Origin of the sequence: Arthrobacter sunyaminii (assembly GCF_018866305.1) — a bacterium.
Lineage (GTDB): Bacteria > Actinomycetota > Actinomycetes > Actinomycetales > Micrococcaceae > Arthrobacter_B > Arthrobacter_B sunyaminii.
On the sequence record NZ_CP076456.1, the window covers coordinates 2,170,762 to 2,228,432 of the forward strand.

At 64.6% G+C, this 57,671-nt stretch carries 48 protein-coding genes (2 of these 48 only partly in view); 23 read left to right on the top strand and 25 right to left on the bottom strand.

The features are described 5' to 3' along the window. The 5 genes from KG104_RS09715 to KG104_RS09735 form a co-directional block, all read right to left on the bottom strand. Positions 1–76: the start of a metal-sulfur cluster assembly factor gene (locus tag KG104_RS09715; protein ID WP_104054819.1), read on the bottom strand. 254 nt of this gene lie to the left of the window's left edge; 76 of the gene's 330 nt are visible here — the first part of the coding sequence; its start codon is at positions 74–76; its stop codon lies beyond the left edge, outside the window. Between the two features lie 38 nt (positions 77–114). Further along, positions 115–912 (bottom strand): Fe-S cluster assembly ATPase SufC, encoded by a 798-nt coding sequence (gene sufC / locus KG104_RS09720; protein WP_104054206.1) that lies wholly within the window; start codon positions 910–912, stop codon positions 115–117. Between the two features lie 108 nt (positions 913–1,020). Further along, positions 1,021–2,352: a Fe-S cluster assembly protein SufD gene (sufD, locus tag KG104_RS09725; protein ID WP_104054205.1), complete on the bottom strand. Its 1,332-nt coding sequence runs from the start codon at positions 2,350–2,352 to the stop codon at positions 1,021–1,023. After that, on the bottom strand, positions 2,352–3,827 hold the full coding sequence (gene sufB, locus KG104_RS09730; RefSeq protein ID WP_104054204.1) for a Fe-S cluster assembly protein SufB: 1,476 nt from the start codon (positions 3,825–3,827) through the stop codon (positions 2,352–2,354). Before sufB ends, sufD begins: the two co-directional genes overlap by 1 nt. Continuing rightward, the gene (locus KG104_RS09735; protein ID WP_181032285.1) at positions 3,827–4,618 is read right to left on the bottom strand and encodes a helix-turn-helix transcriptional regulator; all 792 of its coding nucleotides are present in this window, start codon (positions 4,616–4,618) and stop codon (positions 3,827–3,829) included. Before KG104_RS09735 ends, sufB begins: the two co-directional genes overlap by 1 nt. A gap of 117 nt (positions 4,619–4,735) precedes the next feature. Here KG104_RS09735 and KG104_RS09740 point away from each other — a divergent pair, with 117 nt between their 5' ends. The 3 genes from KG104_RS09740 (at position 4,736) to KG104_RS09750 (ending at position 7,445) form a co-directional block, all read left to right on the top strand. Continuing rightward, positions 4,736–5,695 (top strand): ABC transporter ATP-binding protein, encoded by a 960-nt coding sequence (locus tag KG104_RS09740; protein ID WP_207346899.1) that lies wholly within the window; start codon positions 4,736–4,738, stop codon positions 5,693–5,695. Further along, entirely contained in the window at positions 5,692–6,435 is a 744-nt protein-coding gene (locus tag KG104_RS09745) for an ABC transporter permease (RefSeq protein ID WP_104161118.1), read from the top strand. The genes KG104_RS09740 and KG104_RS09745 overlap by 4 nt, the downstream gene beginning before the upstream one ends. Before the next feature lie 68 nt (positions 6,436–6,503). After that, positions 6,504–7,445, top strand: coding sequence for a COX15/CtaA family protein (locus tag KG104_RS09750; protein WP_237686878.1), 942 nt, complete (start codon positions 6,504–6,506; stop codon positions 7,443–7,445). Between the two features lie 364 nt (positions 7,446–7,809). On the opposite strand, the gene KG104_RS09755 is transcribed toward KG104_RS09750, so the two are convergent. Next, positions 7,810–8,706 carry a heme o synthase gene (locus KG104_RS09755; RefSeq protein ID WP_104104088.1) on the bottom strand — a complete coding sequence of 299 codons (897 nt, stop codon included), beginning with the start codon at positions 8,704–8,706 and terminating at the stop codon, positions 7,810–7,812. A 440-nt stretch (positions 8,707–9,146) separates the two neighbouring features. Here KG104_RS09755 and tkt point away from each other — a divergent pair, with 440 nt between their 5' ends. Genes tkt through pgl form a run of 6 tightly spaced genes read left to right on the top strand, consistent with a single transcriptional unit; the run spans position 9,147 to position 17,404 of the window. Then, positions 9,147–11,336, top strand: a complete 2,190-nt coding sequence (gene tkt / locus KG104_RS09760; RefSeq protein WP_207346901.1) for a transketolase — start codon at positions 9,147–9,149, stop codon at positions 11,334–11,336. Between the two features lie 23 nt (positions 11,337–11,359). Continuing rightward, positions 11,360–12,475 carry a transaldolase gene (gene tal, locus KG104_RS09765; RefSeq protein ID WP_207346902.1) on the top strand — a complete coding sequence of 372 codons (1,116 nt, stop codon included), beginning with the start codon at positions 11,360–11,362 and terminating at the stop codon, positions 12,473–12,475. 5 nt (positions 12,476–12,480) lie between these two features. Further along, the gene (locus tag KG104_RS09770) at positions 12,481–14,106 is read left to right on the top strand and encodes a glucose-6-phosphate isomerase (protein ID WP_207346903.1); all 1,626 of its coding nucleotides are present in this window, start codon (positions 12,481–12,483) and stop codon (positions 14,104–14,106) included. Continuing rightward, complete coding sequence (gene zwf / locus KG104_RS09775) at positions 14,107–15,651, top strand: glucose-6-phosphate dehydrogenase (protein WP_104054197.1); 1,545 nt, start codon at positions 14,107–14,109, stop codon at positions 15,649–15,651. Further along, positions 15,648–16,583 carry a glucose-6-phosphate dehydrogenase assembly protein OpcA gene (locus KG104_RS09780; RefSeq protein WP_104054196.1) on the top strand — a complete coding sequence of 312 codons (936 nt, stop codon included), beginning with the start codon at positions 15,648–15,650 and terminating at the stop codon, positions 16,581–16,583. Before zwf ends, KG104_RS09780 begins: the two co-directional genes overlap by 4 nt. After that, positions 16,583–17,404: a 6-phosphogluconolactonase gene (pgl, locus tag KG104_RS09785; protein ID WP_104054816.1), complete on the top strand. Its 822-nt coding sequence runs from the start codon at positions 16,583–16,585 to the stop codon at positions 17,402–17,404. The genes KG104_RS09780 and pgl overlap by 1 nt, the downstream gene beginning before the upstream one ends. A 93-nt stretch (positions 17,405–17,497) precedes the next feature. Here pgl and secG read toward each other — a convergent pair whose 3' ends face one another. The 15 genes from secG to KG104_RS09860 all read right to left on the bottom strand — a co-directional run bounded on the left by secG (position 17,498) and on the right by KG104_RS09860 (position 35,675). After that, positions 17,498–17,749 carry a preprotein translocase subunit SecG gene (gene secG, locus KG104_RS09790; protein ID WP_104054195.1) on the bottom strand — a complete coding sequence of 84 codons (252 nt, stop codon included), beginning with the start codon at positions 17,747–17,749 and terminating at the stop codon, positions 17,498–17,500. 64 nt (positions 17,750–17,813) lie between these two features. Next, positions 17,814–18,629 carry a triose-phosphate isomerase gene (gene tpiA / locus KG104_RS09795; RefSeq protein WP_104054815.1) on the bottom strand — a complete coding sequence of 272 codons (816 nt, stop codon included), beginning with the start codon at positions 18,627–18,629 and terminating at the stop codon, positions 17,814–17,816. A gap of 121 nt (positions 18,630–18,750) precedes the next feature. Continuing rightward, a complete protein-coding gene (locus KG104_RS09800) occupies positions 18,751–19,977 on the bottom strand; it encodes a phosphoglycerate kinase (protein ID WP_207346904.1) in 1,227 nt (408 codons plus the stop codon). 77 nt (positions 19,978–20,054) lie between these two features. Continuing rightward, entirely contained in the window at positions 20,055–21,059 is a 1,005-nt protein-coding gene (gene gap / locus KG104_RS09805; RefSeq protein WP_104161125.1) for a type I glyceraldehyde-3-phosphate dehydrogenase, read from the bottom strand. Between the two features lie 238 nt (positions 21,060–21,297). Continuing rightward, positions 21,298–21,924 carry a superoxide dismutase gene (locus tag KG104_RS09810; protein ID WP_104054192.1) on the bottom strand — a complete coding sequence of 209 codons (627 nt, stop codon included), beginning with the start codon at positions 21,922–21,924 and terminating at the stop codon, positions 21,298–21,300. A 108-nt stretch (positions 21,925–22,032) separates the two neighbouring features. Next, entirely contained in the window at positions 22,033–23,013 is a 981-nt protein-coding gene (gene whiA, locus KG104_RS09815; RefSeq protein ID WP_104054191.1) for a DNA-binding protein WhiA, read from the bottom strand. A gap of 10 nt (positions 23,014–23,023) precedes the next feature. Beyond that, positions 23,024–24,049, bottom strand: a complete 1,026-nt coding sequence (locus KG104_RS09820; protein ID WP_207346905.1) for a gluconeogenesis factor YvcK family protein — start codon at positions 24,047–24,049, stop codon at positions 23,024–23,026. Beyond that, complete coding sequence (gene rapZ / locus KG104_RS09825; RefSeq protein WP_104054189.1) at positions 24,050–24,949, bottom strand: RNase adapter RapZ; 900 nt, start codon at positions 24,947–24,949, stop codon at positions 24,050–24,052. It abuts the gene before it with no gap. 67 nt (positions 24,950–25,016) lie between these two features. Beyond that, on the bottom strand, positions 25,017–27,035 hold the full coding sequence (gene uvrC / locus KG104_RS09830; RefSeq protein ID WP_104054188.1) for an excinuclease ABC subunit UvrC: 2,019 nt from the start codon (positions 27,033–27,035) through the stop codon (positions 25,017–25,019). Positions 27,036–27,112: 77 nt separating this feature from the next. Further along, positions 27,113–27,781, bottom strand: coding sequence for a lysophospholipid acyltransferase family protein (locus tag KG104_RS09835; protein WP_104054187.1), 669 nt, complete (start codon positions 27,779–27,781; stop codon positions 27,113–27,115). Continuing rightward, a complete protein-coding gene (locus KG104_RS09840) occupies positions 27,768–28,451 on the bottom strand; it encodes an HAD hydrolase-like protein (protein WP_207346906.1) in 684 nt (227 codons plus the stop codon). Before KG104_RS09840 ends, KG104_RS09835 begins: the two co-directional genes overlap by 14 nt. Positions 28,452–28,573: 122 nt before the next feature. Further along, a complete protein-coding gene (uvrA, locus tag KG104_RS09845) occupies positions 28,574–31,462 on the bottom strand; it encodes an excinuclease ABC subunit UvrA (protein WP_207347177.1) in 2,889 nt (962 codons plus the stop codon). Positions 31,463–31,536: 74 nt separating this feature from the next. Then, a complete protein-coding gene (locus KG104_RS09850) occupies positions 31,537–31,914 on the bottom strand; it encodes a GntR family transcriptional regulator (RefSeq protein ID WP_237688574.1) in 378 nt (125 codons plus the stop codon). A 75-nt stretch (positions 31,915–31,989) separates the two neighbouring features. Further along, positions 31,990–33,936: an ABC transporter ATP-binding protein gene (locus KG104_RS09855; protein ID WP_207347178.1), complete on the bottom strand. Its 1,947-nt coding sequence runs from the start codon at positions 33,934–33,936 to the stop codon at positions 31,990–31,992. 5 nt (positions 33,937–33,941) lie between these two features. Continuing rightward, the gene (locus tag KG104_RS09860) at positions 33,942–35,675 is read right to left on the bottom strand and encodes an ABC transporter ATP-binding protein (RefSeq protein WP_207346907.1); all 1,734 of its coding nucleotides are present in this window, start codon (positions 35,673–35,675) and stop codon (positions 33,942–33,944) included. A 130-nt stretch (positions 35,676–35,805) separates the two neighbouring features. Here KG104_RS09860 and KG104_RS09865 point away from each other — a divergent pair, with 130 nt between their 5' ends. Both KG104_RS09865 and KG104_RS09870 read left to right on the top strand, forming a co-directional pair. Beyond that, positions 35,806–36,453, top strand: a complete 648-nt coding sequence (locus KG104_RS09865) for an MBL fold metallo-hydrolase (protein WP_207346908.1) — start codon at positions 35,806–35,808, stop codon at positions 36,451–36,453. 93 nt (positions 36,454–36,546) lie between these two features. Next, the gene (locus KG104_RS09870) at positions 36,547–37,932 is read left to right on the top strand and encodes an APC family permease (protein ID WP_207346909.1); all 1,386 of its coding nucleotides are present in this window, start codon (positions 36,547–36,549) and stop codon (positions 37,930–37,932) included. On the opposite strand, the gene KG104_RS09875 is transcribed toward KG104_RS09870, so the two are convergent. Next, on the bottom strand, positions 37,929–38,708 hold the full coding sequence (locus KG104_RS09875; protein ID WP_207346910.1) for a trans-aconitate 2-methyltransferase: 780 nt from the start codon (positions 38,706–38,708) through the stop codon (positions 37,929–37,931). The two genes, KG104_RS09870 and KG104_RS09875, sit on opposite strands and share 4 nt — an antisense overlap. A gap of 108 nt (positions 38,709–38,816) precedes the next feature. Here KG104_RS09875 and KG104_RS09880 point away from each other — a divergent pair, with 108 nt between their 5' ends. The 3 genes from KG104_RS09880 to KG104_RS09890 are packed head-to-tail and all read left to right on the top strand — an operon-like array spanning position 38,817 to position 43,163. Further along, positions 38,817–41,357 carry a DEAD/DEAH box helicase gene (locus tag KG104_RS09880; RefSeq protein ID WP_207346911.1) on the top strand — a complete coding sequence of 847 codons (2,541 nt, stop codon included), beginning with the start codon at positions 38,817–38,819 and terminating at the stop codon, positions 41,355–41,357. A gap of 10 nt (positions 41,358–41,367) precedes the next feature. Continuing rightward, positions 41,368–41,847 carry a GNAT family N-acetyltransferase gene (locus KG104_RS09885; protein WP_104054178.1) on the top strand — a complete coding sequence of 160 codons (480 nt, stop codon included), beginning with the start codon at positions 41,368–41,370 and terminating at the stop codon, positions 41,845–41,847. Next, positions 41,844–43,163: an alpha/beta fold hydrolase gene (locus KG104_RS09890; protein WP_207346912.1), complete on the top strand. Its 1,320-nt coding sequence runs from the start codon at positions 41,844–41,846 to the stop codon at positions 43,161–43,163. The genes KG104_RS09885 and KG104_RS09890 overlap by 4 nt, the downstream gene beginning before the upstream one ends. Positions 43,164–43,240: 77 nt before the next feature. Here the strand turns inward: KG104_RS09890 and KG104_RS09895 are convergent, their stop codons facing one another. Further along, on the bottom strand, positions 43,241–44,476 hold the full coding sequence (locus KG104_RS09895) for a TerC family protein (RefSeq protein WP_237685163.1): 1,236 nt from the start codon (positions 44,474–44,476) through the stop codon (positions 43,241–43,243). A 250-nt stretch (positions 44,477–44,726) separates the two neighbouring features. Here KG104_RS09895 and KG104_RS09900 point away from each other — a divergent pair, with 250 nt between their 5' ends. Beyond that, entirely contained in the window at positions 44,727–45,842 is a 1,116-nt protein-coding gene (locus tag KG104_RS09900) for a polysaccharide pyruvyl transferase family protein (protein WP_207346913.1), read from the top strand. Here KG104_RS09900 and uvrB read toward each other — a convergent pair. Both uvrB and coaE read right to left on the bottom strand, forming a co-directional pair. Continuing rightward, positions 45,839–47,929 (bottom strand): excinuclease ABC subunit UvrB, encoded by a 2,091-nt coding sequence (gene uvrB / locus KG104_RS09905; RefSeq protein ID WP_207346914.1) that lies wholly within the window; start codon positions 47,927–47,929, stop codon positions 45,839–45,841. The two genes, KG104_RS09900 and uvrB, sit on opposite strands and share 4 nt — an antisense overlap. A gap of 90 nt (positions 47,930–48,019) precedes the next feature. Continuing rightward, positions 48,020–48,640 (bottom strand): dephospho-CoA kinase, encoded by a 621-nt coding sequence (gene coaE, locus KG104_RS09910; RefSeq protein WP_207346915.1) that lies wholly within the window; start codon positions 48,638–48,640, stop codon positions 48,020–48,022. 93 nt (positions 48,641–48,733) lie between these two features. On the opposite strand from coaE, the gene KG104_RS09915 reads away from it, so the two are divergent. The 8 genes from KG104_RS09915 to KG104_RS09950 form a co-directional block, all read left to right on the top strand. Then, entirely contained in the window at positions 48,734–49,408 is a 675-nt protein-coding gene (locus KG104_RS09915; RefSeq protein WP_104054173.1) for an IMPACT family protein, read from the top strand. Next, the gene (locus tag KG104_RS09920) at positions 49,405–50,574 is read left to right on the top strand and encodes a class I SAM-dependent methyltransferase (RefSeq protein ID WP_372434110.1); all 1,170 of its coding nucleotides are present in this window, start codon (positions 49,405–49,407) and stop codon (positions 50,572–50,574) included. Before KG104_RS09915 ends, KG104_RS09920 begins: the two co-directional genes overlap by 4 nt. A 267-nt stretch (positions 50,575–50,841) precedes the next feature. Next, positions 50,842–52,158: an ABC transporter substrate-binding protein gene (locus KG104_RS09925; protein ID WP_237688575.1), complete on the top strand. Its 1,317-nt coding sequence runs from the start codon at positions 50,842–50,844 to the stop codon at positions 52,156–52,158. Between the two features lie 63 nt (positions 52,159–52,221). After that, positions 52,222–53,229, top strand: a complete 1,008-nt coding sequence (locus tag KG104_RS09930) for a carbohydrate ABC transporter permease (RefSeq protein WP_207346917.1) — start codon at positions 52,222–52,224, stop codon at positions 53,227–53,229. Next, positions 53,226–54,134, top strand: coding sequence for a carbohydrate ABC transporter permease (locus KG104_RS09935; protein ID WP_104054167.1), 909 nt, complete (start codon positions 53,226–53,228; stop codon positions 54,132–54,134). Before KG104_RS09930 ends, KG104_RS09935 begins: the two co-directional genes overlap by 4 nt. After that, the gene (locus KG104_RS09940) at positions 54,134–55,582 is read left to right on the top strand and encodes a GH1 family beta-glucosidase (protein ID WP_207346918.1); all 1,449 of its coding nucleotides are present in this window, start codon (positions 54,134–54,136) and stop codon (positions 55,580–55,582) included. The genes KG104_RS09935 and KG104_RS09940 overlap by 1 nt, the downstream gene beginning before the upstream one ends. Positions 55,583–55,696: 114 nt before the next feature. Further along, entirely contained in the window at positions 55,697–56,671 is a 975-nt protein-coding gene (locus tag KG104_RS09945; RefSeq protein ID WP_104054813.1) for a LacI family DNA-binding transcriptional regulator, read from the top strand. Positions 56,672–56,682: 11 nt separating this feature from the next. After that, on the top strand, positions 56,683–57,671 hold the 5' portion of the coding sequence (locus KG104_RS09950) for a Gfo/Idh/MocA family protein (RefSeq protein ID WP_372434112.1). 118 nt of this gene lie beyond the right edge of the window; only the first 989 of its 1,107 coding nucleotides appear in the window; the start codon lies at positions 56,683–56,685; its stop codon lies beyond the right edge, outside the window.

Below are 57,671 nucleotides of genomic sequence, written 5' to 3' on the forward strand. Positions count from 1 at the left end.
GCTCGGGGTCGATGACGTCCTTCAGGGCCTCTTCGATGTCCTCCAGGGACGTCTGGGCCAGGTTCGGCTCACTCATCATCTGCTCCTGTGCAGTTGTATCGGTCAGGGTGGTGCCTAGGCCTTCAGGGCGTTGGCAGTGGCGGTGGCCGCCGTGGCGTTGGCGCCGGTGAAGCGGTCGTAGCCTTCTTCTTCCAAACGGTCGGCCAGTTCCGGCCCGCCCTGCTCGGCAATGCGGCCGTCAACGAAGACGTGGACGAAGTCCGGCTTGATGTAGCGCAGGATCCGCGTGTAGTGCGTGATGAGCAGCGTGCCCATTTCGCCCTTGGAGTGTTCGCGGTTAACGCCTTCGGAGACAACCTTCAGGGCGTCAACGTCCAGGCCGGAGTCCGTCTCGTCGAGGATGGCGAACTTCGGGCGGAAGAGCTCGAGCTGGAGGATCTCAACGCGCTTCTTCTCGCCGCCGGAGAAGCCTTCGTTGACGTTGCGCGACGCAAAGTCTGCGTCAATGCGCAGCTGGCTCATGGCAGCCTTGACGTCCTTGGTCCAGTGGCGCAGGGAGGGTGCTTCGCCGTCGAGCGCAGTCTTGGCGGTGCGCAGGAAGTTGGTCATGGTGACGCCGGGGACCTCTACCGGGTACTGCATGGCCAGGAACAGGCCGGCGCGGGCGCGCTCGTCCACGCTCATGGACAGGACATCTTCGCCGTCGAGCGTGATGGAGCCGCTGTCCACGATGTAGCGGGGGTGCCCGGCAATGGTGGAGGCCAGGGTGGACTTGCCGGAGCCGTTGGGGCCCATGATGGCGTGCGTCTCACCGGTATTGATGGTCAGGCTGACGCCCTTCAGGATCTGCTTCTTGACACCCTGTTCGGTCTCAATGCTGACGTGAAGATCCTTGATCTCAAGAGTAGACATACGAGTTACGCTTTCTCCTTTGCACGCTCTGGTGCGTATTTAAGCTTCAAAAAGTGTGGGTGCAGCTTCGGTTCCCCGGGAGCCGCACGGCTTCCGGGGAACCGGGTGCTAGCTCTCGACTGCTGCGAGCTCGCGCTCGACGGCCTCGGTGAGGCGCTCTTCCAGTGCCGGAACCTTGATCTGCTGGATGATCTCGTTGAGGAACCCGCGAACCACCAGGCGGCGGGCAACATCCTCGGGGATGCCGCGGGCCATCAGGTAGAACAGGTGCTCGTCATCGAAACGGCCGGTGGCGCTGGCATGGCCGGCGCCTTCAATCAGGCCGGTTTCGATTTCCAGGTTCGGTACGGAGTCCGCGCGGCCGCCGTCGGTGAGCAGCAGGTTGCGGTTGACCTCGTATGTGTCGGTGCCTTCTGCCTCCTTGCGGATCAGGACGTCACCTACCCAGACGGTGTGCGCATCGCGGCCCTGCAGGGCGCCCTTGTACATGACGCGGGACTTGCAGTTCGGCACTGCGTGGTCCACGAACAGCCGCTGTTCCAGGTGCTGGCCGGCGTCGGCGTAGTACAGGCCGAACATCTGGACATCGCCGCCGGTGGCAGTGAACTTTGAGGACGGAGTGACACGCACCAAGTCACCGCCGAGGCTGATGACGACGTGCTTGAACTTCGCGTCACGGCCAATCCGGGCGTACTGCGCAGAAGCGTGAACGGCGTCGTCATCCCAGTCCTGAACCGACACAACGGTCAGTTCAGCACCGTCTTCGACGACGATTTCCACGTTCTGGGACAGCGTTGCCGATCCCTTGTGGTCAAGCACGACCACTGCCTTGGAGAACTTCTCCGCGGTAATGACCACGTGCTGGGCTGCGGGGTCCTTGCCGGCACCGGTCATGGTCAGCGTGACGCTGCCGTCAACGACGGTTTCAGCCGGGATGGTCACAGCGGTGGCTTCCGTGAAGGCTTCCCAAGCGGCAGCTGCCACCAGGTCCTCGGGGATGCCGGCGGAGCCGATGCGGGCATCGGTGCGGGCGACGTTCTCCACCCGGACACCGTCGGGAGCCACCACGGCCACCTCGGGGGCGGTGCCGGTGAGTTCAGCTGTGTGCAGGCCGCGAAGGCGCTTGAGCGGGGTGAACCGCCAGTCCTCTTCACGTCCGGTCAGTTTGCCGAAGTCGGCCCGGTTGTAGGAGGTCAGGCGTCCGGCGCGTGAGCTGTCCGGAATGCCTGCCCCTGCGCCGTGGCTGTGGGACTTGCTGCTGTCGCCGCCAAGAACCGAGGAAGATTCATTCAGCGGAGAGAGGTTCTCGCCCTCTTCGGTGAATCCGTCAATCCGGACACGGCTGTCCCCTGAGGGCGCGCCAATCCTGGCTTTGACTTCCTCTACTGCATTGCTGACCTTTTCGGTCACGTTTTCGACGACGTCGTTAAGCTTCGACATTAACCGACGGCTCCTTCCATCTGGAGTTCGATGAGGCGGTTGAGTTCAAGGGCGTATTCCATCGGCAGTTCACGCGCAATCGGCTCAATAAAGCCGCGCACGATCATTGCCATTGCCTCGTCCTCGGGAAGGCCGCGGGACATGAGGTAGAACAGCTGCTCCTCGCTGACGCGGGAAACAGTGGCTTCGTGGCCCATGGTGACGTCATCTTCGCGGATGTCCACGTACGGGTACGTGTCCGAGCGGGAGATGGTGTCCACCAGCAGGGCGTCGCAGCGCACGGTGTTGGCCGAGTGTTTGGCGCCTTCGCGGACCTGGACCAGGCCGCGGTAGGCAGCACGGCCGCCGCCGCGGGCCACGGACTTGGAAATAATGGAGCTCTTGGTGTTCGGTGCAATGTGGACCATCTTGGATCCGGTGTCCTGGTGCTGGCCCTCGCCGGCGAAAGCGATGGACAGGGTCTCGCCCTTGGCATGCTCGCCAACCAGGTAGACGGCCGGGTACTTCATGGTGACCTTGGAACCGATGTTGCCGTCGATCCACTCCATGGTGGCGCCCTCGTGTGCAATGGCGCGCTTTGTCACCAGGTTGTACACGTTGTTGGACCAGTTCTGGATGGTCGTGTAGCGGACGCGGGCGCCCTTCTTCACGATGATTTCGACGACGGCGGAGTGCAGCGAGTCCGAGGTGTAGATCGGTGCGGTGCAGCCCTCGATGTAGTGGACGTAGGAATCCTCGTCCGCAATGATCAGGGTGCGCTCGAACTGGCCCATGTTTTCCGTGTTGATGCGGAAGTAGGCCTGCAGCGGGATTTCCACGTGGACGCCCTTGGGGACGTAGACGAAGGAACCGCCGGACCACACGGCCGTGTTCAGGGAGCCGAACTTGTTGTCGCCGACCGGGATGACAGTGCCGAAGTACTCCTGGAACATTTCCGGGTGTTCCTTCAGGGCGGTGTCGGTGTCCAGGAAGATGACGCCCTGGCGTTCGAGGTCCTCGCGGAGCTGGTGGTAGACAACCTCGGACTCGTACTGCGCTGCGACGCCGGAAACCAGGCGGCCGCGCTCAGCTTCGGGGATGCCGAGCTTCTCATACGTGTTGCGGATGTCCTCGGGGAGGTCTTCCCAGGTGTTGGCCTGCTTCTCGGTGGAGCGCACGAAGTACTTGATGTTGTCGAAGTCGATGCCGGAGAGGTCTGCACCCCAGGTGGGCATGGGCTTCCGGTCGAAGTACTTCAGGCCCTTCAGGCGAAGGTCCAGCATCCACTGGGGTTCGTTCTTCTTTGCCGAGATGTCCCGGACAACTTCCTCGCTGAGCCCGCGGCGGGCGTTTGAACCCGCGACGTCGGAGTCGGCCCATCCGTATTCGTAGGTACCGATGCCCTCGAGCTCAGGGTTTTTCTCCAGGATGTCTGAAATCACAGAATCCGGCACCGCGGCGGGCGCCGTTGACTTCTGGGTTGCTTGATCCGTCATCACGGCCTTTCTTGCTGATGAATGGATGTGGACTTATTGGTTTCGGCGTGCACGGGGACGTGCGCCTCGGACCTGGTGCGGCCCACGGGTATGTGGGTCGTACAAACATGCCCGCCGCGGGAAAGCGTGGAAAGTCTACGGACATCCACGTCCAGCAGCCGGGCAAAAACTTCGGTTTCCTTGTCGCAGAAGACCGTGTAGGAACTCGCCAGTCCCTGAATGGGGCAGTGCCCCTGGCACAGCTGGACGCTGAGCAGTGTGCTGGGCTGCTTCGCCGTCCCGATCAGAGTGGTCGAGCCGACAAACCCGTCCTTGGTCAGCTCTGCTGCCAATGCTTCGGCCTTATCCTGAACGGCGGGACCGGCCGCTTCCACGACCGGACGGTAGCGTTCTTCCATCCGGTCGAAACGTTCGGCGGCGAACTTCTCTATCGCCTCCGGCCCGGCTGCGAGGCCGAGCTGGCGCAGGGCTTCGGTGGCGATGTCCAGGTAATCGTTGCCCAGATACGCCTGACCCTGCTTGCTCAGAACGTACCGGCGCGCCGGCCGCCCTGCACCCGACGAGGGATTGTTCACTCGCTTGACTTCGATCAGTCCCTTTGCGGAAAGCGCATCGAGGTGCCGGCGGACTGCTGCGGGGGTGAACCCGAGCCGTTCGCCCAGCTCCGCTGCGCTCACCGGGCCATGCTCCAGCACCGCGCCCAGGACACGGTCCCGGGTGCGTTCCTCCGCTTCGCGGGCTGCTGCCGGCTTGGCGACTGCCTTCGGCTCAGAGTTACTCACAGAATACACAACACAAGCATGACGTAATTTGTTCCTGCCTGCCAGTAAGGACAGGCTACCCACCGCCTGCCGATGCCCGGAGATCGCCGGCCCGGGTGCACTGCCCTGTACTACCTAACGTAGAATATGACGGTGCCCAACGATGAACCCTGCCTGACCATAAAAGGCCTGATCAAGGACTGCGGCCCGGTAGCCGGTCTCGACGGCAAGATGATCCGGGTGCTGGCCGGCGTCGACTTTTCCGCCCGCCGCGGTTCCGTCACTGCCCTGCTCGGTGCCAACGGCGCCGGCAAAACCACTACTTTGGAGTGCGCCCAGGGCCTGCAGCCCATCAATGGCGGCGAAGTGCGCCTCTTGGGGCAGGACCCCTACGGAGCGGGAGCTGAGCTGCGCAGCAGGGTGGGTGTCATGCTGCAGGACGGCGGCCTCCCCCCGTCCGCCCGTCCGGTCCCCCTCCTGCACCACATCGCCTCCATGTACGCGGACCCCCGCCCTGTGGATGAACTGGTGACCCGGCTCGGCATCGGCAGCTTCGCCAACTCCAACATCCGCCGCCTCTCCGGCGGGCAGAAGCAGCGGCTGGCGATGGCCGCCGCTCTGATCGGCCGCCCCGAAGTACTGTTCCTGGATGAGCCGAGCGCCGGCCTTGATCCGCAGTCCCGGCAGATTGTCTTTGATCTCATCTCCGAGCTGCGTGACGACGGCCTGGGAATTATCCTCACCACCCATCTGATGGACGACGCGCAGAAGCTCGCCGACTACGTCTACATCATTGATGCGGGCAAGACGGTGGCGCAGGGCACCGTGGCCGAACTTACGGCGCAGACAGATGAACTGGCCGACCAGCGGCTCCTGACCTTCGACGCCGCACCGGGACTGGATCTGGCCGCCGTCGGGCTCCCCCATCTGGTGATCAGGGAATCCCCGCCCGGACACTACACAGTGCGCGGGGCCATCACGCCCGGTGATATTGCGGCCCTCTCCGCCTGGTGGGCACGCGGCGGCATCCTTCCGTCCGCAATCCATATGGCATCCCGTTCCCTGGAAGACGTCTTCCTCGACCTGTCCGGAAGGGAAATCCGATGAGCGCCCCCGCCTCCCTGCCCGTACGCATCCTGAACCAGGGGCGCTACGAGGCCATCACCATGCTGCGCAACGGTGAGCAGCTGATCCTGGCTGTCTTCCTGCCGCTGATGGCATTGATCGCCCTGTCCGTGACTCCGGTCCTGGACGGTTACGGCACCTCGCGCGTCAACATGGCGACGCCGGGAATCCTGGCTCTGTGCGCGATGTCCACCGCGTTCACGGGGCAGGGAATCGCCACCGGCTTTGACCGCCGCTACGGCGTCCTGCGGTTCCTGTCCACTACCCCGCTGGGCAAGGCCGGACTCATCGCCGGCAAGGGAATCGCCGTCGTCGCCGTCCTGGCCATCCAAGTGGTGGTCGTGAGCATCGTCGCGGCGTTCCTCGGCTGGGAACCGTCCTGGACCGGGATCCCGGTGGGCCTCGTGTCACTGCTGATCGGCGCTGCGGCCTTCACGGCGCTGGGCCTGCTCGTGGCCGGCACCGCCCGGCCCGAAGCCACCTTGGCGGTCACCAACCTGCTGTGGATCCTGCTGGCCGCCGTGGGCGGCATCATTATCCCCGCCGGCAATTTGCCCGACATCATGCAGCCCTTCGTGGAGATCCTGCCCTCCGCCGCGCTGGGTGAAGCCATGCGCTCCGCACTCATCGACTCTTCTTTTAATATCCCCGCCACGCTGATTCTTCTGGCGTGGACAATCCTGGGTGGCCTTGCTGCTGTCCGCTGGTTCAAATGGAGCTGAATTCCGTGTCATCCACATCTTCCGGCCGAGCCTCATCGCCCGTCGTCCCTTCGCCGCCCGCGGAGAACTTGCCTGCTACGAACAAGTGGGTACGCGGCCTTGCCGTTGCATCACTGGTTGCCAACATCGGCATCGTCGTCACCGGCGGCGCCGTGCGCCTGACAGCCTCCGGGCTGGGCTGCCCGGAATGGCCGCTCTGCACACCGGATTCCCTGACCACCACCCCGGAAATGGGCATCCACGGGGTTATCGAGTTCGGTAACCGGCTCCTGACCTTCGTGCTGGCTGCCATTGCGTTTGGCATGGTGTTCAGCGTTTGGAAAATCCGGGCCGAACGCCGTGACCTGTTCAAACTGTCAGTGGCGCTGCTGGCCGGAATCCCCGCCCAGGCACTGCTGGGCGGTATCACGGTGTGGACCGGACTCAATCCGTGGATCGTGGGAGGCCACTTCATCGTCTCGATGGTCCTCATTGTGCTGGCCACGGTCCTCGTGAACCGCGCCTGGCTGTCGCCGCATCAGCTGGGTACCACCAACGGCCCGCTGGCAACGCGCTCCCTGCGTCCGCTGCTCGGGGCCCTGGGAATTGCGTCGGCACTGTCCGTGCTGCTCGGCGTCGTCGTTACCGGCTCCGGACCGCACGCCGGAGACCACGGAGCGGCCCGCAACGGGCTGGATCCGGATCTTATGACCCGCCTGCACGTGGTGCCGGTCTATCTGCTCGTTTTTGCCCTTGCCGTGGCCCTCTACCTGGTGTACCGCCACGCAACCGACGGACGGCTGCGCTCCTCGCTGCTGCTGCTGACCGTTGTGGTCCTGATCCAGGCCGTTATCGGTTACACGCAGCATTTCCTGCACCTGCCGATTGTGCTGGTGGGACTGCACATGCTGGGCGCCTCGCTGCTCACCGCTGCAGCCGCCCACGTGGTCTTCACCGGCTTCTCGCGGCAGGTTCCCGGCACTGACCCGGCTGCCCGGCCTGCCGGAGCCACCGCTTCCCGCCGGGGCTAAGCTCCCGCGGGGCGGGAACCGCGCGCCGAGAGCCTTCTCGGCCATGAGCGCAGAAGCCTGAACGGGCCGGATTCTTCGGAATCCGGCCCGTTTTTTGTCCAACGGGGCCTCTTGCTTTCCTTTTCGTCGGGTGGCTGGGACCGACTGTAGAGGTCCTGCCGGAATCCCCGCGGGGGAACGGTAAGAACGTGTCACTCGACGGAGGGAAAGGGCCTTAGCCGGACACTCGGCGGGCCGGAGTGGCTTGCCGAGGGACGGCTCAGGGTCCAGGAACGTCACTGCCGGCAGACACAGGAAGGGCCGGAGGCGTAAACCTCCGACCCTTCCTGGTACGTCTTGTTGCGACTGACCGTCTAGACAGGTCCTACAGCAGCGGGCCGCCCACAAACGGGTCGATGGCCAGCGCCAGGAACAGGATGGTCAGGTAGCTGATGGAGCCGTGGAAGACCTTCATGGCGGTCTTGTCCGTGACAGTCTCATGCTGTGCCCGGTTGTGCAGGCGGTGGGTCTCGGCCAGGAACCAGACACCGGACAGCACAGCTGCCAGGGTGTAGACCCACCCGGCGCCTCCCGCCGGGATGAGCAGCAGCGAGCAGGCCACCGTGGCGTAGGCGTAGAGGACAACCTGCACCGAGACCAGCTTGGCTCCGGCAACGGCACCGAGCATCGGCACCGACGCGTTGCGGTAGTCCTCGCCGTACTTCATGGACAGCGGCCAGTAGTGCGGCGGCGTCCACAGGAAAATGATCAGGAAGAGGATGACCGCAGGCCATTCCACCTTGTTGGTGACCGCGGCCCAGGCGATCAGGACCGGCATGCAGCCGGCGATGCCGCCCCACACAATGTTTTGGGTGGTGCGGCGCTTGAGGATCAGCGTGTAGAAGACCACGTAGAGCAGGATCGCGCCCAGGCCCAGGAGGCCGGTCAGCGGGTTGGCGCCGAACCAGAGCAGGGCGATGGATACAACGCCCAGGACCCATGCGAACACGAGCGCCTCACGCGGGGACACTTCGCCGGTAACCAGCGGACGGTTCTTGGTCCGCTTCATCAGCTTGTCCATGTCCCGGTCAATGTAGCAGTTGAACGCACCGGCGCTGCCGGCGGCAAGGGCACCGCCAACCATGGTGAAGACCACGAGCCACAGGCCCGGCAGTCCCCGCTCGGCAAAGATCATGGTGGGCAGTGTTGTAACCAGCAGCAATTCGATGACCCGGGGCTTGGTGAGTGCCACGTAGGCCCGGAGCTTACGTCCTGCCGTCATCTTGCCGGTATACACCGGCAGGTCGGCGGGGGCTTGCTGCGTTGTCACGGGGCGATCACATCATCCAATCTGGGCCGGAAAAGTCCACCATCATCATAGCCTCTATCGGCTGTAGAAAACGAAGCCCTGCGATGCGGTACCCCGCGGCACTGTATAAAACGGCCCGAAGTCCCACTGGAAGAAACGATACGCCCATTGCCACCGCCTACGGGATAAGGTTGGAGCGGACCTTTCCCGCGGCTGCCTAATAGCCGCCGGACAGCACCGAGCGGGACTGTGGGAACAAAGAATTTTCCCGATTGCGGTAAGGATTCTACTCCACGTCCTGTTGTTGTGGTTAAGGAACCGGCTGCGCTGGATAACCAGTGCAACCAGGAGTCTCCGGCGTCTTTGGCGCCGGTCAACTGTAGTGAGAGAGGGGCCCGGTAAACGTGCCACATATGGAAGAGCAAGAACTGACCTGGACAGATCTGGACCGGAAGGCGGTGGACACCGCCCGTGTCCTGGCCGCGGACGCCGTCGAGAAGGTCGGCAACGGACACCCGGGAACCGCCATGAGCCTGGCGCCGGCAGCGTACCTGCTGTTCCAGAAACTGATGCGCCACGATCCCTCGGATCCCCAGTGGACCGGCAGGGACCGTTTCATCCTCTCCCCCGGGCACACCTCGCTGACGCTCTACATTCAGCTCTTCCTTTCGGGTTACGGCCTGGAGATCGGAGACCTCGAGGCACTGCGCACCTGGGGTTCCAAGACCCCGGGCCACCCCGAGTACCGCCACACGGCCGGCGTCGAAATCACCACGGGTCCGCTGGGTCAGGGCCTGGCTTCCTCCGTAGGCTTCGCGTTCGCCCAGCGCCGCCTCCGCGGCCTGCTCGACGCCGATGCCCCGCAGGGCGAAAGCCCGTTCGACCACACCACATGGGTCATCGCCTCCGACGGCGACATGCAGGAAGGTGTCACGGCTGAAGCCTCCTCGCTGGCCGGCCACCAGGAGCTCGGCAACCTGGTCGTCATCTACGACGAGAACCACATCTCCATTGAAGACGACACCGACATCTCCTTCACCGAAGATGTCCTGAAGCGCTACGAAGCTTACGGCTGGCACACCCAGCGGGTGGACTGGACCAAGACCGGCGAATACGTGGAAGACGTTGCCGAGCTGTACAACGCTCTGCTGGCGGCCAAGGCTGAAACCAGCAAGCCGTCCATCATTTCACTGCGGACCATCATCGGCTGGCCGTCGCCGAACAAACAGAACACGGGCAAGATCCACGGCTCCGCCCTGGGCAAGGATGAAGTTGCCGCGCTGAAGGAGACCCTGGGCTTTGATCCGGAGAAGTCCTTCGACGTCGACCCCGCCGTTCTGGAACATGCACGCCAGGCCGTCTCCCGCGGCTCCGAAGCGCGCCGTGAGTGGGAGGAGCGCTTTGAGGCCTGGAAGGCTTCGAACCCCGACGGCGCCGCTCTCCTGGAGCGCATCAGCAACGGCACGCTTCCCGAGGGCTGGGAAAAGTCGCTGCCCGAGTTTGAGGCCGGCAAGGACATGTCCACCCGCGCCGCATCCGGCAAGGTACTCTCGGCCATCGGCCCGGTACTGCCCGAACTGTGGGGCGGCTCAGCCGACCTCGCCGAGTCCAACAACACCACCATCGAGGGCTCCCCGTCCTTCATCCCGGCCGGCAAGCAGACCAACGCCTGGTCCGGCAACCCGTATGGCCGCGTCCTGCACTTCGGTATCCGCGAACACGCTGCTGCGGCGATCGTCAACGGGATCACCATGCACAGCAACACCCGTGCCTTCTCCGGAACGTTCCTGATCTTCAGTGACTACCAGCGTCCGGCCATCCGCCTGGGTGCCCTGATGGGCGTGCCCTCCATCTACGTGTGGACGCATGACTCCATCGGCCTGGGCGAGGACGGCCCCACCCACCAGCCGGTGGAGCAGCTCGCTTCGCTGCGTGCCATTCCCGGACTCGACGTGGTCCGCCCGGGCGACGCCAACGAAGTGGCCGTGGCTTGGAAGACCATTCTGGAAAACACGGAGAACCCCGCCGGCATCGTGCTGACCCGCCAGAACATTCCCACGTACCAGCGCGGCGACGGCGCAGCCACTGCCGAGTCCTTCGCGTCGGCCAACGGCGCGGCCCGCGGCGGCTACGTCCTGGCCGAAGCGGTACGCGACGGAAATGTCGTCACTCCGGATGTCATCCTGATCGGCACCGGTTCCGAGGTTCAGCTGGCCGTCGAGGCCCGTGAAGCCCTCGCAGCCGAGGGAATCGCGGCCCGCGTGGTTTCCATGCCCAGCATCGAGTGGTTCAACAGGCAGGATGCGCAGTACCGCGAGTCGGTTATTCCCAAGGACATTAAGGCCCGCGTTTCGGTGGAAGCCGGAATTGCCCAGGGCTGGCGTGAACTCGTGGGCGATGCCGGACGCAGCGTCTCCCTTGAGCACTTCGGTGCTTCCGCCGACTACAAGACCCTCTACCGCGAGTTCGGCATCACCGCCGAGGCCGTTGCCGAAGCAGCACGCGATTCGCTGGCAGCCGCAAACGGCACGGACGCCCCGCCGTCGGGCACTTCTGCTGCACCGTCAGGCGAGCAGTCCACCGAAACCGGCGACCAGAAGTAATTTCAGTTACAAGGAGACAATTTATGACTTCCACACCCACCGCACAGCTTTCTGAAGCCGGCGTATCCATCTGGCTGGACGACCTGTCCCGCGAACGCATCGTGTCGGGATCCCTCAAGGACCTGATCGACAACAAGAACGTCGTTGGCGTCACCACCAACCCGAGCATCTTCGCCGCAGCCCTGGCCAACGGTGAGTCCTATGCCGCCCAGGTGCAGCAGCTCTCACGCTCCGGCGCCGACGTGGACAAGGCCGTTTTCGAGATCACCACCGACGATGTCCTTCAGGCGTGCGATGTCTTTGCCCCCGTGGCTGAAGCCACGCACGGCGTGGACGGCCGCGTGTCCATCGAGGTAGATCCCCGTCTGTCCCGCGACACCGAGGGCACCATCCGGGAAGCCAAGGAACTGTTCGACAAGGTTGGCCGCTACAACGTGCTGATCAAGATCCCGGCCACCAAGGAAGGCCTGCCGGCCATCTCCGCGACCCTGGCCGCGGGCATCAGCGTCAACGTCACGCTGATCTTCTCGCTGGAGCGCTACCGCGAGGTCATCAACGCTTACATGGTGGGCATTGAGCAGGCCAAGGAAAACGGACACGACCTGTCCAAGATCCACTCCGTGGCATCCTTCTTTGTCTCCCGCGTGGATGCAGAGATCGACAAGCGCCTGGACGCCGCCGGCACCGATGAAGCCAAGGCGCTGAAGGGCAAGGCCGGCCTGGCCAACGCCCGCCTGGCCTACCAGGTCTTCGAGGAGCAGTTCGCCTCCGAGCGCTGGCAGGTCCTGGCAGCGGCCGGAGCCAATGCCCAGCGCCCGCTCTGGGCTTCCACCGGCGTCAAGGACCCGGCGCTGCCGGACACCCTGTACGTCACCGGCCTGGTTGCACCGCACACGGTCAACACCATGCCGGAGAAGACCCTGAACGCCACTGCGGACCACGGCGAGGTCACCGGCGACACCATCACCGGCACCTATGAGGAATCCAACGCCGTCCTTGATGCACTGGACGGTCTCGGCATCTCCTACAACGACGTCGTCGAGCAGCTGGAAACCGAAGGCCTGGACAAGTTCGTGGTCAGCTGGGGAGAGCTGCTGAAGACCGTTCAGACCGCACTGGATACCGCGAAAGAGGCATAGGAAAAATGACCACACTGTCCTTCGAAGCAGCCGGGGCCGCGCTGGCCGCCGTCGAAAAAAACGTACCTGCCCTGGTACGTGATGACGTGGCCGCCCGCCTCCTCGCCCAGGACCCCACACTGTGGGGACCCGACGCAGAAGCGGAGGCTTCCATCCGCCTCGGCTGGCTGAATCCCTCCGAGGCCTCCCGGCCGCTCGTTGGACAGATCCGCGGGCTTCGGGAAGAACTGGCCGCCGAGGGAGTGACCCGCGTGGTCCTCGCCGGCATGGGCGGTTCTTCCCTGGCCCCGGAGGTCATTACCCGCACCGCGGGCGTGGACCTGACGGTCCTGGACTCCACGGATCCCGACGTCGTCCGCGCCGCCCTGGCAACCGGGCTGGAGGAGACCGTCATCGTGGTCTCCTCCAAATCCGGCTCCACGGTGGAAACCGATTCCCAGCGCCGCGTCTTTGAGCAGGCCTTCACCGACGCGGGGATTGATGCCAAGTCCCGAATCGTCGTCGTTACCGACCCAGGTTCGCCCCTGGACGGAGCCGCGCGCGAAGCAGGCTACCGCGCCGTCTTCAACGCCGACCCCAACGTGGGCGGCCGCTACTCGGCCCTCACCGCCTTTGGACTGGTTCCCTCCGGCCTGGCCGGCGCTGACATTGAAGCGCTGCTGGACGACGCCGAAGATGCACTGGAAATCCTCAGCGACAACGCTGCGGACAACATCGGCCTGCAGCTCGGTGCCGCTCTGGGCGGCACCGACCCGCTGCGCAACAAGGTTGTCATTGTGGACGAAGGCTCCGGACTGGTCGGCTTCCCCGACTGGGCCGAGCAGCTCATCGCCGAATCGACCGGAAAGCTCGGCACCGGACTGCTGCCCGTCGTCGTCGAGCCCGGCGCACCCGAGATCACCTCCGGTGCGCCCGATGTCCTCACCGCACGCCTGGTGGCCGTGGACACGGATGCGGAGCCGGAAGGCGACCAGGTTGTCGTGGCCGGTTCCCTCGGCGGACAGATCATCCTGTGGGAATTTGCCACCGCCGTGGCAGGCCGCCTGCTGGCCATCAATCCTTTTGACCAGCCCGACGTCGAGGCAGCCAAGAAGGCAGCCCGCGGCATGCTGGACTCCCGTCCGGAACCCACGGAACCAAGCTTTGTGGACGGAGCTGTGGAAGTCCGCGGCCCGTCCGAACTCCTGGGCAGCGCCGGCACGCTTCGCGAGGCCCTTGCGGCCCTGCTCGGGCAGCTCGGACCCGACGGCTACCTCAGTGTCCAGGCATATCTGGACCGGAACCTGCAGTCAGGGCTGGCGTCCATTCGCCCCGGGCTCGCCGCGGCCACCGGCCGTCCGGTGACGTTTGGCTGGGGACCGCGCTTCCTGCACTCCACCGGCCAGTTCCACAAGGGCGGACCCGCCCAGGGGGCCTACCTGCAGATCACCGGTACGCCGCAGGAGGACCTTTCCATTCCCGGCCGCCCGTTCACCTTCGGCGAGCTGATCACCGCCCAGGCGGCCGGAGATGCCTCCGTCCTCGCGGATCAGGGCCGGCCGGTGCTGCGCCTGCACTTCCTGCGGAAACAGGGCGTGGAGGAACTCGAAGCAGCCGTTCGGAACCTGGTTTCGGAAGGCGGGCACAGCTAGATGCCGGCCGACGAAAAGACGGGTCCCGCCAATCCGCTGCGGGACCCCCGGGACCGCCGGTTGTCCCGCATCGCCGGACCGTCCTCCCTGGTGATCTTCGGTGTCACCGGGGACCTGGCCCGGAAGAAGCTCATTCCGGCCGTCTACGACCTCGCCAACCGCGGCCTGCTCCCGCCCAGCTTCTCATTGGTGGGCTTCGGCCGCCGGCCCTGGAGCGACGAGGAATTCGCCGCCCAGGTGAAGGAATCGGTACAGAGCCATGCCCGGACCGACTTCAATGAGAACGTCTGGAAACAGCTGGCTGAGGGGATCCGCTTCGTTGAGGGCGGTTTCGACAGTGATGAGGCCTTCGCCAAGCTCAAGGACACTCTGGAGGCCCTGGACACCGAGCGCGGAACCCGCGGCAACCACGCGTTCTATCTCTCCGTTCCGCCGAAGTCCTTCGAGCAGGTCTGCCAGCAGCTCTCCAAGCACGGCCTGGCCGAAACATCGGAGGGCAAGTGGCGCCGCGTGGTCATCGAGAAGCCGTTCGGGCATGACCTGCAGTCCGCCCGCGAGCTGAACAACGTGGTGGAATCCGTTTTCCCCGCTGATTCCGTGTTCCGCATCGATCATTACCTGGGCAAGGAAACGGTCCAGAACATCTTGGCTCTGCGCTTTGCCAACCAGTTGTTCGAGCCGATCTGGAATGCGAACTTCGTAGACCATGTCCAGATCACCATGGCCGAAGACATCGGCATCGGCGGCCGCGCCGGGTACTACGACGGCGTGGGTGCAGCCCGCGACGTCATCCAGAACCACCTGCTGCAGCTGCTGGCACTCACGGCCATGGAAGAGCCCATCTCCTTCAACGCCGATCATTTGCGCGCCGAGAAGGAAAAGGTGCTCGCCGCCGTCCGGCTCCCCGAGGACCTGTCAAAGCACTCCGCGCGCGGACAATACACCGGCGGCTGGCAGGGTGGCGAAAGGGTCACCGGCTTCCTGGAGGAAGAGGGCTTCAACCCGGATTCCACCACCGAGACCTTCGCCGCCATCCGGGTGGACATTAATACCCGCCGCTGGGCCGGAGTTCCGTTCTACCTCCGGGCAGGCAAGCGTCTGGGCCGCCGGGTTACGGAAATTGCCGTGGTGTTCAAACGCGCACCCAACCTCCTTTTCCGCGACCACAATGATCATGACTTCGGCCAGAACGCCGTAGTGATCCGGGTGCAGCCCGATGAGGGCGCCACCATCCGGTTCGGTTCCAAGGTTCCCGGCACGCAGATGGAAGTCCGGGACGTGTCCATGGATTTCGGCTACGGCCATTCCTTCACGGAGTCCAGTCCGGAAGCCTACGAACGGCTGATCCTGGACGTCCTGCTGGGTGAGCCTCCGCTGTTCCCGCGGCACCAGGAAGTGGAACTGTCCTGGAAGATTGTCGATCCGTTCGAAGAGTACTGGGCCTCCCTCGGCACCCAGCCCGAGCCCTATGCCCCCGGAAGCTGGGGACCCGACTCCGCCGATGAACTGCTCGCCCAAGACGGAAGGACCTGGAGAAGGCCGTGATTGTAGATCTGCCGGACACAACAACGTCCAAGGTATCCAAAGAGATTGTGGCCATGCGGGAAAAGGGCGGGGTGGTCACCCTCGGACGCGTCCTGACGCTGGTGGTGGACACCGAACCCGATTTCGTGGAGGAAGCCATCGCCGCGGCCAACGAGGCCAGCCGGGAGCACCCCTGCCGCATCATCGTGCTGGCCGGCGGGTCCCCCGCCGACCAGACCCGGCTGGACGCCGAGATCCGCGTGGGCGGCGACGCCGGCGCTTCAGAGGTGATTGTCCTTTACCGCCACGGCGAACTCGCCGGGGAGAGCGTATCGCTCGTCTCTGCCCTCCTCCTGCCGGACGCTCCCATTGTGGTGTGGTGGCCCCACGGGGTACCCGGGGATCCCGCACAGACACCCCTGGGCTGCATCGCCCACCGCCGCATTACCGACGCCGCAACCGAGCCGGACCCCAAGCGGGCGCTGCTGGCGCTTGGCCAGGCGTATGCCGACGGCGACACCGACCTCAGCTGGACCCGGCTGACGAATTGGCGGATCCAGCTGGCAGCGGTGCTCGATGAAGCCGGCGCTGATCCCGTCACTGCAGTGACCGTGGCAGGAGCATCCGACTCAGCCAGCACCTTCCTGCTCGCCGCCTGGCTCAAGCACGCATTGAAGGTTCCCGTAAAAATCATTGAGGGTGAACCGGGCACCGGCATCGGTTCAGTAGTCTTCGAGCGTGACGGCGGTAACGTGGAACTGTTCCGTCCGGACCAAATCACCGCGTACCTGACCCAGCCGGGCCAGCCGGAGCAGCAGATATCACTGCCGCGCCGAAACCTGCGCGACTGCCTGGCGGAGGAACTCCGCCGGCTCGATCCTGACGAAGTTTACGGCGAAGTACTGACACAGGGACTGGCAGCCTGCCTGTCCCAAGAAGGGGCAACCGCATGATGCATTCTCCCAACGGCGTGAGCATTCACCCGGACGTGCAGGCCCTCACCGCAGCCACCGCAGGCCGGCTGATCACCAAGCTCGTGGACGTGCAGAGCCGGCGCGGGACCGCCACCGTGGTGCTCACCGGCGGGACGGTGGGCATCGCCGTGCTCGATGCCGTCTCCACGGCGCCCGCGCGCTCGGCCGTGGACTGGTCCCGGGTAAATTTTTGGTGGGGTGATGAGCGGTTCCTTGCCGCTGACTCCCCCGACCGCAATGCCACCCAGGCCGCGGAGGCCCTGCTCTCACGGCTGCCCGTTGATCCCGCCCGGGTTCATCCCGTACCGGCTGCCGACGAGGTGTCCAGCGTCGAAGAAGCCGCCCTGGCCTATGCCCGGATGCTCGCGAATGAGGCGGCACACGAGGAGCTTGCTCCGGGGTTCGAATCGAACGATCCCCGGCTCCCCCGCTTCGATGTGCTGCTGCTCGGTGTGGGCCCCGACGCCCATATTGCATCGCTGTTTCCCGAAATGGCCGGTGTGCGGACCACGGGTGAAACCGTGGTGCCGGTATCCAACGCGCCCAAGCCCCCGGCTGAACGCGTGTCACTGACCATGGAAGCCATCAACACTGCCGAAGAAGTCTGGCTTACCGTTGCAGGCGAGGACAAAGCCGGAGCCGTGGGCCTGGCGCTGGCCGGCGCCGGCCTGGTCCAGGTTCCGGCCGCGGGCGCGCGCGGGCGCACCAAGACCCGCTGGCTGATAGACCAGGCAGCGGCCTCGCAGCTGCCGGACCGGCTGCTGGACCCGGAAGGCACCGGCGCCGCCGCAGCGGACTAGTTTCCCAGCCGGGCAAAGAGGAAGCCCCGGAGATCCTGACGGATCTCCGGGGCTTCTGTGGTTTAGTCCTGTCCGCCAGGGGCGGTGGAGTACTCAGGCTTCGCCGGAAAAGCGCTGGATCAAGCCCAGGGCGATGATGACCAGGCCCCAGGACAATCCGAGGGCCACGGTGAAGCGGTTCAGGTTGCGTTCGGCAACCCCTGATGAGCCCATGCTGGAGGTCATGCCGCCGCCGAACATGTCCGACATACCGCCGCCGCGTCCCTTATGAAGCAGGATGAGCAACGTCAGCAGCAGGCTGGTGATGGCAAGAAGAACCAGCAGGACAATCTTCAGAATTTCCACGTACGGCCTTTCGGGGGTGACTCATGGATTGGAGACGTGCACTGCGGTGCAGGTCAGCTGCAAATCAGTCGGTCACCAGATGTTGTTCGAACCTGACAATATTAGCAAATTCGGTCACATCCAAACTGGCGCCGCCAACAAGCACACCGTCCACGTCGCGTTCCTTCAGAATGCTCGCCGCATTCTGTGCTTTGACGGACCCGCCGTACAGCAACCGGGTCTTGGCGGCTACGGCATCGTCGTACAGGTTGGCGATCTCTGCGCGGATGGCCGAGCACATTTCCTGGGCGTCTGCGGGGCCGGCAACCTCACCCGTGCCAATGGCCCAGATGGGTTCGTAGGCAATGACCAGTGCGGAAACCTGTTCGGCGTCAAGACCGGCGAGATCCTGTCGGACCTGTTCCAGGGTGTGCGCCACGTGCTGGCCGGACTGGCGGATTTCCAGTCCCTCACCGACGCAGAGCACCGGAATGACTTCATTGCGGTACGCAGCCTTGAGCTTTTCGTTGAGCAGCTCATCGGACTCCCCGTGTACGGTCCGGCGTTCACTGTGGCCCACCAGGACGTACTTGCAGCCCAGCTTGGACAGGAACTGGCCGGAAATGTCTCCGGTGTACGCGCCGGAGTCCTTGGGCGACAGATCCTGTGCACCGTATTCGATCTCCAGCTTGTCACCCTTGATCAGTGTCTGGACGCTGCGGAGGTCGGTGAACGGCGGGAAAATTGCCACCTCCACACGGTGGTAGTCGTGCTGTGCATCCTTGAGGGTCCAGGCAAGCTTCTGCAGCAGGGTGATGCCCTGGACATGGTCCATGTTCATCTTCCAGTTGCCCGCGATCAGCGGTGTCCGATCAAACTTGCCGTTGGTCGAGGTAGTCATCATCGCTCCGGTTTCAAATATTCTTCATCAAATGGCTTGGGGGTCAACATGCCGCTGCCTGGCGGAAAGCGGACATGGGAGTGCGGGCCGCCGCCGGCTGGCAGCGACCCGCACAGGGGTCTTACTGGTTCAGGACCGTCAGGCCCGGCAGTTTCTTGCCTTCCAGGTACTCCAGGGAAGCGCCGCCGCCGGTGGAGATGTGCCCGAAGTCGCTGTCGCTGAAGCCAAGCTTCCGGACAGCCGACGCGGAGTCGCCGCCACCAACCACGGAAAAACCGGAGGAGTCCTTCAGCGCCTGCGCAACCGTGCGGGTGCCGTTGGCAAACGCATCAAACTCGAACACGCCCATGGGGCCGTTCCAGAAAATGGTCCGGCCCGAACCGATCTTCTCGGCGAAGGCCGCGGCTGAATCCGGGCCGATGTCCAGGCCGATGCCGGAGGCACCAAACCGGCTGCTCTCCATTGCATCGGCAGGAACCACGTCGACGTCGGCGTCAGCAGCGAACTTGTCCGCCACCACGATGTCGGTGGGAAGCACAAACTCGCAGCCGACCTCCTTGGCGCGGCTGAGGTAACCCTTGACCTTCTCGATCTGGTCCGACTCCAGCAGCGACGCCCCGACGTTGTAGCCCTGGGCGGCCAGGAAGGTAAAGACCATTCCGCCGCCAACCAGCAGGTAGTCGGCGCGTTCCATGAGGTTCTCGATGACGGCCAGTTTGTCCGAAACCTTTGAACCGCCGAGAACGACGACGTAGGGCTGCTCGGGGTTTTCGGTAAGCCGTTTGAGTACCTCAACCTCGGTGTGCACCAGGTCGCCCTCGTACGCGGGGAGGATCTCCGCAATGTCGTACACACTGGCGTGCTTGCGGTGTACGGCACCGAAGGCATCGTCAACGTAGGCGCCGTTGTCTCCGGTGAGCCCGGCCAGTTCACGTGCGAGGGCCAGTCTCTCGTCGTCGTTCTTGGACGTTTCGCGCGGATCGAAGCGGATGTTCTGCAGCACCAGGACTGAGCCGGCTGCCAGGGAACCCGCCAGCGCATGCGCACTCTCCCCCACCACGTCGGCGGCGAACTCGACCGGGAACGGTGCGAGCTCGTCCAGCCGATCCGCGGCGGGCTGCAGCGAGTACTTTTCATCCGGTGTACCCTTGGGCCGTCCCAGGTGCGCCATGACGATCACCTTGGCGCCGTGTTCCACCAGTTTCTGAAGGGTCGGGATGGACGCACGGATGCGTCCGTCGTCGGCCACAGTGCCGTTGTCCAGCGGCACATTCAGGTCCGAGCGGACCAGCACATACCGACCATCGACGCCGTCGTTGATCAGTTCCTCAAGAGTCTTGACTGTCATGTCTACCTTTACGTCCCTTGCGGGCATTGGGGGCTTGTGTGGGCTTTGCAGGGGAGCCGGCAGTGCCGGAGGCGGCCTTACAGCTTGGAGGCAACCAGCTTGGTCAGGTCCACCATGCGGCAGGAGTAGCCCCACTCGTTGTCATACCAGCCGACCACCTTGACCTCGTTGCCCATGACGCGGGTCAGCCCCGAATCGAAGATGCAGGAGGCCGGATCCGTCACGATGTCCGAGGACACCAGCGGCTCATCGGTGTACCGGAGGTAGCCGTTCAGGGCGCCGTCGCTGGCAGCCTTGTACGCCTCGTTGATCTGCTCGACGCTGGCTTCCTTCGCGAGGGTCACCGTGAGGTCGGTGACGGACCCGGTGGGAACCGGCACCCGGAGGGCAAAGCCGTCCAGTTTACCGTCGAGTTCCGGGATGACGAGGCCGATTGCCTTGGCGGCACCCGTGGTTGTGGGCACGATGTTCAGCGCCGCGGCACGGGCCCTGCGAAGGTCCCGGTGCGGGCCGTCCTGGAGGTTCTGGTCCGCGGTGTAGGCGTGGACGGTGGTCATGAGCCCGCGTTCTATGCCGAACGCGTCGTTGATGACCTTGGCCAGCGGTGCCAGGCAGTTGGTGGTGCAGGAAGCGTTGGACACGATGTTGTCGGTGGCCGGATTGTATTCGCTGTCATTCACACCCATGACGATGGTGCGGTCCGCTCCCTTGCCCGGAGCGGAAATCAGGACCTTCTTGGCTCCGGCGTCGAGGTGCTTCTTGGCGTCCTCGGCTTTGGTGAAGAACCCGGTGGACTCGATGACGATGTCAACCCCAAGGTCCTTCCACGGGAGGTTTGAGGGGTCCCGCTCGGCGAGGACCTTGATGGTTTTTCCGCCAACAACCAGGTCTCCGCCCTGCACTTCCACATCAGTACCGATGCGGCCGGTCACGGAGTCGTACTTCAGGAGGTGGGCAAGGGTTTCGGGGCTGGTGAGGTCGTTGACGGCCACGATGTCGAGGTCGGCGTTCTGCTCCAGTGCTGCGCGGAAGTAGTTTCGACCGATGCGTCCGAAGCCGTTGATTCCAACACGAGTAGTCACTTTTCTGTCTCCTTGATTGCGGTGTACCGAAGAAGCGTGACCCCTGTGTGCGTAGGCCACTGGTCGGGCGGGGACGGGTTGCCTGAACAATCCTGGGACGAACGGCGAACACCTTCCCGGTGACTCCAAGAGGTTCCCGCCGAGCCGTACGGCGGGGCGGGAACCCTCGAAATCATCCTACGCGCCGGGTCCCCTGAGCGAACCGGTACGGAGGCAGAAAAGCGTCCGGAGACCAGAATTACGCGGGCAGCACCAGCGAGTGGGCACCGTTGCGGGCGGCATCGAACCGTGTGGCGACATCTGCCCAGTTAACGATGTTCCAGAAAGCCTTGACGTAGTCTGCCTTCACGTTGACGTAGTCGAGGTAGAAGGCATGCTCCCACATGTCCAGCATCAGCAGCGGGATGGTGCCAACCGGGACGTTGCCCTGCTGGTCGTAGAGCTGCTCGATGACGAGGTTCTTGCCAAGCGGCTCATAGGCCAGCAGGGCCCAGCCGGAACCCTGAAGCGAGGTTGCGGCAGCGGTGAACTGGCCGCGGAACGCGTCGAAGGAGCCGAAGAAATCGTCAATGGCTGCTGCGAGTTCGCCGACCGGCTTGTCGCCGCCCTCGGGAGAGAGGTTGTTCCAGAAGATGCTGTGGTTGACGTGGCCGCCAACGTGGAAAGCCAGGTCCTTGGAAAGCTTCGGGATGGTTGCGAAGTCGCCCTTTTCACGCGCTTCAGCCATCTGCGCCAGCGCCGTGTTGGCTCCGGCAACGTACGTCGCGTGGTGCTTGTCGTGGTGAAGCTCCATGATGCGGGCGGAGATGTTGGGCTCCAGCGCGGCGTAATCGTAGGGAAGTTCCGGCAGTGTGTATTCGTTCACAAAAATCCTCCAATAAAAGTCGGATCGGTTATCCGGACAGGGTTTTCCGCCCGGAAACTTTGAGCGCCGCCAATGGGCAGCATGCTTAGCCCATCTTATGCTTCAACGCTACTCGTCAAGCATCTCAGGAGTCACATTGGCCTCAGTGCCGGGTATGCCCAATTCAGCTGCCCGCTTATCGGCCATGGCCAGCAGGCGGCGGATCCGGCCGGCGATGGCGTCCTTGGTCATGGGTGGATCAGCCAGGTGTCCCAGTTCGTCCAGGGACGCCTGCTTGTGCGCCACGCGCAGCTCCCCGGCATAGCGCAGATGATCCGGAACGTCATCGCCCAGGATGTCCAGCGCCCGGTCCACCCGGGCACCGGCGGCAACGGCGGCCTGCGCCGAGCGGCGCAGGTTGGCGTCGTCGAAGTTTGCCAGCCGGTTTGCCGTGGCGCGGACTTCCTTGCGCATGCGGCGCTCTTCCCACACCATCAGGGCGTCGTGGGCGCCCATGCGGGTGAGCAGGGCGGCAATGGTGTCGCCGTCGCGGATCACGACCCGGTCGATGCCGCGGACTTCCCGCGCCTTGGCGGCGATGCCGATCCGGCGGGCGGCGCCCACCAGCGCCAGTGCTGCCTCGGGGCCGGGACAGGTGACTTCCAGGGAGGAGGAGCGGCCCGGCTCAGTCAGTGAACCGTGGGCCAGGAACGCACCGCGCCATACGGCCTCGGCGTCGGCTGCGGAGCCGTTGACCACCACAGAGGGCAGGCCCCGGACGGGGCGCCCGCGGGCGTCCAGGAGGCCGGTCTGGCGGGCCAGGGATTCACCGTCCTTGACCACGCGCACCACGTACCGGTTGCCGCGGCGCAGGCCCCCTCCGGACACGACAATGATGTCCGCGGCGTGCCCGTACACCTCGGCGATGGCGGCCCGAAGCCGCCGGGCCGTGGACGCCAGGTCCACTTCTGCTTCAATCACAATGCGGCCGGAGATGATGTGCAGTCCTCCGGCGAATCGCAGCAAGGCCGATACTTCCGCTTTGCGGACGGAGGACTTTTTCACGTCCAGGCGTGAAAGTTCCTCTTTTACTGCTGCGGTCAACGCCACAAATACACTCCTAGTTCTCCCCAAAGATATCGTGGTACGCGGTTGCCAGGCGCAGCGGATCATGGATCGGCCGCCCCGTCGCAGACCCCACCTTACCGAAGACAGGCCGTCCGCCCATGCCGGCGACGGCGTCGCTGAAGGCGTCCGGATCCTCGATCACGCCGGGATCCGCCAGCACAGCATCGACCTTGAGTTCCGGAGCGTACCGCCGGATTTCCGCCAGATGGTCCAGCGCCGACATGCCCGTTGTTTCCTTGGTTTCATTGCTGAGGTTCATGGTCAGGCACACCTTGGCGGTGCTGCGGCACAGCGCGTTCCGCAGGTCCGGCAGCATCAAATGCGGAAGTACGGAGGTGTACCAGGACCCCGGACCCAGGATGATCCAGTCGGCCCGTTCGATGGCCGCCAGGGCTTCCGGACAGGCCGGAGCATCCGCCGGGGTCAGCCGAACTTCGCTGACCTTTCCCCGGACACCGGCAGCGGCAAGCCGGGCCTGCCCGGTGACCAGTTCCAACCGTCCGCCGTGTTCCGGGCGGCGCTGAACGTCGCCTTCAATGGTGAGGGGCTCAGTGGACATGGGAAGGACCTGGCCACGGGCCCCCAGCAACGCTCCGGCCCACTGCAGGCCGGCCACCGGGTCCCCCAGAAGCTCCCACAGGGTCACGATCAGGAGGTTGCCCAGGGCATGGTTGTCCAGCGAACCGGTCACGCCGGGCCGGGACTGGAAGCGGTGCTGCATGACATCGCGCCAGGTGCGGCCCCAGTCCGTGTCATCGCACAGGGCGGCAAGGGCCATGCGCAGGTCTCCCGGCGGGAGGACGCCCAGCTCTTCGCGCAGGCGGCCGGAGGATCCGCCGTCGTCGGCCACTGTGACAATCGCCGTCAAGTCGGTGGTCAGCAGGCGAAGCGCGGAAAGCGACGCAGACAGCCCGTGCCCGCCGCCCAGGGCCACCACGGCCCGGGAATCCTGTCCGCCCGTTCCCCGGTCCGCTGCGGGCTGGGGAACGATGGGCAGGGATCCGGTCAGGAAGTTCATCTACTCGCGCCCGAGATCACGGTGGTGGGCGCTGACGGTGACGTGCGGCAGCTGGGCGAGGCGCTTGGCCAGTTCCTCAGTCACGGCAACGGAGCGGTGCTTGCCGCCGGTGCAGCCCACGGCGATGGTGGCATAGTGCTTGTTCTCCCGGCGGTATCCGTCGATGACCGGTTCGAGTGCCTCCACATAGCGGTCCAGGAAGTCACGCGTGCCGTGGGCACCCAGGACGTAGTCCCGCACGTCGGTATCCAGACCCGTGTGGGGCCGCAGCTGGGGAACCCAGTGCGGATTGGGGATGAACCGTACATCGGCCACGTAGTTGGCGTCCACGGGGAGGCCGTACTTGAAACCGAAGCTCATGACGTTCAGGCGCAGCACAATTGGACCGGATTCGGTGAAGAGTTCGGTGATCGTGGTGGCAAGGGCATGCACGTTGAGCTTGGAAGTATCGACGATGACGTCGGAAGAGGCCCGCAGCTCCTTCAGCACCTCGCGCTCGGCCGCAATGCCGTCGAGGATGCTGCCGTTTTCCTGCAGCGGGTGGGGGCGGCGCCCCTGCTCGAAGCGGCGGACCAGGGTGTCATCCTCGGCATCGAGGAAAAGCAGCCGGTAAGAAACACCGGCGGCGCGAAGCCCGCTCAGGGCTTCCCTGATGTCCTGGAACAATTCCTTGCTGCGGACATCTATGACCACGGCCAGCTTGGGAATGGAATGCGGCATGCGGGAAACAAGCTCGGTCAGGGTTCCCAGCATCAGCGGCGGCAGGTTCTCCACCACATACCAGCCATGGTCCTCGAGTGCATTGGCGGCCGTGCTGCGTCCGGCACCGGACATGCCGGTGACCACCAGCAGCTCCGATTCGGCGGGCTTGACCGGGGTCAGCGCGTCCTGTTCCATCATTTCCGTTGTCCTGTTCCTTACTGGTTTTCCGGCTGCAGCCGGGGAATAAGCCAATGACCCAGCCTAGCTAAGTTTCCAGTATTTCGCCGGTGGTCATGTTGACGGCCGGTGCGTCCGCCTCGGCCGTCTTCGCAGTGAGCTGCGCGTGCACCGATGCGGCAAGTGCCGGGCCGATTCCGGGAACACGCTGCAGGTCCTCAACGGAGGCAGCCCGGAGTTTCTTGACCGAACCAAATTCCTTGAGCAGTGCGGTGCGTTTGGCCGGCCCCAGCCCGGAAATCTCGTCCAGCAGCGACGCCGTCATGGACTTGGCCCGTTTCTGCCGGTGGAACGTGATGGCAAAGCGGTGCGCTTCGTCACGGATGCGCTGGAGCAGAAAAAGTGCTTCGGAGGCGCGCGGCAGAATGACCGGGAAATCGCTGTCCGGCAGCCAGACCTCCTCAAGACGCTTGGCCAGGCCCACCACGTAGATATCCGTGATGCCCAGGTCCGCCAGCGCCCGTGAAGCCGCGGCCACCTGGGGCTGGCCGCCGTCGACCACCACCAGGTTGGGCGGATAGGCGAACTTGCCTTTCGGCGCCGCGGTGAGGGTGTCCGTCAGGGGCTGCACATCGGTTCCGGCGCGGTCGGCGGGCAGGCCGGCCGGCACTTCGGGCCGGGCATCCGGATCCGCTGCGGGGTCCGCGTTCTCGGCGAGGTAGTTGCGGAACCGGCGGGAGATGACGTTGTACATCGCCGAGGTGTCATCCCGTGCGGCGTCGCCGGTGATGGAGAATTTGCGGTAGTCCGACTTTTTCGGAAGTCCGTCCTCGGCAACCACCATGGACGCCACCACATTGGTGCCGGAGACGTGCGAAATGTCGTAGCACTCGATGCGCAGCAGGGCCACCGGCAAATCCAGTGCCTCCTGCAGCTCCTGCAGGGCCGCCGACCGCGTGGTGATGTCTCCGGCGCGGCGGCTCTTGTGCAGCCGCAGCGCATCCGAGGCGTTGCGGGCAACGGTTTCCATCAGGGCCTTCTTGTCCCCGCGCTGCGGAACCCGGATGTCAACCTTTGCCCCCCGCAGCCCGCCCAGCCACTCGGCCAGCTCATCGGAGTTGGGCGGCAGCACCGGCACCAGGACCTGGCGCGGAATGCGGTCGGTGGAATTCGCCTCGCCGTAGACCTGCTGAATCAGGTGTTCCACCAAGTCGGCGGTGTCATTGTCTTCCACCTTTTCCACGACCCAGCCGCGCTGGCCGCGGATGCGTCCGCCGCGGACGTGGAACACCTGGGCCGAAGCCTCAAGCTCGTCTTCCTCCAGGGCAAAAATATCCGCATCCGTGTCTTCACTGAGCACCACGTTGTTGCGTTCAAAGACCTTCCGCAGGGCGGAAATGTCGTCCCGGAGACGGGCCGCGGTTTCATAGTCCAGTTCGGCAACGGCGGCCTGCATCTCCTTTTCCAGGGAAGAGATGAAGCGTTTGCCCTCACCGGACATGAAGTCGCACAGCTCCGCGGCCAGCTGACGGTGGTCCTCGGCACTGATCCGGCCAACGCACGGCGCCGAGCACTTGTCGATGTACCCGAGCAGGCAGGGCCGTCCTGTGCGCTCGGCACGCTTGAAGACGCCGGAGCTGCAGGTGCGGACAGGGAAAACCCGCAGCAGGGTGTCCAGGGTTTCGCGGATGGCCTTGGCGGGATAGAAAGGCCCGAAGTATCGGGTGTCCTTCCGGCGGTCACCGCGCATGACCTGGGCCCGGGGATACTTCTCCCCCATGGTGACGGCGAGGTAGGGATAGGACTTGTCATCCCGGAACATGATGTTGAACCGGGGGTTGAATTCCTTGATCCAGGTGTACTCGAGCTGCAAAGCCTCAAGCTCGGTGCCTACCACCGTCCATTCCACGCTGGCAGCGGTGTGGACCATGGCCCGGGTCTTGGGCAGCAAACCGCGGGGATTGGCAAAGTAGGAATTCAAGCGGGAGCGGAGGTTCTTGGCCTTGCCTACATAGATGACCCGGCCGTGTTCGTCACGGAAACGGTAAACGCCTGGAGCGGTGGGGATTTCCCCTGTTTTCGGCCGGTATGTTGCTGGATCTGCCACTGTTCCATCCTACGGTCGCCCCGGGGACCGCCCCGCGCCGGACCCGCCCTTTTCGCGGCCCGCTGAACTTGCGGGACCTACCCCTCAGGCTTGTTCTGGTTGTAACTGCCGGCGCGCTCCTGGCCGCTGAGTTCCGCAATCGCGTCCATGACCCGGTCCGTCGCCTGCCGGCGGGCGGGCAGGGCATGGTCCGGCCCGGTCTTGGAGAAGTAGAGCGGTCTTCCCACCTTCATGGTGAAGTGCTGCGGCTTAATCCACTTCTTGCCGGCCGGCTGCAGGTTTTCAGTGCCGATGAGCCCCACGGGCACCACGGGCGCTCCGGAGGTCAGGGCCAGCCAGCCAACGCCGGTGCGTCCGCGGTACAGCAGTCCGTCCCGTGACCGGGTGCCCTCCGGATAGATGCCGATCCCGGAGCCGTCCTCGAGGCGGTCCAGCAGGGTCTTCAGGGCTGCCACTGACGCTGCCTGCTGGCCGCGCTCCACGGGAATGGAGCCCACACCTTCAAAGAAGGTGCGCATGGCGGCGCCCTTGACGCCCGTTCCGGTGAAGTATTCAGCCTTGGCGAAGAAGGCCACGGGCCGGGGCATCAGGGCCTGGGTAAGGACACTGTCCAAAAAGGACAGATGGTTGGCGGCGACAATGAAGGGGCCCGTTGCCGGCACGTTTTCCAGGCCAATCACGGTGGGCCGGCACAGCGAGGCAATCAGTCCGCGGGTGGACGCCCGGGTGAGGTCATAGACTCCCATGTGCGCTGGTCCCTTCCTGCGCACGGAAGCGCTCCAGCTCTGTCAGCAGTTCACCGGCAGAGTGCACGACGGCGGCAGCACCTTCCGCTTCCAGCTCACCAGCCCCGGCGAAGCCCCAGGCCACACCGATGCAGTCCAGGGCATTGTCAGCGGCACCGTGGACATCGTGCATCCGGTCCCCCACCATAACGGCACTGTCGAATGTCCCGGCGTGGCGGATCAGTGCGGCACGGATGATCGTCCGCTTACCGTCCAGGCCGGCCGCGGCCTGCTCATCGGCCGGTGAGCCGTGCACGGAATCAAAGAGATCCAGAAGCCCCTGTACCCGAAGGAGTTCAACGGCAAGCGGTTCAGGTTTCTGCGTGGCAACGGCCAGCAGGTAACCGGATGCCCGCAGCTGTTCCAGGACGCTGCGGATCCCGGGATAGGGGCGGCTCTGCGCCATCCCCTCGGATTGGTAGCCCGCCCGGTAGCGGGCAATAACCTCGGCCAGCCGTTCTTCGGGAACACCGGCAATGTCGCGGAGGGAAACGACCAGCGCCGGGCCTACCATGCGCTCCAGGTCCCCGGCTGCCGGAACGGGAAGTCCGCCGGCCGCAAGGGCGGCGCTGATGCCGCCGGTGATGCTGCCGGCCGGATCCACGAGGGTTCCGTCAAGGTCAAAAAGCACTAATGGCCGGGATTCTTTCACCGGGACAGTTTCCCACACCTACTCCCCGGTACGAAAAAAGGCATTCCCCGCAGGGAATACCTTTTTTCCTTCCGCTCTTTCCGAAAAGGAAAGTATGCCGGTCAGTTCTGCTTGGCGAACATTTCCGCGAGGAACCTGCCGGTATGGCTGACCTCGGACTTGGCCACCTTTTCCGGCGTTCCCTGCGCTATGACCTGCCCGCCGCCGTTCCCGCCCTCCGGACCCATGTCGATGAGCCAGTCGGCGCTCTTGATGACGTCCAGGTTGTGCTCGATGGTGATGACCGTGTTGCCCTTGTCCACCAGGCCCTGCAGGACCAGCAGCAGCTTGCGGACATCCTCGAAGTGCAGGCCGGTGGTGGGCTCGTCCAACACGTAGACGCTGCGCCCGTTGGACCGCTTCTGCAGTTCCGCAGCGAGCTTGACGCGCTGTGCTTCACCGCCGGAGAGGGTGGTGGCCGGCTGGCCGAGCCGCACGTAGCCCAGCCCAACGTCCACCAGGGTGTTCAGGTGCCGGGCAATCGGAGAGAAGGCGGCGAAGAATTCCGCGGCGTCCTCGATCGACATGTTCAGCACTTCGGCGATGTTCTTGCCCTTGTAATGCACCTCAAGGGTTTCGCGGTTGAACCGCCCGCCGTGGCAGACCTCGCAGGGCACGTAGACATCCGGCAGGAAGTTCATTTCGATCTTCAGGGTGCCGTCGCCGTGGCAGGCCTCGCAGCGGCCGCCCTTCACGTTGAAGGAGAACCGGCCGGGGAGGTAGCCGCGGACCTTGGACTCCGTAGTCTCCGCGAAGAGCTTCCGGATGTGGTCCCAGACGCCGGTGTAGGTGGCCGGGTTGGACCGCGGCGTGCGGCCGATCGGGCTCTGGTCCACGTGGATGACCTTGTCCAGGTTCTCCAGGCCGTCAATACGCGTGTGCCGGCCGGCAACGTGCTTGGCACCGTTGAGCTTGGCCGCAAGCGTCTTATACAGGATGTCGTTGATCAGGGTGGACTTGCCGGAGCCGCTGACGCCGGTCACCGCCGTGAAGACGCCCAGTGGAATGCTGACGTCGATGTTGCGCAGGTTGTTTTCCCGGGCACCCACAATCTTCAACTGCCGGGATTTGTCCACCTTGCGCCGCTTGGCCGGAATCTCGATCTTCCGCCGTCCGGACAGGTAGGCGCCGGTCAGGGAGCGCTCGTTCTTGAGCAGGCCCTCCAGGGATCCGGAGTGGACCACTTCGCCGCCGCGCTCACCGGCACCCGGTCCGATGTCCACCACCCAGTCCGCTTCGTGGATGGTGTCTTCATCGTGCTCCACCACAATCAGGGTGTTGCCCAGGTTCCGCAGGCGGGCCAGTGTTTCGATCAGACGGCGGTTGTCCTTCTGGTGCAGCCCGATGGACGGCTCGTCCAGGACATACAGGACACCCACCAGCCCCGAACCGATCTGGGTGGCCAGCCGGATACGCTGAGCCTCGCCGCCGGAGAGCGTGGCCGCCGGCCGGTCCAGGCTCAGGTACTCGAGCCCGACGTCGAGCAGGAAGGTCAGGCGGGCCAGGATTTCCTTCAGGACCTGGTCACCGATCTTCGCCTCGCGGGCCGTCAATTCCAGGCCCTCGAAGAACGCCGCGGCATCCCGCAGGGGAAGGTTGCCCGCCTCGGCAATGTTCTTGCCGTTGATGAGCACGGACAGCGAAGCGGGATTCAGCCGCGCTCCTCCGCAGGCGGGGCAGGCAATTTCCCGCATGTATTCCTCGTACCGGTCGCGGGCACTGTCCGACTCGGTTTCGAGGTGCTTGCGGTGGATGTACTGGATAACCCCTTCGAAGCCGGTGCTGTACTTCCGCTCACGCCCAAAGCGGTTCTTATACTGGACCACCACTTTGTGGTCCTTGCCGTTCAGGATGGCTTCGCGCGCCTTGGCCGGAAGCTTCTTCCACGGCACGTCCATGGAGAAGCCCAGTTCCTTGGCCAGGCCGGCCAGCAGCCGGTTCCAGTACTCCAGGGTGGCGTTGCCCAGCGCCCACGGCGCCACGGCTCCGGCGGCGAGGCTGAGGTTCGGGTTCGGGATGACCAGGTCTTCGTCAACTTCGAGCCGGCTGCCGATACCGGTGCAAACCGGGCAGGCGCCGAAGGGGTTGTTGAAGGAGAAGGACCGGGGTTCAATCTCATCGATGGCCAGCGGATGCTCGTTGGGGCAGGCCAGGTGCTCGGAGAAAGCCCGGACCCGTTCGTCGCTCTTTTCGTCAAGGTCCACGAAGTCGGCCAGGATCCTGCCGTCGGCCAGCGCGAGGGCCGTCTCCACCGAGTCGGTCAGGCGCTGCCGGATGCCGTCCTTGGCGACCAGCCGGTCCACCACCACTTCGATGGTGTGTTTGTACTGCTTGCCAAGCTTGGGCGGATCGGACAGCTGGATCTGCTCGCCGTCGACCTTGGCCCGGGAGTAACCCTTGGCGGCGAGCTCCTTGAACAGGTCCACAAACTCGCCCTTGCGGCCGCGCACCACGGGAGCAAGGATCTGGAAGCGGGTGCCCTCTTCGAGCTCCAGCAGCTGGTCGACGATCTGCTGCGGCGTCTGCCGGGAAACGGGCTCGCCGCAGACCGGACAGAACGGAGTGCCCACGCGCGCCCAGAGCAGCCGCATGTAGTCGTAGATTTCGGTAATGGTGCCAACCGTGGACCGCGGGTTCTTGGAGGTGGACTTCTGGTCGATGGACACCGCCGGGGACAGCCCTTCGATGAAGTCCACATCCGGCTTGTCCACCTGGCCCAGGAACATCCGCGCGTAGGAGGACAGGGATTCGACGTAGCGGCGCTGCCCCTCGGCAAAGATGGTGTCAAAGGCCAAAGAAGACTTTCCGGAACCGGAAAGCCCGGTAAAGACAATCATCGCGTCACGCGGCAAATCCAGATCCACGTTCTGCAGATTGTGCTCCCGTGCGCCCTTGACGATCAGGCGGGAGAGATCGTTGCCGCTGTGCGGCTCATTGGCATTATCGGCCATCAAAGAGGTAGCTGTAGACACATTTTCCACTGTAGTTCACCGTTAGGTTCGAAGAAGTATTCGAGGCCGCGGTTTCACCGCAGGCGAAGAGCCGTCTCGACGTAAGTCACTGCTTCCTTCGGATCCATCCCGTTGGCACGGACCGAGTCCGCGAAGATCCGGGCTGCTTCGGCCACCCGCCGCTTGCCGTTGTCTCCGGCCGCAGCGATGACGGTTCCCGCCCGCGAGCGCGTGGTCACCACCTCGGCCTGCTCCAGTTCGCGGTAGGCCCGGGCGACGGTGTTTACGGCCAGGCCCATCCGGGCGGCGAGCGCCCGCACGGGGGGCAGCCGGGTTCCGACGGGGAGCCTTCCGTCATTGGCAGCGTCGAGAATCTGGACCCTCAGCTGCTCAAAGGGAGGAACCGAGCTTGCCGCGTCGATGCGGACCCAGGACAGGACGTCGTCGCTCACGGGACCGCCTTCAGGTTGGGGAATGGATGCCTGTTCCATTTTGCCACGGCAGAGCCGCCCCGGCAGGCAGGCGGGTCACAGCGGCCCCGCCCCGTCGCCCGCACCTTCGGCGACGGTTTCCGTCCCGGCAAACTGGGACCGGTACAGCTGGGCATAGAACCCCTCGGCTGCCAGCAGTGCGTCATGCGTTCCCTGTTCCACAATCTCGCCGTGCCGCACCACCAGGATGACGTCCGCGTCCCGGATGGTTGAGAGCCGGTGGGCGATCACGAAACTGGTCCGCGCCTCCCGCAGGGCATTCATTGCCAGCCGGATGGAGATCTCGGTTCGGGTATCCACGGAACTGGTTGCCTCGTCCAGTATCAGGATGGACGGGTTCGCCAGCCAGGCCCGCGCGATGGTGATCAGCTGCCGCTGTCCCTGGCTCAGTGAACCGCCGTCGTATTCCAGGAGCGTGTCATACCCTTCGGGCAGCGAGCGCACAAAGTGGTCCACATGGGTGGCGCGGGCCGCCTCGACTATCTGTTCGTCGGTCGCGCCGGGAGCCCCGTAGGCCAGGTTCTCCCTAATGGTCCCCTCGAACAGCCACGCATCTTGGAGCACCATGCCGATCAGCTGCCGCACGTCGTCGCGCCGCATGCGTGCAATATCCGTACCGTCGATGGTGATCCTGCCGGAATCCACCTCATAGAAGCGCATCAGCAGGTTGACCAGGGTGGTCTTTCCAGCCCCCGTGGGACCGACAATCGCCACGGTCTGCCCGGGCTCTGCAGTAAAGGACAGGTCCCGGATCAGGGGAGCTTCCGGGGAGTAGCTGAAATCCACGTGCTCAAAAGCTACGCGGCCCTGCACATCCTTGAGGGTCAGCGCATCCCTGGGGTCCGGGTCCTGTTCCTTCTCATCCAAAAGTTCGAACACACGTTCGGCTGAGGCAACACCTGACTGCAGCATGTTGATCAGCGAGCCGATCTGCCCCAGGGGCTGGGAGAACTGCCGGCTGTACTGGATGAAGGCCTGCACTCCCCCGATGGACAGACGCCCGTTGGCCACCAGGAGACCACCCACCACGGCCACCGCCACATAGTTCAGGTTGGAGATGAACTGCATGGTGGGCATGATGATGCCGGAAACGAACTGTGCCTTGAAGGAGGAGCGGTAGAGGGTCTCGTTGGCGGGCCGGAATCCCTCCACCACGCGTTCCTGCTGGCCAAAGGCCTTCACCACGTCCTGCGCGCTGAACATTTCCTCGATATACCCGTTGACCTCCCCCGTGGACTTCCACTGCTGCATGAACTGCGCCTGCGAGCGCCTGGCGATAAGTACGGTCACGACCGCGGACACCGGCACCGTGATCACGGCTATCAGTGCCAGCAGCGGGGAGAGCCACAACATCATGCCCAGCACCCCCACGATGGTGAGCGCGGAGGTGATGATCTGGGTCAGTGTCTGGGAAAGCGTCTGCGCCAGGTTGTCGATGTCATTGGTGACGCGGCTGAGCACGTCGCCGCGTGATTCGCGCTGGAAGTGGGACATGGGAAGCCGGAACAGCTTGCCGTCCACCTCCTTCCGCAGCCGGTACATGGCCCCCTGCACCACCCGCGCGGTGACGCGTGCCTGCAGCCAGCCGAAGAAGAACGCCGCAAGATAGATCGCCAGCACCCCCAGCACCAGCATCCCGAGCCGCCCGAAATCCAGTCCCTGGCCGGGCACCACATCCATGGCGGCGAGCATGTCCGCCAGTTGATCCTCCCCCGAGTCGCGCAGGGCCTGCACCTGGTCGGCCTTGCTGATTCCCGGCTGCAGCCCGGCGCCGATCACGCCGTCAAAGATGACGTTGGTCGCCTCCCCCAGGATCCGGGGTGCGGTAACGGCGAGCGCCACGGAAACGACGGCGGCCACCATCACCAGTGCCACCCGCATCCGGTCCGGGCTCATCAGGGCCAGGATCCTCCGGACGCTGGACCGGAAGTTCAAAGGTTTGGCAGCCGGACCGCGGGCGCCCGGTCCGTGTCCGGCGCGCATCCCGCTCACTGCACCTCCTCCGCCGTCAGCTGGGATTCAACAATCTCCCGGTAGGTGGAAGAGGTCTCCAGCAGCTCCTCATGCGTCCCCTGGCCGGCAACGCGCCCCTCGTCAAGGACAACAATGCGCGCGGCGTCGGCAATGGTGTTGATGCGCTGCGCCACGATCAGCACCGTGGAATTCCGGGTCCGCTGTTTCAGGGCGGCACGCAGCCGGGCGTCGGTGGCAAAGTCCAGTGCGGAGAAGCTGTCATCGAAGAGGTAGATGGCCGGCCGCACCACCAGGGCGCGGGCAATGGCCAGGCGCTGGCGCTGCCCTCCGGAGAAGTTGCCGCCGCCCTGCTCCACCCGGTGCTCCAGCGCCCCCTCGGAATCGCGGACAAATTCCGCAGCCTGGGCAATCTCCAGCGCTTCCCAGAGCTCGGCATCCGTGGCCTCGGGGCGTCCAAAGCGCAGATTCGAAGCAATGGTGCCGGAGAAAAGGTAGGCCTTCTGCGGCACCAGGCCTATGCCGCTGCGCAGGGAGTGCAGCGTGACCGCCTCAATGTCCTGTCCGTCGATGTAGATCCCCCCGGAGGTGGCATCCAGCAGCCGCGGCACCAGGTTCAGCAGGGTGGACTTGCCCGCTCCGGTGGATCCTATGATGGCCGTGGTTTGTCCGGACTGTGCCGTAAAGCTGATGTCCTGCAGCACCGGAGCCTCGGCCCCCGGGTAGGTGTAGCCCACCTCCCTGAAGTCCAGGGTGCCGCCGTCGTACACCAGCGGGGCGGCGGCATCGGCGTCGTGCACCGTGCTTTCCGTGTCCAGGACCTCGTAGATCCGTTCGGCGCAGACGGCGGCACGCGGCAGCATCATGATCATGAACATGGACATCATGACGGCCATCAGGATTTGCATGATGTAGGCGATGAACGCGGTCAGGGCACCGATCTGCATCTGCCCGGCGTCAATCCGGTAGGCGCCGAACCAGACCACCGCCACGGACGCCAGGTTGGCCACCAGCATGGCCGCCGGAAACAGCAGCGCCATGTACTGGGCGGTCCGCAGCTGGGTTCCGGTCAGATCCGCGTTGGCGGTGTCGAAGCGGGCTTCCTCGGTGCGCTCGCGAACGAAGGCCCGGATCACCGCCACCCCCATGATCTGCTCCCGGAGCACCGAGTTGACGCGGTCAATCTGCTTCTGCGCCCGCCGGAACAGCGGAATCAGCCGGCGCAGCACCAGTCCGATGACGGCAAAGAGCACCGGCAGGATCAGCAGCAGGATCCCGGACAGGGCCACGTCCTGGTTCAATGCCAGCAGCACTCCGCCAATGCCCATGATCGGCGCGGACACCATCACCGTGAACGTCATCAGCAGCGCCATCTGCACCTGCTGCACGTCATTGGTGGTGCGGGTGATCAGGGAAGGGGCGCCAAACACCCCCACTTCCCGCGAGGAGAAGGACTCCACCGTGGTGAACAGCTCGTCCCTGATGTTGCGGCCCACACTCATGGCCACCCGTGACGCAAAGTACGTGGCGGCCACGGCACAGACCACCTGGCCTGCCGTGATCACGAGCATCCAGCCGCCCAGATCCAGGATCACGCCGGTATTGGCGGGGACCACGCCGCGGTCAATGATGCCGGCGTTCAGGGTGGGCAGGAACAGTGTGGCGGCGGTTTGCAGGAACTGCAGGACGACGACGGCGGCAACGGCACCTTTGTAGGGCGCCAGGTTTTGCCGGACAAGCCTTAGGAGCACGCTTCCTCCAGGAACCGGCCGGAGGGGTTCCCGGCACCCTTTGAACGTACGCCCGCCTTCCCGGACAGACAAGACTTTCTGCCTGGGACTGTGGGGTCAACATCCGCGAGCGCGGAACTAGACTGGCGGCATGTTTGATTTGAAGAACGTCACCATCCGCAGCCGGTCCGTGTCCAGCATGGACAACAACGTGTACGTCCTCACGGACAGGGACACGGGGGCGCAGGTCCTCATCGACGCCGCAGCTGACTTTCCGGCCATCCGGGAGCTGCTGTCCGAAGCGGCCGCAGACGCCGCTGTTCCCGCAAAGGTGGAGCTGATAGTCACCACTCACAGCCACTGGGACCATGTACGGGCGCTCGCTGAAGCCGTGCAGGCCACCGGAGCACGCACCGCCGCCGGCCGTGAAGATGCGCCGGATATCGAGGTGCCCACCAACATGCTGCTCGTGGACGGGGATACCCTCCACATCGGCGGGCCCGGGGGGTTCGAGCTCGAGGCCATCAAGCTCCGCGGCCACACCCCCGGTTCAGTGGCCCTGCTCTACCGCGATCCGAACGGCCCGGCGCATCTGTTTACCGGCGATTCCCTCTTCCCCGGGGGATTGGGCAACACCCAGCAGGATCCGGAACGTTTCGCGTCGCTCTATGCAGACGTAGTCGAACGCGTGTTCGGACAGCTCCCGGATGACACCATCGTCCACCCGGGCCACGGGGCAGGAACAACACTGGGCGCAGAGCGGCCGCACCTGCCGGAATGGAAGGAACGCGGCTGGTAGCAGGTCTGCAGCGCCTGCTCCGTTGACCCCTGCTGATTGAGGGTTTTACGCTCAACAAGGGACCTTTCGGAGACCGATGAGAGCGGGAAAACCGTGGCCACAGTACCGTCGTCGTCCGCTTCCGGGCCTTCAGCCGCCGTCAAACCTCAAATCGGACTGGTTGCCTGCGTGGCGTTCGGTGTCGGCACCACGGTGGGCGGCGGCGTTTTCACCCTGTCCGGAACGGCGATCAACCTGGCCGGTTCCGGAGCGGTTCTGAGCTATGTCATTGCGGGCGTTGTCATGGCCCTGTGTGCACTGTCCTTCGTTGTGGTCTCCACGCGGGCGAAGGACGGGGAATCCGGTTACGGGCCCGTCGGGGACATCCTGAGTCCGTTTTGGCGCTTTGTGGTGATGTGGGCGTTCTACCTCAACGGAGCCACGATCGTCGCCTACCTCGTTGACTCCTTCGGTGATTACCTCAGCGAGTATTTCCTGCCGGCCGTCGGCGCCCTGACCCTCGGGCTGGTTGCCACCGTCCTGGTCACGGCACTTAATCTGGGGCCGACGTCGCTGGTCGCCAAGGCGGAAACCTGGATCGTGGGCATCAAACTCGCGCTGCTCGTGCTGTTTGCCGTCTGGGGCCTGACGGAACTGACTCCGGAAAAGGTTGACCGGCCGCTGCCGCAGGGCACCGGTGGCGTCTTTTCGGCGGCAGCGCTGTTGTTCACCGCGTACACCGGCTTCAACGTCATCACGAATATGGCCGGCTCGGTGAAGAATCCGCGCAAAACGGTGCCCCGTGCCATCCTGCTCACCCTGCTGGTGTCCGGAATCATCTATCTGGGCACGGCCCTGGCCATGGTGGCCAGCGGAGTCACGGTCTTTACGGCCACCGGTGTCTCCCAGGCCGCAGAAATCGTGATGGGTACCTGGGGCGGCGTGCTGGTGGCCTTCGCGGCGTGCCTGTCCACCCTGTCCGGTGCCAACGCGAATGTGCTCGGCGCTTCGGAAATCATGCTGCGGATGGTGGCCCGCGGGGATGTGCCGCCCGCACTCGGCCGCCAGACCCGCAACGGCCACCCCTATGTGAGCGTGCTGTTGCTGGGTGTCATCACCGTGGTCCTGGTGCTGCTCAATGACACCACCTTCGTGGTCTCGGTCGCCAACGTGGCGGCTATCGTGGCCATGATTGTCGTGAGCGTTGCGGCCGCTGTGCTGGGGTTCCGCAAATGGCCGGGCGAGGGAGCCAAGCTCCCGCTGGGTCCGGTCATTCCGATCCTCGCGGTCCTGGCAGCAGCGAGCCAGCTGCCGTCTCTGGACCCGGCCGCCCTGATCACCGGCTTCCTGCTCACCGCCCTGGGTGGTGCGCTGTACCTGGCGCGGCACTATCAGCGCGGCGGTGCCGGGGACCGGGCGCACGCCAATGAACAGATCGACAACCTGAACACGCCGCTGATGAAGGCTGCACGGCGGCGGCCGGGACAGTCCCCGTCCTAGCCCTGCTTCCGGCCCACCATGAAGATCCGGCGGAACGGAAAGACGGTACCCCAGGCGTGCTGCGGATAGGCCTCCCGCAGCAGGGCGGCATACTCGGCTTCGAACCGCCCGAAGTCCTCCGGGTCCAAAGCTGCGATAACCGGCCGCAGGGCTGTTCCGCGCACCCATTCGAGCACCGGGTCCTCGCCCTGCAGGACCTGGGAGTAGCTGGTCTCCCAAACATCGGCGTCAAATCCCGCCTCGGTCAGCAGGCCAAGGTAATCCTCCGGTTCATCCACGGCGTCGGCATGGCGCAGGACACCGTCCAGTTTGTCCGACCAGGCAGCGCTCGCGGCGAGTTCGCGCATCAGGGCGTGTGACGGGGCCCCGAAGTTGCCGGGAACCTGCACGGCGAGCCAGGCGCCGGCGTCGAGCTGTTTGGCCCAGCGGCGCATCAGGTCCTGGTGGCCGGGGACCCACTGCAGGGCAGCGTTGGAGACCACCACATCGGTTCCGGGCTGCGGTTCCCATTCCTCGATGCCCCCGCGGACAAATTCCAGATTCGCCGGAGCGCCCTCCAGGGCGCCCGCCTGCTCCACCATTTCAGCGGAGGAGTCGACGCCGGTAACCCGGGCTTCGGGCCAGCGGGCGGCGAGCGCCGCCGTCAGGGTGCCGGGTCCGCAGCCCAGGTCGACGACGCGGCGCGGCGCGTCGGCCTGGATGCGCGCGGTCAAATCAAAAAAGGGGCGGTCGCGGTGCGAGGAGAACTGTGTGTATTTTCGGGGATCCCATTTCATGGCGCCGAGCCTAGCAAAGGGGCTTGGGCCGGCAGCGGGAAGCCTTCATCTCGGGTCATGCGGGGGCGGTCCACGGCGCACAGCCGCGCCCGATACTCTGGTATGGACATGAAACTTCTTGAACAGCTTGCCTCCGGCCCCTCCAGCACCCGCACCATCGACCCCGATGAGACCTACACATCCTTCCTGGAGTGGGTCGAGAGCCGGGGCATGTCGCTATACCCGGCGCAGGACGAAGCCGTGATGGAACTGGTGACGGGCAACAACGTCATCCTCGCCACCCCCACGGGCTCCGGCAAGTCGATGGTCGCCATTGCCGCCCACTTCCACGCCATGGCCCACGATGAGCGCAGTTACTACACCGCCCCCATCAAGGCGCTGGTGTCCGAGAAGTTCTTCGCCCTGTGCGAGATTTTCGGTGCCGAGAACGTCGGCATGGTCACCGGCGATTCCTCGGTGAACAAGGACGCCCCGATTATCTGCTGCACGGCGGAAATCCTGGCGAACATTGCCCTGCGCGAGGGACCGGATGCGGACCTGGGCACCGTCATCATGGATGAGTTCCACTTCTACTCCGATCCGCAGCGCGGCTGGGCCTGGCAGGTGCCCCTGCTGGAGCTGCCCCAGGCGCAGTTCCTGCTCATGTCCGCGACCCTGGGCGACATGACCCGGATCGCCAACGAACTTAGCGAGCTCACCAACCGGGACACCGTTACCGTCTCCTCGGTGCAGCGGCCCATTCCGCTGCACTACTACTACGTGGAAACCCCGGTCCAGGAATCCCTCGAGGAACTGCTGGCCACCAAGCAGGTGCCGGTTTACGTGGTGCACTTCTCCCAGATCGAGGCCATCGACCGGGCCCAGGCGCTGATGAGCATCAACGTCTGCACCCGCGAGGAAAAGGACAAGATCGCCGAGCTCATTGCGGGCTTCCGCTTCGCCCCCGGCTTCGGCAAGACCCTGAACCGGCTGGTCCGCCACGGCATCGGCGTCCACCACGCCGGCATGCTGCCCAAGTACCGCCGCCTGGTGGAACAGCTGGCGCAGGCCGGGCTCCTGAAAGTCATCTGCGGCACCGATACCCTGGGGGTGGGCATCAACGTACCCATCCGCACCGTGCTGATCACTGCCCTGTCCAAGTACGACGGCACCCGCACCCGTCCGCTGAAGGTCCGCGAGTTCCACCAGATCGCAGGACGCGCCGGGCGGGCCGGCTACGACACGGCGGGCACCGTCGTCGTGCAGGCGCCGGAACACGTGATCGAAAACGTGAAGGCCATGGCCAAGGCGCACGCCAAGTTCGGTGATGACCAGAAGAAGCTGCGCCAGGTGGTGAAGAAGAAACCGCAGGCCGGATTTGTGTCCTGGGGCAAGCCCACCTTCGAGAAGCTCGTGGACGGCACGCCTGAACCGCTGACCTCCAGCTTCAACATCACCCACTCCATGCTGCTGAACCTGCTGGAGCGCCCGGGGGATCCCTTCGCCGCGGCCAAGAAGCTGCTCACGCACAACCATGAGACCCGGTCCTCGCAGCTGGCGCTGATGAAGAAGGCCCTGAGCATCTACCGGGAGCTGAAGACCGCCGGCATTGTGGAAGTCCTCCCTGAGCCCGACGCCGACGGCCGCACCGTCCGCCTGAAGGTGCACCTGCAGCCGAACTTTGCCCTGAACCAGCCGCTGTCCCCGTTTGCGATGGCCTCCCTGGAGATCCTGGATCCGGACAGCCCGTCCTACGCCCTGGACGTGGTGTCCGTGATCGAAGCGATCATGGAAAAGCCCCGGCAGGTGCTCTCGGCCCAGGAGAAGAAGGCCCGCGGCGAGGCCATCGCGGCCATGAAGTCCCAGGGCATCGAGTACGACGAGCGCATGGCCCTGCTCGAGGAAGTCACCTATCCGCAGCCGCTGGCGGAGCTGCTGGAGCAGTCCTTCGAGGTGTACCGGTCCGGCGCCCCGTGGCTGGGCGAGTTCGAGCTCAGCCCCAAGTCGATTGTCCGCGACATGTACGAACGCGCCATGAGCTTCGGCGAATACGTGCAGTTCTACTCCCTGGCCCGCTCCGAAGGCGTGCTGCTGCGCTACCTCTCGGACACCTACAAGGCCCTGCTGCACACCGTTCCGCCGGAGCGGCTGCGCGAGGATCTGGAGGACATCATCGAGTGGCTCGGTGAACTGGTCCGCCAGACCGACTCCTCGCTGCTGGACGAATGGGAAGAGCTCACCAACGGCATCAACCCCGATGCCGGCGACGAGCCGGTCCTGCCGCCGGTTCCGGATAAGCTCACCTCCAACGTGCGCGCGTTCCGCGTCATGGTCCGCAATGAAATGTTCCAGCGGGTGAAGCTGTTCGCGGACGAGGATGACCGCGCCCTGGGCGAGCTCGACGGCGGTTCCGGCTGGGATGCCGACCGCTGGGCGGACGTGCTGGACGCGTACTTCGAAGAGCACGAGGACATTGACGACGGTCCCGACGGCCGCGGACCGAACCTGCTGATCATCAAGGAGCTGCCCGGCAAATGGGAGGTCCGGCAGATCTTCAAGGATCCGGCCAACCACCTGGACTGGGGGATCACGGCCGAGGTGGATCTGGCGGCCTCGGACGAGGCAGGCTCCCCCGTCATCAAGGTCATGACGGCGGGCCGGCTGGACTAGGCTGGAGGGCATGCAGATTCGCCCCGCCCGCCCGGAAGATGTCCCGGTCATCCTTGAACTCATCCATGACCTGGCGATCTACGAAAAAGAGCCGCACGCCGTCAAGAACACCGTTCAGGCGCTGGAGCAGAACCTCTTCGGAGAGAACCCGGCCATCTTTGCCCACGTGGCAGTGGATTCCGGAGCTGTGCAGGGCTTTGCCCTGTGGTTCCTGAACTACTCCACCTGGGAGGGCGTGCACGGAATCTACCTGGAGGACCTGTATGTCCGGCCCGAGGCGCGGGGCAAGGGCTATGGCAAGGCTCTGCTGCGCACTCTGGCCGAAATCGCCGTCGAGCGGGGCTACGCGCGGGTGGAGTGGTGCGTGCTCAACTGGAACGAGCCGTCCATCCGCTTCTACAAGTCGCTCGGCGCGGTGCCGCAGGATGAGTGGACCACGTTCCGGCTCACCGGTGACGCCCTGACCACCTTTGGCGGTGCTGCCGCATGAGCGTTCCCCACACGGCTTCGGCACCCTACGGGGTACGCGGCATGCGCGTCACAGATCATCATTTCACCGTTCCGCTGGATCATTCGGCGCCCGACGGCGAAACCATCACCGTTTTTGCCCGCGAATACTCCGACGCCGAACTGCCGCAGGCTGAGGCGGAGCTGCTGCCGTGGCTGCTGTACCTGCAGGGCGGTCCCGGAGGAAAGGGCTCCCGGCTCCTGTCCTTCAGCGGCTGGACCAAGACAGCGTCCAAGCACTTCCGCATCCTGATGCTGGACCAGCGCGGAACCGGCCTGTCCACTCCCGCCAACCGGCAGACCCTTGCCCTGCGCGGGGATGCAGCCGCCCAGGCGGATTATCTGACACATTTCCGGGCGGACTCGATCGTGGCCGACGCCGAACTGATCCGCGCAGCCCTCGGCTCGGGGCCCTGGACCACGTACGGGCAGAGCTATGGCGGCTTCTGCACGCTGACGTACCTGTCCTTTGCTCCGCACGGGCTGCGCGAGTCGCTGATCACCGGTGGCCTGGCTCCGTTGACCGGTCCTGCGGACCGTGTCTATCAGGCGACGTTTTCCCGTGTAGCGGCCCGCAACGCAGAGTATTTCGAGAAATATCCGCAGGACCGCGGCATCACTACCCGGATCGCCCGCCATCTGGAGAACGTCCCGGAGTACCTGCCCTCGGGTGAGCGGCTGAGCGTGCGGCGCTTCCAGATGACCGGCTCCTTCCTGGGCGGCAACACCCGGATGGACGGCCTGCACCTTCTGCTGCAGGAAGCCTTTGTGCCCACGCCTGACGGGGACCGGCTCTCGGATACGTTCCTGGAGTCCGTCCACGCTCTGGTCAGCCGATCCTCCAACCCTTTGTATGCGCTGATGCACGAATCCATCTACGGCCAGGGCGAAGCCACCGGCTGGGCCGCGGAGCGGGTATTGAAGGATTTCCCCGACTTCGAGCCGGACGCGGCAGAGCCCCTGTACACCGGCGAAATGGTCTACCCCTGGTACTTCGACGAAGATCCGGCCCTGGCGCCCTTAAAGGAGCCTGCTGAGCTGCTGGCAGCCAAAGACAACTGGCCCGCACTGTATGACACCGCCCAGCTGGCCCGGAACACCGTGCCCGTGGCCGCCGCCGTCTACACTGACGACATCTATGTGGACCGGGACCTGTCCCTTGAGACTGCCGCTGCCGTGCGGGGTCTGCAGGTCTGGGAAAGCGCCGACTTCCACCACGACGGCATTGCCGACGACGGCGAGGGCATCTTCAACCGGCTCCTGGCCATGGTGCGGGGCGAATCGTCTCAGGCCGGCTGACCTGCGACAGCCTCCGGAACACGGAAAAGCGCCGCCCTTCCCTGAAGGAAGAGCGGCGCTTTGCCGTTTGGGAGATCCTACTTGTCGGTCTGGTCGGCCGGGGTAGCTTCGCCGTCGGCGCGGGGACCCTGGAGGCGCGGGTTGCTGGCGCGGAATTCAGCGCGGGCCTCATCCGTGATCTCCGGCAGGTCGACGTCGTCGCGGTTTTTGGCAACGGTGGTGGCGGTGCGGTAGCTTTCGGCCACCTTGTCGTAGGCTTCCACACGCTCTTCATGCGGGGCATCTTCGCCGAGATTCCGGTACACCTTCAGTGCGTTCTCCAGCGTGGCAACGGCTTGGACCGCCTTCGCCTTGGGGCTGAGCAGCGAGGCCACGGTGGCAATCACGATCGTGCCGAGGATGACGGCCAGTGAGACGAAGGTGGGGATTTCCGGCGCCCAGCCAACGTGCTCGCCGCCGTTGATGAACGGCAGCTCATTGACGTGCAGGGCATGCAGGATCAGCTTCACGCCGATGAACGCCAGGATGACGGACAGGCCGTGCTTGAGGTAGATCAGCCGGTCCATCAGGCCGCCCAGCAGGAAGTACAGCTGGCGCAGGCCCATGAGCGCAAAGATGTTGGCGGTGAACACAATGAAGGCGCTCTGGGTCAGGCCAAAGATGGCCGGAATGGAGTCGACGGCAAACATCAGGTCGGTGACACCGATCGTGATGAACACGATCAGCATGGGGGTGAAGACCTTTTTGCCGTCCACCACGGTGCGGATCTTGCCCTGATCGAACTTCTCGGTCATCGGCAGGACATTGCGCAGCTTGGAGATCAGCTTATTGTCGCTGCCTTCATCCTCGTCCTCACCGTTGTCGGTGGCCTGCTTGTAGGCGGTCCAGAGCAGGAAGGCACCAAAGATGAAGAAGACCCAACTGAAGTTCTCAATGACTGCCGCACCAATGATGATGAAGATGCCGCGCAGGATCAGGGCAATAATGATGCCGAACATCAGCACTTCCTGCTGGTACTTACGGGGTACCGAGAAGCGCGCCATGATGATGATGAAAACGAAGAGGTTGTCGATGCTCAGGCTGTATTCAGTAACCCACCCCGCAACAAACTGACTGCCGTACTCGGGTCCGGTGAACACGAACATGGCCCCGGCGAACAGCAAAGCGAGCCCAACGTAGAACCCGACCCACAGGCCGGCTTCTTTCATGGACGGCTCGTGGGGGCGCTTGACCACCAGCAGGAGATCAAAGAGCAGGACAAGTCCGAGGACAACAAAGGTGCCGACCTCAAAGACAACGGGTAACTCGGGCATTTGGAAAACCTTTCGGGCACGACACTATACGCAGGTCTCTCCGGCATCCGCAGAAATCATCTGCTGCGAATGCCCGCTGCACCCGGCGGAACGACGACGCCCCGCGTGCTGACGGGTACAGCGACAAAGGATACTCCCCTGCGCCGCCCAAGAAGTCTACCGCAGCACCCGCAGGTTGCACCCGTTTGAAAACCGGACTCAGCGGCGGGCAATCCGGCATTCCCAGCCCAAGTGGCGCTACGTTGATGGCATGAGCACTGGGTCTGAACACTATTTGGTGGGCACCGCTGGAAACCCCAACTTCGGCGATGAGTTCATTACAGCCTCCTGGCTTCGGTTCCTGGCCGTGAACGCCCCCGACGCCGTTGTGTGGCTGGACTGCCCCCAACCGGGTGCGGCCTCTTTGCTGTTTGAAGGCCTGCACCCGGGGTTGCGTATCACCGACACCCTCTGGCGTGCTGTCCGCGACTCAGACGGACTTCCACCCGTCGAAGTAGGCCGGCGGGTCCATCACCTGGTGCACCGCCTTGGTTCACCCAACTACGACATGGGACTGGTGAGGCTGCGGCAGGCAAGCTCCCTGCACCTGCTCGGCGGAGGTTATGTCAATGGCGTGTGGCCGCACCACGCAGCTCTGGTCAGCGGCATGAAAGCCGTTAAGGAACTGACGGGCGCCAGGCTGTACGCGACCGGGCAGGGCCTGATGCCTCTGATTGGCACCCCTCAGGAAGCCGCCGGGCTTTTTCAGGGATTTGACCATGTAACGGTGCGCGACGCCGAAAGCGCGGAGGCCTATTCACTGAACATCGGCCTCGATGATGCTTTCCTCGGTATACGTGCTGATGCCCGGCGGCCCGCCCGCAGTCCGGCAGCCACGAATGTCTGCATCCAGAGCGACATGATTGACGCCGGCCGGTTCAGCCAGATAGTGGCTGCCGTCCGCCTCCAGGTCCAGGCCGCCCTGTCCCAGGGCAGACTGGTCAACTACTTGGAGGCCATCCCGGGGGTTGACCGGCCCGCGTACGATCAGCTTTCCGATCTGATTGCCGAAGAGAATTTCTTTCCCTTCACACGGGTGTGGGAAGAAGGCATCCCGGCGGGGCCGGACCAGTCGTGGCTCACCACCCGGTTTCACTTCCACCTGCTCGCATCGGCAGGTGGCTCACCCGGGATCGCCTATGCCGCCCGCGAGGGATACTACGACGTGAAACACACGTCGCTGACCCGATTGGGGAGCGGCTGGGCCCTCGACACCCCGGCTTCGCCGGCAGGCGCGGTTCCCCCGGGGAGCACGACTCTTCGCACCAATCTGGACACTTTCACCGGGGTGAAGCTCGCTGAGGCGCGGCACCTCTATCCTTTTTAGGCGTGCCCGGCGTTCTGCATCTGGCGCAGCTCCTTCTTGAGATCGCCCACTTCATCGCGAAGCCGTGCCGCCAGTTCAAACTGCAGTTCCGCTGCGGCGGCGTGCATCTGCTCGGTCATGGATGCGATCAGTCCGGCCAGATCCTCCGCGGGAGCAGCTGCCAAACCGTCCTTCCGGATGCCGCCCTTGCCCTTACCGGTGGTCTTGCGGTTCTTCTTGTCGGCCGCCTCAGCCAGCAGTGCCCTGGTGTCAGCGTCCTCGCGGGCCAGCGAGTCCGTAATGTCCGCGATCTTCTTGCGCAGCGGCTGGGGGTCCACCCCGTGGTCCTCGTTGTACTTCACCTGGATGGCACGGCGGCGGTTCGTTTCATCGATGGCCTTCGCCATGGAATCGGTGATCCGGTCGGCGTACATGTGAACCTCACCGGAGACGTTGCGGGCGGCACGGCCAATGGTCTGGATCAGCGAGGTGGAGGAACGCAGGAAGCCTTCCTTGTCGGCGTCGAGGATGGACACCAGCGACACTTCGGGAAGGTCCAAACCTTCACGCAGCAGGTTAATGCCCACAAGTACGTCGAAGGTCCCCATCCGCAGTTCACGCAACAGCTCCACGCGGCGCAGGGTATCGACGTCGGAGTGCAGGTATTCCACCTTGACCCCGTGCTCCATCAGGTAGCCCGTCAGGTCCTCGGCCATCCGCTTGGTCAGCGTGGTGACCAGCACGCGCTCGTTGCGCTCAGTCCGGGTGCGGATTTCCCCGAGCAGATCATCAATCTGGCCCTTGCTGGGCTTCACGATCACCTGCGGATCCACCAGACCGGTGGGACGGATAATCTGCTCAACAAAGCCGTCCGACTTGGACAGTTCGTATTTGCCGGGCGTGGCGGACATGTAGACGGTCTGGCCGATGCGTTCCAGGAACTCATCCCATTTCAGCGGCCGGTTGTCCATGGCCGACGGCAGCCGGAAGCCGTGGTCCACCAGGGTCCGCTTGCGGGACATGTCCCCTTCATACATGGCGCCGATCTGCGGAATGGTCACGTGGGACTCATCCACGACCAGCAGGAAGTCATCGGGGAAGTAATCCAGCAGGCAGTGCGGGGCGGTGCCGGGACCGCGGCCGTCAATGTGCCGGGAGTAGTTCTCGATGCCGTTGCAGAAGCCCATCTGCTGCATCATTTCCAGATCGTAGGTGGTCCGCATCCGCAGCCGCTGGGCTTCCACCAGCTTGTTCTGCGACTCCAGTTCGGCCAGCCGCACCTGCAGCTCGTCCTCAATCTGGCGGATGGCCCGGTGCATCCGGTCCTCGCCGGCCACGTAGTGCGACGCCGGGAAGACGTACATTTCCGTTTCCTCACGAATGACGTTTCCCGTGAGCGGGTGGAGGGTGTAGATGTTCTCAATCTCGTCGCCGAAGAACTCGATCCGCAGTGCGTTTTCCTCGTACATCGGAATGATCTCGACGGTGTCGCCGCGGACCCGGAAAGTGCCGCGGTGGAAGTCCATGTCGTTGCGGGCGTACTGCATATTGACGAACCGGCGCAGCAGGTCATCGCGGTTCATCTGCTGGCCCTTGCGCAGCGTGACCATGGCTTCGATGTACTCTTCAGGGGTTCCCAGGCCGTAGATGCAGGACACGGTGGCCACCACAATGACGTCGCGGCGGGTCAGCAGCGCGTTGGTGGCGGAGTGCCGCAGCCGTTCCACTTCCTCGTTGATGGAGGAGTCCTTCTCAATGAAAGTGTCCGTCTGCGGAACGTAGGCTTCGGGCTGGTAGTAGTCGTAGTAGGAGACGAAGTACTCCACCGCGTTGTTGGGCAGCAGTTCACGAAACTCGTTGGCCAGCTGCGCGGCGAGGGTCTTGTTCTGGACCATGATGAGCGTGGGCCGCTGGACCTGCTCCACCAGCCAGGCCGCCGTCGCGCTCTTACCGGTACCGGTGGCACCGAGGAGGACCACATCCTTTTCGCCGGCCTTGATCCGCTCGGCGAGTTCCTTGATGGCGGTGGGCTGGTCGCCCGCGGGCGAGTAATCGCTGATTACTTCAAAGGGGGCAACGACTCTCTTGATGTCCTGCGCAAGACTCATGATTAAAAGCTACTCCGCACTGCGGTCAGGATGCGTCCGCAGTGCGTGCGGTCAGCTCAGGGCTGAACACCTCCGGGCAGCCGGAGAGCGTCAGCGCGCGGCCCGAAGCAGCTCGTCGTTCAGCGGCAGCAGCCGGGTCTCCCACAGCTGCCGCACCGCTTCAACGAGCTCATGGGCAGTTCCCTCATTGACGAGCACGACGTCGGCCACCGCGGCACGCTCTTGAGCTGAAGCCTGCGCAGCGATCCGCGCCCGCGCCGCTTCCTCACTCATGCCTCGGTCCGCCGCCATCCGCCGGATCCGTTCCTCCTCCGGCGCATCGATCACCAGCACAAAGTCGAAGCTTCGGTGCTGTCCGGTTTCCACCAGCAGCGGCATGTCATGAACCACGATGGTCTCCGGCTCGGCTTCGCGTTCCAGCTCAGCAGCCCGTGCACGCACCCGGGGATGGACAATGCCGTTGAGGGTTTCCCGCCTGGCCTCATCACGAAAGACCACCGCCGCCAGCGCGGGCCGGTCCAGACGGCCTTCGCCGTCCAGGATGCCCGGCCCAAAGGCCTCGACGACGGCGGCGAGCCCCTCGGTGCCCGGCTCCACCACTTCGCGTGCCAGGGCATCGGCGTCGATGACCAGGGCACCAAGGTCGCGCAGCGTACGTGCGGCCAATGATTTTCCAGCGGCGATCCCGCCGGTCAGTCCTACTCTCAGCATGCGCCCAAGGCTACCGTGTCACAGCACCGGGCGCCGAAGGCGGGCGGAGCCTGCTGCGCAGCGTTTGAACTGAACAGCGCCTAAACTGTTGGGGTGAGTGACATCGACGCGGCGGCGGGGCGCTACACCACCATCGCCGGGGAACACCGCTCCGAACTCGAGATCAAGCGCTCACGTTTCATCACGGTGCTGCGCCGCACCGAAACCGAAGAACAGGCCCGCGCGCTGGTCGCCGAGCTGCGCCGTGAGTTCCATGACGCCCGCCACCACTGCAGTGCCTTTGTGCTCGGGCCGGGACGTGAAGTTCAGCGTTCCAATGACGACGGCGAGCCCTCCGGCACCGCAGGCCTTCCCATGCTGGAAGCCCTGACGAAGCGGGAAACGTTTGGCGGCGCCACGGACCTCAGTGACATCACAGCGGTGACCGTCCGCTATTTCGGCGGAATCCTGCTGGGCGCCGGCGGCCTGATACGCGCCTATTCCGAGTCCGTTTCCTCCGCCCTGGCCACCGCTCCCCTGCTCCGCCGCCGCCGGATGCAGCTCTACGCGGTGCCGGCGGGACATGCCGAGGCCGGGCGGCTGGAGAATGACCTGCGCAACGCCGGGATCAGCGTCACCGGCACGGAGTACGGCGCCTCGGGGGCCACCATTACCGTGGCATTGCCGGACACCCCGGGCAGCATCGACCTCTTTTCCGAGCGCCTCGCAACCTTCACCGCCGGCAGCAGCACCCCCGAACACCTGAGAACAGAATGGATCGACCTGTGACGCACGACCCCGCCCGACTGCTCCCCGAGGAACCGGACTTTTCCTTCGAGTCGCTGAGCCGCCGGCCCGATGTCGAGGCGGAGAACCTGCAGGCCCACGACTCCGCCGACCGCCTGCTCCTGGACACAGCGGCGGAGCGGCTGCGCGAAAACGGAAGCGCCGTCGTCGTTATTGGGGACGCGTACGGTGCACTGACCCTTGGGGCGGCTGCCCTTCACGGCGTGCGCGGCCTGCGGGTTCATCAGGATCCGTACTCCGGCGAACTGGCGCTGCGGCGCAACGCCGACGCCGCCGGGCTGGCCGAGACCTACCGGTCCCTGCCGCTGGGCGCGGACCTGCTGACAGGGGCGCGGACGGTGCTGCTGCGCCTGCCGCGTTCGCTGGACGCCCTGGAGGAGATTGCCGCATTGATCGCCGCGTACGCCGCCCCGGACGTGGTGGTGTACGCCGGCGGCAGGCTCAAGCACATGACCACGGCCATGAACGACGTGCTGGGACGCTGGTTCGGCTCGGTGACGGCGGGCCTGGCGCGGCAGAAGTCCCGGGTACTGACGGTGTCCGGTCCGCTGCCTGCCGCGGTGCAGCCGGCCAACCGTTTTCCGCTGGCCCAGCGGCACGACGTCGGGCTGCCGGCCCCGCTGGAGCTGAGGGCCCACGGTGCGGCCTTCGCCGGAGCAGCGCTGGACATTGGCACCCGGTTCCTGCTGCCGCACCTGGCCGGAGCCCGGCAGGCGCAGACGGCGGTGGATCTGGGCTGCGGCACCGGTGCCATCGCCGCGTACCTGGCACTGACCCGTCCGTCTCTGCGGGTGATCGCGACGGATCAGTCGGCGGCCGCCGTCGCCTCCGCAACAGCAACCATGACCGCGAACGGCGTCGCGGACCGCGTGTCGGTCCGCCGCGACGATGCCCTTGCCGGGCATCCGGACCGCTCAGCGGAGCTGATCGTGCTGAACCCGCCGTTCCACATTGGCGCCAGCGTGCATGCCGGGATCGCTTTGAAGCTCTTTGCCGACGCCGGTCGGGTGCTCGCGCCGGGCGGGGAACTGTGGGCCGTGTGGAACAGCCATCTGACCTACAAGTCCGCCCTGACCCGACTGGTCGGCCCCACCCGCGAGGTGGCGCGCAACCCCAAGTTCACTGTCACCGTCAGTACCAGGCGGTAGCCGCACCGGCCCACACCGGAGCCCCGGACTAAGTATCCGGAAAACTTGAGAGAGCGCTCTCTTGACAGTGATCCATATCACTCCTAGAGTAAAGCGAACGTCAAGAGAGCGCTCTCTCAGCCAAGTGTGATGGCCCGGAGCGCAGAACTCTGTTCCAGCCTTTTATGCCTTCTCCATCCCGCTTCCGTTGATCAAGCCTGCCCAGATAAGAGGCACGGTCCGCTGTTCCGGGATTGCACTGCTCTATCCGAACACAAAGGAGTGACCGTGAAGAATTTCCGATTTCCCGCAGCGGCAATTGCAGGGGCCGCTGCTGTGGCGCTGCTCGCGTCAGGCTGCGGCGGCGGCGGCGACCAGGAAGCGGCAAGCGCCGAGAATCCAATCGAGCTGAGCGTTACGACGTTCGGCACCTTCGGCTACGACGACCTGTACGCCGAATACGAAGACGCCAACCCCGGCATCAAAATCAACCCCAACAACATCGACCGCGGCGAGAACGCGCGGACCGATGCCTTCACAAAGTTGTCTGCCGGGTCCGGTCTAAGCGACGTGGTTGCCATTGAAGAAGGCTGGCTCGGTTCCATCATGGAAGTGTCCGACCAGTTCGTGGACCTCAATGAATACGGAGCCGAAGACATCAAGGACAACTGGGTCGACTGGAAGTTCAAGCAGGGCACCGATTCCGAGGGCCGCGTCATTGGCTACGGCACCGACATTGGCCCCCAGGGCCTCTGCTACAACGGCAAGCTCTTCGAGGCCGCCGGGCTCCCCAGCGACCGTGAGGCGGTGGCTGAACTGTTCGGCGGAGACGACGCCACCTGGGACAAGTACTTCGAAATTGGCCAGCAGTATCACGACAAGACCGGCCTGGCCTGGTACGACCAGTCGGGCTTCGTGTGGAACTCCATGGTGAACCAGATGGAGGAGGGCTACTACACTGCCGACGGTGAGCTGAACATCGAAGACAACGCCGCCATGAAGGAACAGTTCATGCAGCTCGCCGCAGGGACGGAGGCCGGACTGTCCGCCAACGAGAAGAAGTGGGACTGGGGCAAGGGCAAGGCTTTCGCTGACGGATCCTTCGCAACCTTCGTCTGCCCGGGCTGGATGCTGGGCACCATTCAAACCCAGATGGAATCCGCAGGAGCAGGCGCGGAGGCCGGATGGGACTTCGCTGATGTCTTCCCCGGCGGAGCCTCAAACTGGGGTGGCGCCTTCCTCTCCGTTCCGGAGACTTCCGAGCACAAGGAGGAAGCCGCGAAGCTGGCTGCCTGGCTGACGGCCCCGGAGCAGCAGGTGAAGCAGTCTGCGGCAGCAAACAACTTCCCCAGCACCGTGGAGGCCCAAAAGCAGCTTGCCGAAGAGGCAGCGCCCAATGAGCTGTTCAACAACGCACCCACCGGCGCAATCCTCGCATCGCGCGCGGAGGGTGTTACAGCGCAGTTCAAGGGTCCGGAGGACTCAGTTATCCAGGACAAAGTCTTCAGCGCCGCACTGGGCCAGCTTGATGCAGGCACCACTGACGGGGAAGGCTCCTGGAACGAGGCCATGAAGCTCCTGAACGAGCTCGTAGTCAACAACTAGCAACTAGTCGAGCGGGGCCTCCGGCACTGCCGGAGGCCTCCCAGACGGACTGCGAGAATCGTCATGACCGTAACTCTCAAACGCCCCGCGCCCGCGGCGCCGCCGACCAGGGCCGTGTCCCCGTTCAGGCACCGCCTCAGCGCCTGGGACCTGAAATTCTCCCCCTACCTGTACATCTCACCCTTCTTCCTGCTCTTTGCGCTGGTGGGCCTCTTCCCGCTGGTTTACACGTTCTGGGTGTCGCTGCATGACTGGCACCTGCTCAAGGGCCAGGGCGAGTTCGTTGGGCTGGCAAACTTCACCAACGTCCTCCAGGACAGGTTCTTCTGGAATTCGCTGGGGAACACGATGAGCATCTTCCTGCTTTCCGCTATTCCGCAGCTCATCGGTGCCCTGTTCATTGCGGCGGTGCTTGACCAGAACCTGCGGGCCAAGACGTTCTGGCGCATGAGCATCCTCCTCCCCTACGTTGTTACCCCCGTGGCCGTCGCGGTGATTTTCACCAACATGTTCGGCGAGGACCCGGGCCTGATCAACAATCTGCTGGGCAACTTCGGCATTGACCCGATTATGTGGCGAACCGATACCCTCCCGAGCCACATCGCGATCGCCACCATGGTCAACTGGCGGTGGACCGGCTACAACGCGCTGATTCTCCTGGCAGCCATGCAGGCTGTTCCCCGCGATATCTATGAGTCGGCCGCGATTGACGGAGCCGGTGCCTTCAGGCGCTTCTTCAGCATTACGCTGCCGAGCATCCGGCCCACCATGATTTTTGTCATCATTACGTCCACCATTGGCGGCCTGCAGATCTTCGCGGAACCGCGGCTCTTTGATCCGACCGATCCGGGCGGTCCGCAGCGCATCTTCCAAACCACCGTGCTCTACCTCTGGGAGATGGGCTTCCAGCGGAACAACTTCGGCAAAGCATCCGCGATTGCCTGGCTGCTCTTTCTGATCATCGTGATCATCGGACTCATCAACTTTTCCATCTCAAAGAAGATTGCGTCCGCTGATGCCAAGAAGCCCCGCAACCGGGCCCAGTGCCGCGCCGAAGGGAAACGCAAATGAGCCTCCTCGAAAAGGGCACCGCCCGGACAGGCACCCCGGTTTCCAGCCGGCGTGCCCGGCGTCCGCTCCGCCAGCGCATTTTCGGCAACGGACTGAAGCCCGGCTATCTGACCTACGGACTGCTTCTGGCGTTCTTCCTGGGTTCCGCCTATCCGCTGTGGTGGTCTGTCGTCGTCGGCAGCCGAACCAATGAAGCCCTCGGACTGGACTGGCCCCCGCTGCTGCCGGGCGGTAACTTCTGGAACAACGTCTCAGAGGTCTTTGACACCATCCCGTTTTGGACGGCGCTCTGGAACAGCATCCTGATCTCCACGATCATCACCGTCTCGGTGGTGACGTTCTCCACGCTGGCCGGCTATGCCTTCGCCAAGCTGCGGTTCCGCGGAAACACCGTCCTCATGGTGGCGGTGGTGGCCACCATGGCCATCCCCACCCAGTTGGGCATTATTCCGCTGTTCATGGTGATGCGCACCCTCGGCTGGACCGGTGAAATCGGTGCGGTGATTATCCCCAGCCTCGTCACTGCCTTCGGCGTGTTCTTCATGCGCCAGTACCTGGTGGACGTGATCCCTGACGAACTGATCGAATCGGCACGCATGGACGGCGCCAACATGATCAGGACCTTCTGGCATGTCGCACTGCCGGCAGCCAAGCCGGCCATGGCCATCCTGAGCCTGTTCACGTTCATGATGGCCTGGACCGACTTCCTCTGGCCGCTGCTGGTTCTCAACGCCGGCAATCCGACGCTCCAGACCGCCCTAAGCCAGCTGTCGTCAGCCCGCTACGTGGACTACTCGGTGGTGCTGACCGGCGCGGTCCTGGCGACCATACCCCTGCTGGTCCTTTTTGTGGCCGCGGGCAAACAACTTATTTCCGGAATCATGCAAGGAGCAGTGAAGGGCTAATGACCAACACAACACCCTCGGGGAACAACTGGCCGGACGGCTTCATCTGGGGATCAGCCACAGCTGCAGCCCAGATTGAAGGCGCTGCCTGGACGGACGGCAAGGAAGACTCAGTTTGGGACGCCTTTGCCCGCACGCCGGGAAACACCTTGAACGGAGACACCCCCGAGACGGCCGTTGACCACTACCACCGCATGCCAGCAGACGTTGCCCTGATGAAGGATCTTGGACTGGACTCCTACCGGTTCTCCACCAGCTGGGCCCGGGTACGCCCCGGCGGCCGAAGCACCAATGCCCGGGGTCTGGACTTCTATTCCCGCCTGGTGGATGAGCTCCTGGAGGCCGGCATCCTCCCCTGGCTCACCCTCTACCACTGGGACCTGCCGCAGGAACTGGAGGAGGCAGGCGGCTGGGCCAACCGCGACACGGCCCACCGCTTCCTGGAGTACGCGGATGATGTCTATTCGGCCCTGGGCGACCGGGTGCAGCACTGGACCACCTTCAATGAGCCGTTCTGCTCTTCGCTGCTGGGTTACGGCTCCGGCGTGCATGCACCCGGGAGGCAGGAGCCCCGGGCAGCCGTCGCTGCGGTGCATCACCAGCATCTTGCCCACGGACTCGCCGTCACGCATCTGCGTGACCGGGGTGCGCAGCAGCTGGGCATCACCCTCAACCTGAGCAATGCCATCCCCAGGGACGCCTCCGATCCCGTGGACCTCGAAGCCGCCCGGCTCTTCGACTCCCTGCAAAACCGCATTTTCCTGGACCCGATCCTGCGCGGCGCCTACCCGGAGGACTCCCTGCGGGACCTTGAACCGTTTGGGCTGCATGACGTGATTTTTCCGGGTGACATGGAGGTCATCGGCGCTCCCATCGATTTCCTGGGCGTCAACCACTACCACGATGACCTGATCAGCGGCCATCCGGACACCACGGGAGGCGACGGCCATTCAGGCGGCTCCGGCCGCCAGCCGGCATCACCGTGGATCGGTGCCGAACACATCACCTTCCCGAGCCGCGGGCTGCCCCGCACCGCGATGGACTGGGAGGTCAACCCCGACGGGCTCCGCAAGCTGCTGGTCCGCCTGGGCAAGGAATACCCAACGCTGCCGCCGCTGTACGTCACCGAAAACGGCGCGGCTTACGACGACGCCGTTCTTGCGGACGGAAGTGTGCCCGATGAAGAACGCACGCAGTACATCCTGGACCACATTGCCGCCGTCGGCCGGGCCGTTGAGGCAGGGGCGGATGTCCGGGGCTACTTTGTCTGGTCCCTGCTGGACAACTTCGAATGGTCCTGGGGCTACAGCAAGCGTTTTGGGATTGTGCGGGTGGACTATGACACCCAGGCCCGCACCGTCAAGGACAGCGGCCGCGCCTACAGCCGGCACATTGCAGCCGCGCGCTCCGGGTCCCGCGCCACGCGGTCCGTGGCGCCTGTGGTCTAAGCCGACCTAAGATGGACAAACCGCCGCGGACAAACCCCTGCAGAGGGAGAACACATCTGGAGAAGACCATTGAGTGCTGAATCCGGCCAGGCCACACCTGCTCCCACCCTGGAAATGGTGGCGGCCCTGGCCGGTGTCTCCAGGGCCACGGTGTCCCGTGTGGTCAACGGCGCCCCGTCGGTTGACCCGCAACTGGCCAGTTCCGTTGAAAAGGCAGTGCGCACGCTCAATTACGTGCCCAACCGTGCGGCAAGGACCCTTGCCAGCCGCCGCACCTACACGGTGACCCTGCTCGTTCCGGAGTCTACGTCCAAGGTTTTCGCCGATCCGTTCTTCGCAACGGTCGTGGAGGGTGTGGCCCGGTATCTGAACACCACCGACTACATGCTCAACATGGTCACGTCCTCGGAAGCAAACCCGGAAAAGACCCGGCGCTATCTTATGGGCGGGAACGTGGACGGCGTCCTGGTGGTGTCCCACCACACCGGCGACCATTCCTGGGCACACCTGAACGGGTCACTGCCGCTGGTGTTTGCAGGGCGGCCGCTGATCAACGCCAAGGACAGCTACTTCGTGGAGGTGGACAACGAGGAAGGGGCCGCTGCCGCCACTGCACGGCTGGTGGAAAGCGGACGGCGCCACATTGCCACCATCGCGGGGCCGCAGGACATGCCTCCCGGTGTGGACCGGCTGGCGGGATGGCGGACCACTGTGCAACAAGCAGGACTGGATGACGCGCTGGTGGAGACCGGTGATTTCACCGTCACTTCCGGGGCGGCCGCCATGCGGCGGCTGCTGGGCCGCGAAAAGCCGCTGGACGCGCTCTTCGCAGCCAATGACCAGATGGCAGCCGGTGCATACTCCGTCATCAAGGAACGCGGGCTCCGCATTCCGGAAGACATCGCCGTTGTCGGTTTCGACGACGACTATTACGCCACGAGCCTCAGCCCGGCCCTGACCACCATCCATCATCCAATCGCGGCACTCGGGGAGAAAATGGCCGAGCTCCTGGTGGAACTGATTGAAGGTCGGGCTGCTGAACGCATCCACCGCCTGCCCACGTCCCTGGTTGTCCGAGAATCCGCGTAGGAGCTGATCCTTTGTCCTTTCCCACCGCCACTCCTGTCACTGCGGGCCGGCGCATTGTCCGTCCCCCCTGCGCGCAGGAGGGGGCTGCCTCTCCCCTGGCCTCCACCGGCGCCCCGCTGAAATGGGCGGTGGTAGCCACGGGCAGCATTGCCGGTAAGGTTACCGCCGACCTATCCCTGCTTGAGGATTCAGTCCTGTATGCGGTGAGTTCGCGCAGCGGGCACCGCGCAGCCGAGTTCGCGGACCGGTTCGGCTTTCACACCTCGTACTCCGACGCCGACGGCGGCCCCTCCGGTTTTGAACAGATGTTCGCCGACCCGGCGGTCGACGTCGTTTACATTGCCACTCCGCACGCCCAGCATTATGAGGTTGCCAGGAGCGCCCTCGAACACGGCAAGCACGTACTGTGCGAGAAGCCGCTCACTGTCAACGCCGCTGAAGCAGCAGAGCTGATCACGATCGCCCGGGACCGGAATCTGTTCCTCATGGAAGCACTCTGGACGCGGTTCCTGCCCAGTGCAAACCGAGCCTGGGACATCCTGGCCTCCGGCGAGCTCGGAGCGCCGTCCTGGGTGCAGGCCGACCTGGGCTTCCCTGCGCCGGCGGATCCGGCCGCCAGGATATGGGACCCCGCAGCCGGCGGCGGAGCACTGCTGGATCTGTCCGTCTACACCCTCACCTGGGCTCTGGGAGCGCTGGGCTGGCCTGATGGCGTTGAGGCGTCCGGGATCCTCAACGAGCACGGCGTGGACATCCAGAACGCCCTGACGCTGCGTTACGACGACGGCCGCCACGCCCAGCTCACGTCCTCGCTGGCGGCCTCGGGCCCGGGCAGTGCCACCATCGCCTGCAGCGGCGGATGGCTGAGGACGGGCGGCGGAGACCTCTATAACCCGAGCGAGCTGCACGTGAGCGGACCCGCCGGTGTGCGGGTGGAGTCATTTGAACGCGTGGGCACCGGCTATACGTATCAGCTGCGTGAGGTCACCCGCTGCATCCA

Coding starts and splice junctions, on each gene's coding strand:
- sufC (WP_104054206.1), bottom strand. CDS start 912: ATGTCTACTCTTGAGATCAAGGATCTTCACGTCAGCATTGAGACCGAA.
- sufD (WP_104054205.1), bottom strand. CDS start 2,352: ATGTCGAAGCTTAACGACGTCGTCGAAAACGTGACCGAAAAGGTCAGC.
- sufB (WP_104054204.1), bottom strand. CDS start 3,827: ATGACGGATCAAGCAACCCAGAAGTCAACGGCGCCCGCCGCGGTGCCG.
- KG104_RS09740 (WP_207346899.1), top strand. CDS start 4,736: ATGACGGTGCCCAACGATGAACCCTGCCTGACCATAAAAGGCCTGATC.
- KG104_RS09745 (WP_104161118.1), top strand. CDS start 5,692: ATGAGCGCCCCCGCCTCCCTGCCCGTACGCATCCTGAACCAGGGGCGC.
- KG104_RS09755 (WP_104104088.1), bottom strand. CDS start 8,706: ATGACGGCAGGACGTAAGCTCCGGGCCTACGTGGCACTCACCAAGCCC.
- tkt (WP_207346901.1), top strand. CDS start 9,147: ATGGAAGAGCAAGAACTGACCTGGACAGATCTGGACCGGAAGGCGGTG.
- tal (WP_207346902.1), top strand. CDS start 11,360: ATGACTTCCACACCCACCGCACAGCTTTCTGAAGCCGGCGTATCCATC.
- KG104_RS09770 (WP_207346903.1), top strand. CDS start 12,481: ATGACCACACTGTCCTTCGAAGCAGCCGGGGCCGCGCTGGCCGCCGTC.
- zwf (WP_104054197.1), top strand. CDS start 14,107: ATGCCGGCCGACGAAAAGACGGGTCCCGCCAATCCGCTGCGGGACCCC.
- pgl (WP_104054816.1), top strand. CDS start 16,583: ATGCATTCTCCCAACGGCGTGAGCATTCACCCGGACGTGCAGGCCCTC.
- tpiA (WP_104054815.1), bottom strand. CDS start 18,629: ATGACTACCTCGACCAACGGCAAGTTTGATCGGACACCGCTGATCGCG.
- KG104_RS09800 (WP_207346904.1), bottom strand. CDS start 19,977: ATGACAGTCAAGACTCTTGAGGAACTGATCAACGACGGCGTCGATGGT.
- KG104_RS09820 (WP_207346905.1), bottom strand. CDS start 24,049: ATGAACTTCCTGACCGGATCCCTGCCCATCGTTCCCCAGCCCGCAGCG.
- rapZ (WP_104054189.1), bottom strand. CDS start 24,949: ATGATGGAACAGGACGCGCTGACCCCGGTCAAGCCCGCCGAATCGGAG.
- KG104_RS09835 (WP_104054187.1), bottom strand. CDS start 27,781: ATGGGAGTCTATGACCTCACCCGGGCGTCCACCCGCGGACTGATTGCC.
- uvrA (WP_207347177.1), bottom strand. CDS start 31,462: ATGGCCGATAATGCCAATGAGCCGCACAGCGGCAACGATCTCTCCCGC.
- KG104_RS09855 (WP_207347178.1), bottom strand. CDS start 33,936: ATGCGCGCCGGACACGGACCGGGCGCCCGCGGTCCGGCTGCCAAACCT.
- KG104_RS09865 (WP_207346908.1), top strand. CDS start 35,806: ATGTTTGATTTGAAGAACGTCACCATCCGCAGCCGGTCCGTGTCCAGC.
- KG104_RS09875 (WP_207346910.1), bottom strand. CDS start 38,708: ATGAAATGGGATCCCCGAAAATACACACAGTTCTCCTCGCACCGCGAC.
- KG104_RS09880 (WP_207346911.1), top strand. CDS start 38,817: ATGAAACTTCTTGAACAGCTTGCCTCCGGCCCCTCCAGCACCCGCACC.
- KG104_RS09885 (WP_104054178.1), top strand. CDS start 41,368: ATGCAGATTCGCCCCGCCCGCCCGGAAGATGTCCCGGTCATCCTTGAA.
- KG104_RS09890 (WP_207346912.1), top strand. CDS start 41,844: ATGAGCGTTCCCCACACGGCTTCGGCACCCTACGGGGTACGCGGCATG.
- KG104_RS09895 (WP_237685163.1), bottom strand. CDS start 44,476: ATGCCCGAGTTACCCGTTGTCTTTGAGGTCGGCACCTTTGTTGTCCTC.
- KG104_RS09900 (WP_207346913.1), top strand. CDS start 44,727: ATGAGCACTGGGTCTGAACACTATTTGGTGGGCACCGCTGGAAACCCC.
- uvrB (WP_207346914.1), bottom strand. CDS start 47,929: ATGAGTCTTGCGCAGGACATCAAGAGAGTCGTTGCCCCCTTTGAAGTA.
- coaE (WP_207346915.1), bottom strand. CDS start 48,640: ATGCTGAGAGTAGGACTGACCGGCGGGATCGCCGCTGGAAAATCATTG.
- KG104_RS09930 (WP_207346917.1), top strand. CDS start 52,222: ATGACCGTAACTCTCAAACGCCCCGCGCCCGCGGCGCCGCCGACCAGG.
- KG104_RS09935 (WP_104054167.1), top strand. CDS start 53,226: ATGAGCCTCCTCGAAAAGGGCACCGCCCGGACAGGCACCCCGGTTTCC.
- KG104_RS09940 (WP_207346918.1), top strand. CDS start 54,134: ATGACCAACACAACACCCTCGGGGAACAACTGGCCGGACGGCTTCATC.
- KG104_RS09945 (WP_104054813.1), top strand. CDS start 55,697: ATGGTGGCGGCCCTGGCCGGTGTCTCCAGGGCCACGGTGTCCCGTGTG.